We start from the raw sequence: 57,671 nt of genomic DNA, 5'->3' as shown, positions 1-57,671 counted from the left end.
AGGGCGCTCGCGCCCTGTGGCACGGGGGCGCCCGGGGTGGCGGGGGCGGCGCCGGGGGCGCGCAGTCCCGCGAGGTCCTTGGGGGTGGGGACGCCCTTCCCGCCGGCCGGGGCGGGGACGCCGGCCCCGGCGCCGTGGCCGTGGTCGTCCTCCCGGAGGTGACCGGTGCCGTGGGTGTGGCCGTTGCCGTGGTGGAGGTGACCGTTGCCCGCGTGGCCGTTGCCGTTGGCGGTGGCGACCTCGCCGGAGGCCCCGCCGGCGGCCGCCGCCTCGGCGGCCCGTTCGGCGGAGGCGGCCAGGGCCGCCTCGGGCAGCGGCGCGGAGAGGATGGCGGCGATCTCGGGGCGCGGGGCGGGCGGGGGCGAACAGATCCCCGTGAGGTCCTTGGCGCGGACGGCCCGGGTGATCCAGGTCCGGTCCAGCACACGGCGTTCGTCGGCCTCGGCGACCAGGTCCTCGGACTGGTTGTAGTCGCCGTCGGCGGCCTGGACGGCCCAGAGGTGGACGGCGACGCCGTGCTCCTTGGCCGACATCAGACCGGGCAGCAGATCGCCGTCGCCGGTGACGAGCACGATGTCGGAGCAGGCCCGGTTCCTGGCGAGCTCGGTCAGCTCGGTGTGCATGGCCGCGTCGACGCCCTTCTGCGCCCAGCGTCCGTCGCTCCTCGTCAGGGCGCCCAGCCGGACGGTGACCCGGGGCATCACCCGTAGTCTGCGGTGCTCGGGCTGGGGCACCCGGTCGGGCGCACCGTCGAACCAGTAGATCCGCAGGAGGGGCAGCGCTGTCTCGGCCTCGGCGCGCTGGCGCAGCTGCTGGATGAGCCCGGCGTGATCGACGGTGATCCTGGAGCGGGCCGGTTCCCCGGCGAGAAGACTGGCGGCGGCACCCAGCAGGTAGCCGGCGTCCACCAGGACGACGCAGCGGTCCACGTGTTCCACCCTCTTTCGGGAACCTCGGGATCGGAAGTTGCTTCGGATTTCCTTCGAGTCTGCCCGAAGGGCGGGGGCTCGACGGTCGGAACTGGATCATCGGCGTGGCGGATATCACGTTCACGAGGCCCTTACGCTCCGTAATGATCCAACATGCGGCGGTTCGTGCGGTATGTGAATCTCAAAGGGCCCTGGCCCCTAGGTCCCTTTGAGGAGGCATCCCCATGGCCAAGAACCGCAACCAGAACCGCAGTCAGAAGCAGCAGCAGTCCCCGGCCGAGCGCGGCGCCCAGCAGGCGCAGCAGTCGGCGTTGGAGTCCGAGGCGTCACAGCGTGCGTCTCAGGTCCTGCCGAGCGACGTGGCCCGCAAGGGCCGTCAGAAGCGCTTCGGCCACAACTGACGGCGTCCGCGTACGGCAAAGGGGCGCGCCCGTGACGACGGGCGCGCCCCTTGCGCGTGTTCGGGAGGTCCCTCCCGGCCGGACCGGGAGGGACGGATGATCAGCCGGCCAGGCAGGACGGGCCGAGCAGCACCTTCAGGTCGCCGAAGAGGGCCGGATCGGCCTGCACCCGGTGCCGGTCGAGCCGGAGCACGGTCGTGGTCCGGGGGCCCTGGAGCTTGATCCGTACCTCGGTGTTGCCCTTGTGGTGGCCCAGGATCTCGCCGAGCCGGGTGACCATCGGCGGGGTCACCTTGACGGTGGGGATGGTGAGGATCACCGGCGCGTTGGTCCCGGCGTTCGACACGTCGGGGACCATCAGCTCCATGGCGACGAGCCGGGGCACGTCCTCGCGCTTGTCGAGCCGTCCCTTGACGAAGACGACCGTGTCCTCGACCAGCTGGGTGGAGACCAGCTGGTAGGTGGCCGGGAAGAACATGCACTCGATGGAGCCGGCCAGGTCCTCGACGGTGGCGATCGCCCAGGCGTTGCCCTGCTTGGTCATCTTCCGCTGGAGGCCGGAGATGATGCCGCCGATGGTGACGACCGCGCCGTCGGAGTGCTCGCCGCCGGTGAGCTGGGAGATCGCCGCGTCCGTCTTGTCGGACAGGATGTGCTCGATGCCGAAGAGCGGGTGGTCGGAGACGTACAGGCCGAGCATCTCGCGCTCCTGGGCGAGCAGGTAGGACTTCTCCCACTCGACGTCGGAGAACTCGACGTCCAGACCGAAGCCCGGCTCGTCGCTGGTCTCCTCGCCCATGCCGCCGAAGAGGTCGAACTGTCCCTCGGCCTCCTTGCGCTTGACCGCGACCACGTTGTCGATCATCGGTTCGTGGTGGGCGACCATGCCCTTGCGGGTGTGGCCCATCTCGTCGAAGGCGCCGGCCTTGATCAGCGACTCGATGGTCCGCTTGTTGCAGACGACGGCCTCGACCTTGTCGAGGAAGTCGGGGAAGGTCGTGTACTTCCCCTTGGCCTTGCGCGACCGGATGATCGACTCGACGACGTTGGTGCCGACGTTCCGCACGGCGGAGAGGCCGAAGAGGATCACGTCGTCGCCCTGGGCGGCGAAGTTCGACTCGGACTCGTTCACGTTCGGCGGGAGCACCTTGATGCCCATGCGGCGGCACTCGTTGAGGTAGACGGCGGACTTGTCCTTGTCGTCCTTGACCGAGGTGAGCAGACCGGCCATGTACTCGGCGGGGTAGTTCGCCTTGAGGTAGGCGGTCCAGTAGGAGACCAGTCCGTACGCGGCGGAGTGCGCCTTGTTGAAGGCGTAGCCGGCGAAGGGGACCAGTACGTCCCAGAGCGCCTGGATCGCCTCGTCGCTGAAGTCGTTCTTGCGGGCGCCCTCTTGGAAGATCGTGAAGTTCTTCGCCAGCTCGTCGGGCTTCTTCTTGCCCATCACGCGGCGGAGGATGTCGGCCTCGCCGAGCGAGTAGCCGGCGATGATCTGGGCGGCCTTCTGCACCTGCTCCTGGTACACGATCAGGCCGTAGGTGACCGCGAGCACCTCTTCGAGCGGCTTCTCCAGCTCGGGGTGGATCGGGGTGATCTCCTGCTGCTTGTTCTTGCGCAGGGCGTAGTTCGTGTGCGAGTTCATGCCCATCGGGCCCGGCCGGTACAGGGCGGACACGGCGGAGATGTCTTCGAAGTTGTCGGGCTTCATCAGCCGCAGCAGCGAACGCATGGGTCCGCCGTCGAACTGGAAGACGCCGAGGGTGTCACCGCGCTGGAGCAGTTCGAAGGTCTTCGGGTCGTCCAGCGGCAGGGCGAGCAGGTCGAGGTCGATGCCCTTGTTGGCCTTCACCATCTTGACGGCGTCGTCCATGATCGTGAGGTTCCTGAGGCCCAGGAAGTCCATCTTGATCAGGCCGAGCGACTCGCACTGGGGGTAGTCCCACTGCGTGATGGTCACGCCGTCCGTGTGCCGCACCCAGATCGGCGCGTGGTCGACGATGGGCTCGCTGGACATGATCACGCCGGCCGCGTGCACGCCCATCTGGCGGACCAGGCCCTCGACGCCCCGGGCGGTGTCGATGACCTTCTTGACGTCCGGTTCGTTCTCGTACATCGCGCGGATCTCGCCGGCCTCGCTGTACCGCGGGTGCGAGGGGTCGGTGATGCCGTTGAGGTCGATGCCCTTGCCGAGGACGTCGGCGGGCATGGCCTTGGTGAGCCGGTCGCCCATGGCGTACGGGTAGCCGAGGACGCGCGCGGAGTCCTTGATGGCGTTCTTCGCCTTGATCTTGCCGTACGTGCCGATCATGGCGACCTTGTCGGAGCCGTACTTCTCCGTCACGTACCGGATCACCTCGACGCGCCGACGCTCGTCGAAGTCGATGTCGACATCGGGCATCGAGATGCGCTCGGGGTTGAGGAAGCGCTCGAAGATCAGTCCGTGCGGGATCGGGTCGAGGTCGGTGATGCCCATGGCGTACGCGACGATCGAACCGGCCGCGGAGCCTCGGCCGGGGCCCACCGCGATGCCCTGCTTCTTCGCCCACATGATGAAGTCGGCGACGACGAGGAAGTAGCCGGGGAAGCCCATCGAGATGATCGTGTCCATCTCGTACTCGACCTGCTTCAGGCGGTCCTCGGGGATGCCTCCGGGGAACCGGCGGTGCATGCCCCGCATGGTCTCCTCGCGGAACCAGGTGGTGTCGGTGTACCCCTCCGGGATGTCGAACTTCGGCATGAGGTTCTTCTCGACGAACATGCCGTCGGTGTTGATCTGCTCCGCGACCAGGAGGGTGTTGCGGCAGCCCTCCTGCCAGGCGTCCGACGAGTCGATGGCGTACATCTCGTCCGTGGACTTGAGGTAGTAGCCGGTGCCGTCGAAGCGGAAGCGGTCCGGATCGGAGAGGTTCTTGCCGGTCTGGATGCAGAGCAGGGCGTCGTGCGCGGTCGACTCGTGCGCGTACGTGTAGTGCGAGTCGTTGGTGACGAGCGGCGGGATGCCAAGCTTCTTGCCGATCTCCAGGAGCCCGTCGCGGACCCGGCGCTCGATCTCGATGCCGTGGTCCATGAGCTCCAGGAAGTACCGGTCCTTGCCGAAGATGTCCTGGTACTCGGAGGCGGCCTTCAGGGCCTCGTCGAACTGGCCGAGGCGGAGCCGGGTCTGCAGCTCTCCGGAGGGGCAGCCGGTGGAGGCGATGAGCCCCTCCGACCACTTGGAGATGGTCTCCTTGTCCATCCGGGGCCACTTCTGCAGCCAGCCCTCGGCGTACGCGTCGGAGGAGAGCTTGAAGAGGTTGTGGAGTCCGGTGGAGTTCGCCGCCCAGATCGTCTTGTGGGTGTAACCACCGGAACCGGAGACGTCGTCCCGCTTCTGGTGGGGCTGGCCCCACTGGATCTTCCGCTTGTTCCGCCGGGACTCGGGGGCGACGTACGCCTCGATGCCGATGATCGGCGTCACCCCGGCCTTCTTGGCCGTGTGGAAGAAGTCGTAGGCCCCGTGCAGGTTGCCGTGGTCGGACATCGCGATGTGGGTCATGCCCATCTCGTTGCACGCGTTGAACATGTCCTTGAGCCGCGCGGCACCGTCCAGCAGCGAGTACTGGGTGTGGACGTGGAGGTGCGTGAAGGGCGGCTTGGTCACGGGGGAGGCCTCCGGCGATGCTGCGAACTTCCGGGGAGCGACCCCCGGGCCCCCGCGTGTTCTGGGGGACAGCGTCGAAGTCTACGTCGCCGGACTGACAGCGGCCGGGCACTCGCGGGTACCGTCGCGCGTTGGGAGACAGGAACACCTGTCCCATTTGTCTATGCACGGCTTCGTACCAGGAGGCACCTCGATGTCGGTCCCCCAGCCCACCGCCGCGGAGCGCGGTGAGCACATTCTCGCCGTCTTCGACACCGCCTTCGGCGAGCTCCTCGCCGCCGACCCCGCGGCCTTCCGCGTCAAGTTCCGGAAGATGGCCGGCTCCGCCTTCGCCTTCTACCGGGGCACGGCCTGCCTGTTCTACGCGGACCTGGAGCAGGAGGCCCACGGTGGCCCCTACCTGGACGAGCGCACCGGCCGGGTGTGGATCCACGGCGATCTGCACGCCGAGAACTTCGGCACGTACATGGACGCCAACGGACGGCTGATCTTCAACGTCAACGACTTCGACGAGGCGTACGTCGGCCCCTTCACCTGGGACCTCAAGCGGCTCGCGGCCTCGCTCGCCCTCATCGGCTACGCGAAGGCGCTGAGCGACGAGCAGATCACCCACCTGGTCCGGATCTACGCCGCGTCCTACCGGGAGCGGATCCACGCCCTCGCGACCGGCGCGAAGAACGACGACCTGCCCCCGTTCACGCTGGACACGGCCGAGGGCGCGCTGCTCGACGCGCTGCGCGACGCCCGCTCCATGACCCGCTTCGGGCTCCTGGAGTCGATGACGGAGATCCGGGACTTCGAGCGCCGCTTCTCCGCGGGCGGCGGCGCGATCGAGCTGGACGCGGCCGCCCGGTACAAGGTCCTGGCCGCCTTCGACGGCTACCTGGAGACCCTGCCGGAGTCCAGCCTGACCCGCCCCGACTCGTACCGGGTCAAGGACGTCGTCGGGCGGCGCGGCATCGGCATCGGATCGGCCGGCCTCCCCTCGTACAACATCCTTCTGGAGGGCAACAGCGACGCCCTGGAGAACGACGTCGTGATCTACCTCAAGCAGGCGCAGACCCCGGCGGTCTCCCGCCATGTGACGGACGCGGCGGTACGGGAGTACTTCCGGCACGAGGGCCACCGCACCGTGATCTCGCAGCGGGCGCTCCAGGCGCACGCCGACCCGTGGCTGGGCTGGACGGAGCTGGACGGCGCCGGGCAGCTGGTCGCGGAGGTCTCGCCGTACGCGGTGGACCTGGACTGGTCGGACATCGACGACCCCCAGGACATCGCGGCCACCGTCGCCGACCTGGGCCGGGCGACGGCGACCATGCACGCGGCGGCGGACGAATCCAGCGGGCACTCGCTGGTGCCGTTCTCGACGGAGCGGGCCATCGACGCGGCGATCGCCGCCGACGAGGAGGGCTTCGCGGACCTCCTGGTGGACTTCGCCCACGCGTACGGGGCACGCGCGCGGGCCGACCACCAGATCTTCGTGGACCTCTTCCGCAACGGCCGGATCCCGGGCCTGTAGGGACCGCCGGGGCCGTCCACAGGCTTCCTTTAAGGACGTCTTACGGACCGGCATGGGAGACTCGCCGACGATGGACATGGCAGGGACGCAGCTGAGGGCGCTGCGGGCGGCGTTCTTCACGGCACTGGTCGTGACGCTGTCCGTGGCGTCCCACGTGCTGCTCTCCCGCGTGCCGCTGCCGCTCGGGACGGTCGCCCCCGTCGCGGTCGGCGTCTTCGCCGTGGCGTACGCCCTGGCCGGCCGCGAGCGGGGCCTCGGCCCCATCGCCGGGCTCCTCGTCCCGCTGGAGCTGGCGGCCGACACGCTCTTCACCAGCGGTCAGGTGATCTGTTACGGCGCTGCCGGCGGGCCGGTCGCCGGTTCGCTGCGCGCGGTGGGTGTGGACGTGTTCTGCGGCGGCGCCGTGGGAAGCCCGCTGCCCGGAGTGGCGGCCCCCGAGAGCGGCACCGCGGCCGCATTGCTCGACTCCCCCGACCCGGCGCTGCCCTGGCTGCTGCTCCTGGCGCACGTGGGCGTCGGGCTCTTCGCGGCGGTCTGGCTGCGCGGCGGGGAGCGGGCGCTCGCCCGGCTGCTCGGCGCGGTGTCGGCCTTCGCGTTCCGGCCGCTGCTCCTGGTGGCGGCCTTCTTCCGTACCGGTGGTCCGGCGCCGCGGCGCGCCGGGCGGCCCGCGGGACGGCCCGGGGCCTCCCGCAACCGGCTCCTCACGCACTCCGTGGGACGGCGTGGACCGCCGTGCCCGAGCTTCGCTCTCGTCTGAGCAGCGCAAGCACACAGGCACGCGGTTCCCCCTTTCCTCCTCATTCCCACGGAGATCACGATCATGAGTGCACGCAACAACCAGGCCAACAAGGCTGCCGCCCGCGAGCGTCTGCGCGTCGAGCGCGAGCAGCAGGCGAAGAAGGACCGGGCGCGCCGCCAGCTCGTCGTCGGCGTCTCGGCCGTGGCCGTCCTGGCCGCCGCCGGCGGCATCGGCTACGCCGTGGTCCAGTCGAACAAGCCCTCCCAGTGGGAGGAAGCGGCGAAGGCGACCACCGTGACCGCCCCGAAGAACACCACGGGCACGAACGGCACGACCGTCGTCGTCGGCAAGTCGTCCGCGAAGAAGACCCTGGAGCTGTACGAGGACTCGCGCTGCCCGGTCTGCGCGACCTTCGAGCAGTCCGTGGGCGCCACGGTCGAGAAGGACGTCGAGGCCGGCAAGTACAAGATCAAGTACGTCGGTGCCACCTTCATCGACGACGCCGCCACGGGCGAGGGCTCGAAGAACGCCCTCTCGGCACTCGGCGCGGCCCTGAACGTGAGCCCCGACGCCTTCCTGAAGTACAAGGGAGCGCTGTACTCGGCGGACTTCCACCCCGAGGAGAACGACGACAAGTTCGCCAAGGACTCCTACCTGCTGAAGGTGGCGGACTCGGTACCGGCCCTCAAGGGCAACGCCGAGTTCAGGAAGAACGTCGAGAACGGCACGTTCGACGCCTGGGCGATGAAGATGTCGAAGGCCTTCGACGAGAGCGGCGTGACCGGCACCCCGAGCCTGAAGATGGACGGCAAGCCGGTGACGGTTGCGGGCTCCGACAACCCGCCGATGACGCCGGCCGAGTTCACCACGGCGATCGACACGGCGCTGAAGGGCTGACGGCCGGCGCACCCGCCTTTCGCCGCCCCCTGGCCCGGCCGCCCCACGGCGGCGGGTCAGGGGCCGGAGGACAGCATCCGGGGCTGGGGCACGCGCCGGGAAGGGGCTCGTACGCGGATCCGTCGCGACCTCGGGGCAAAGGTCCGACGAACTTCGGGTAATAGGCTCCCAACCCACCATACCCGCCAGTAATCTGACTGCCCGTGACCAGTCGTTTCATATCTCCTGCCCCCAGTCGGCGCACGGTCGTCAAGGCCGCCGCCGTCACCGCCGTCGCCGCGCCCGCCCTTCTCGGCGCGGCCTCCACGGCCCACGCGGCCCCCGGGGCACCCGCGTTCCTCCACGGCGTCGCCTCCGGCGACCCGCTGCCCGACGGCGTCCTGCTCTGGACGCGCGTCACCCCCACACCCGAAGCCGTGCCCGGTTCCGGCCTCGGCCCGGACCTCCAGGTCGGCTGGGAGCTCGCCGAGGACCGCGCCTTCGCGCGGGTCGTGGCCTCCGGCACGACCACCGCGAGCGCCGGTTCCGACCACACCGTGAAGGCGGACGTCCGGGGCCTGCGCCCGGCCACCGCCTACTGGTTCCGCTTCACCGCGGGCTCCACCGTCTCCCCCACCGCACGCACCCGTACGGCTCCGGCCGCCGATGCCGCCGCGCCCGGTGTCCGCTTCGGCGTGGTCTCCTGCGCCAACTGGGAGGCCGGCCACTTCTCGGCGTACCGCCACCTCGCCTCCCGCGCCGACCTGGACGCGATCCTCCACCTCGGCGACTACGTCTACGAGTACGGCAGCGGCACCTACCCCGAGGCGAAGTACACGGTCCGGCAGCACGAGCCGCGCCACGAGATCGTCTCGCTCGCCGACTACCGCACCCGGCACGGCCACTACAAGACGGACGCCGACCTCCAGGCGCTGCACGCGGCCCACCCGGTCGTCGCCATCTGGGACGACCACGAGTTCGCCAACGACGCCTGGTCGGGCGGGGCCGAGAACCACACCCCGGGCGCCGAGGGCGACTGGGCGGCCCGGGTCGCCGCGGCCAAGCAGGCCTACTTCGAGTGGATGCCGGTCCGCACCTCCACCGAGGGCACGGTCTTCCGGCGGCTGCGCTTCGGCAAGCTGGCCGATCTGCACCTGCTCGACCTGCGCTCCTTCCGCTCCGCCCCGGCGAAGACGGGCAGCGGGTCGGTCGACGACCCGGAACGGAGCATCGCGGGCCGCGCCCAGCTCGACTGGCTCAAGTCCGGGCTCGCGGGCTCGGACGCGACCTGGCAGCTGGTCGGCACCTCGGTGATGATCTCGCCGGTCGCCTTCGGGGCCCTGCCCGCCCACCTCCTGGAGCCGCTCGCCGAGTTGATGGGCCTGCCGAAGGAGGGGCTCGCGGTCAACGTCGACCAGTGGGACGGGTACACGGACGACCGCAAGGAGCTGCTCGCGCACCTCACCTCGCGGGCGATCCGCAACACGGTCTTCCTGACCGGCGACATCCACATGGCCTGGGCCAACGACGTGCCGGTGAAGGCGGCCACGTATCCGTTCTCGGCGTCCGCCGCGACCGAGTTCGTGGTCACCTCGGTGACCTCGGACAACCTGGACGACATGCTGCACGTGGCCCCGGGGACGCTCTCGGTGGTGGCCGCCGGAGCCGTCAAGGCCGCCAACCGGCATGTGAAGTGGGTGGACATGGACCACCACGGCTACGGGGTGCTGGACGTGACCGCCGAGCGCTCGCAGATGGACTACTACACGGTCTCCGACAAGGCGGACCCGGACGCGACGACGGCCTGGGCGCGCTCCTACCGGACGCTGAGCGGAACGCAGCGTGTCGAGCGGGTGTACCAGCCGGTTCGCTGAAAGTTCCCCCGTGACACCGCGATGACGCCCTAACGGCGATTTTCAGCCATGATCCCTTCTGTTAACGGGAGATCACATCGCTACGGCGGGTGGCCGGTTTTGGAGATCGAATCCGGACACACCACCCGCCTCTGTCACCTCGCCTGTTACGTCGGCGTCTCAAACTCCGGAAACGGCACAAGAATTTCTTCCCGATGACCCGAATTGCCCCACGAATGATTGGGCTTGATCACTCCTCAACAGTGGCTGACATGGACGCGTAATCTCCCCGGCGTGGCGGAGGAAGTTCCTCCCCCCACCCCCCACGAGGAGTCACCATGCGTGCTCTTGCCCGTATATCCCCGCGTATGTCACGTCGGATGCTCGGTACGGCCGTCATGGCCGGAACCCTGGCCCTGGCCCCCCTCTCCGCCCCGGTCGCGAGCGGAACCACCACCGCCACCCTGGCCGGCGCCTCCGTCGAGGAGTGCGCGGACGACGCCGGCGCCCTCTCCGGCGCCCGCAAGGCGCGCGGCGCCGGCGGCCACGCCGCCGAGCCGAACGAGGTCACCGCCGCCAAGGCCGCGGCCATGGACGCCGACTTCAAGAAGAAGCTGTCCGCGGCCCGTTCCGAGGCCCGCCTCGGCGCCTCCGCCGGCAGAGCCGCCGCGGTGGTGAACATCCCGGTCTACTTCCACGTCATCCACTCCGGTACGACGGGCAAGCTCTCCGCGGCCGCGATCACCAGCCAGATGAACGTCCTGAACGCGGCCTACGCGGGCCAGGGCACCGGCAACGTGAACTCCAACTTCCAGTTCACGCTCGCCGCGACCGACTACACGGACAACGCGTCCTGGTACAACCTGTCCTCCGGCTCCACCGCCGAGAAGCAGATGAAGCAGACCCTCCGCAAGGGCGGCGCGGGCGCGCTGAACTTCTACACGGCCAACCTGGGCGGCGGCCTCCTCGGCTGGGCGACCTTCCCGTCCTCGTACGCCTCGAACCCGTCCATGGACGGTGTCGTCGTCCTCGACGCCTCGCTCCCGGGCGGCTCCGCGGCCAACTACAACCAGGGCGACACCGCGACCCACGAGGTCGGCCACTGGATGGGCCTCTACCACACCTTCCAGGGCGGCTGCAGCGGCAGCGGTGACGGCGTGGCCGACACCCCCGCCGAGAAGAGCCCCGCCTACGAGTGCCCGACCGGCCGTGACACCTGCACCAACAAGGCCGGTGTGGACCCGATCCACAACTTCATGGACTACACGTACGACGCCTGCATGTACCAGTTCACTTCCGGCCAGGTGACCCGGATGAACGACTACTGGACGGCGTACCGCGGCTGACGGAACGTCTCGGACACAGGTGTGGCCCCCGGGGAACTCCCCGGGGGCCACACCCCGTTCCTACAGCCCCTCGACGAAGCCCAGCGCCACCGACCAGGTCCGCTCGGCCGCCTCCTCGTCCCAGTCGGGCAGCTCCGGGTCCGTGTACACGTGCCCCGCGCCCGGGTAGCGGTAGATCTCCACGTCCGCCCCGGCCTTGCGCATCTGGAGGTACCAGGAGGACAGCCAGTCGTGCGTCTCGAACGGGTCGGGATCGGCCACGTGCAGCTGCACCGGCAGCTCGTCCACCGAGGCCGTCTCCGCGAGGTCCGAGGTGCCGTGGAAGAGCAGCAGCCCGCGCGCCTTCTCGTCCCCGAGCGCCAGCGTCTGCGCGATCGAGGCCCCGAGGGAGAGACCCATGTAGACCAGGCCGCGCTCGGAGTACGGGGCGGCGGCGAGCACCGCCCGCTTCAGCAGCTCGTCCTTGCCGATCTCGTCCCGGAGCGCCACACCCTCCTCGACCGTCCCGACCGTCCGGCCCCCGTAGAGGTCCGGGGTCCAGACCTGGTGCCCGGCGGCACGGAGCCGCTCGGCAGCGGCCTCGACGGAAGGGGTCAGCCCGTAGGCCGAGTGGAAGAGCATGATGTCCATGCGTCCCATCCTGCCACCCGGCCCACTTGACTCCGGCCCCACCGCCCGCCGGGTCGACCGCCTCCCCATCTGACGCCGCCCGCCCCTCACCGCATGCTGCGCACGTCCAGATGCCGCAGCACCCGGTCCACCACCTCCGGATCGGCGCCCGGCTCGCTGCGGGCCGAGAGCACCTCGTGCCGGGCGGCCGACATCAGCTCCCGCTGGATCCGCTGCACCGCCTTGAACCGCTTCGTCCGCTCGACGAACGCGGCCCGCCGCTCCTCGTCGACCATGTCCGGACTGATCCGCGCCCCGATGTCGTACGCCCCGCGCAGCAGCCGCTCCTGGACCTCCTCGGGCAGCTCCTCGACCTCCTCGATCTCCTTGAGCCTGCGCCTGGCGGCCTTCGCGGCGCGGATGGCGAGATCCCGTTCAAGGGCCCGCTCGGCGTCCGCGTCGGCCCGCACGCCGAGCCGCTTCACCAGCCAGGGCAGGGTGAGGCCCTGGACGACGAGAGTGGCGATGATCACGCAGAAGGCGATGAAGACGATCTCGTCGCGGCCGGGGAAGGGCGAGCCGTCGTCGGTCCGGAGCGGGATGGCGAGCGCGAGCGCCACCGAGGCCACGCCGCGCATCCCCGCCCACCACATGACGATGGTCTCCCGCCAGCTCGTCGGGATCTCCTCGTCGACGTCCCGGCGGGTGTGCAGCCGTTTCGCGAGCCAGGTGGCCGGCAGCAGCCACAGCAGCCGGACGCCGACGACCACCCCGACGACGGCGGCGCCCCAGTCGAGCATCTGCCAGCCGCGCCCCTCCGCCACCCCGAAGACATGCACGAGTTCGAGGCCGATGAGACCGAAGGCGATGCCGGTGACGAGGGTGTCGACGATCTGCCAGAAGGTCTGACCGGCGAGACGGCCCATGACGTCGTCGGCGTCGGCCGCGTGCTCGGCGAGGAAGAGGGCCGTGACCAGGACGGCGAGGACGCCCGAGCCGTGCAGCTCCTCGGCGAGGACGTAGCTCACGAAGGGCACGAGGAGGGTGAGGCCGGTCTGCAGGGTGGCGTCGCTCAGGAACCCGATGAGCTTGTTGGCGAACCAGCCGAGCGCCAGGCCGAGGACCAGGGCGACCACGGCGGAGAGGAAGAGCTGGCCGACCGCCTCGGGCCAGGAGAAGGAGCCGCTGACGGCCGCGGCGATGGCCACGTGGTAGAGCACGATCGCGGTCACGTCGTTGAAGAGTCCCTCGCCCTCCAGGATCGACACGAGCCGCCGCGGCAGCCCGAGCGAGCCGGCGACGGCGGTCGCCGCGACCGGGTCGGGCGGTGCGACGAGGGCACCGAGCGCGATCGCCGCGGCCAGCGGAAGTCCGGGCACGAGCGCGTGCGCGACCGCGCCCACGGCGGCCGTGGTGACGAACACCAGGGCGACCGCGAGCAGGAAGATCGGCCGCTTGTTGGCCGCGAACTGACGCCAGGAGGTGCGCTGCACGGACGCGTAGAGGAGCGGCGGCAGCACCAGCGGGAGGATGAGCTCCGGCGGGACCTCGACGTTCGGCACGAACGGCAGGAGGGCCAGCGCGATCCCGATGAGGGTCATCAGGACGGGCGCGGGCAGTCCGAGCCGGTCACCGAGGGGGACGGTGAGCAGGGCGCCGAGCAGCAGCAAGAACAACAGGGCCAATTGATCCACGGCCACACCCTGCCACGTATGTCCGTTTTAACAGCGACTGCCCCCTGTGTGCACCGGCGCGCGGCGGGTGCTACGGGGGGCAGGCGGGTGCTACAGGGGGTAGGGGACGCCGTCGGTGGCGCGGAGGTCCTACAGCGAGCGCCTCATCGCCCGGTGCGGCATGTCCGCGTCCGGGAACTCGGGGCCGTACGCCTCGTAGCCGAGTCGCTCGTAGAAGCCGAGCGCGTGGGTCTGCGCGTGCAGGTCGACGGCGGTCAGACCGCGCTCGCGCGCCACGTCCTCGATGCCCCGCACGAGCGCCGCGCCGACACCGAGCCCGCGCGCGGCCTCGGAGACCGCGAGCCGGCCGAGCGAGCCCACCGAGACGTCGGCGCCGGTCTTGCCGACCGCGTCCGCCCCGAAGAGAAGCCGGCCGGTGCCCAGCGGCAGCCCGTCCTCGCGCACCGCGAGCACGTGCACGGCGGTCGCGTCGTACGTGTCGTACTCCAGCTCCTGCGGAACGCCCTGCTCCACCACGAAGACCTCGCGGCGGACCGCGAAGCAGGCCTCGCGGTCCTCGGGGCCCAGCGCCTCACGGACGCTGTACGCGGCGGTCACTGGCTCTCCGCCGCGATCCGGTCCAGGGCCTTCTGGAGGTCCTCGGGGTAGGTGCTGGCGAACTCGACCCAGGAGCCGTCGCCCGGGTGCTCGAAGCCGAGGCGGACGGCGTGCAGCCACTGCCGGGTCAGGCCGAGACGCTTGGCGATCGTCGGGTCGGCGCCGTAGGTGAGGTCGCCGACGCAGGGGTGGCGGTGGGCGGACATGTGCACCCGGATCTGGTGGGTGCGGCCCGTCTCCAGCTTGATGTCGAGCAGCGAGGCCGAGCGGTACGCCTCGATGAGGTCGTAGTGCGTGACGGAGGCCTTGCCGTCGGCGGTGACCGCCCACTTGTAGTCGTGGTTCGGGTGCCGGCCGATGGGGGCGTCGATGGTGCCGCTCATCGGGTCGGGGTGGCCCTGCACCAGCGCGTGGTAGCGCTTGTCGACCACGCGCTCCTTGAACTGGCGCTTGAGCGAGGTGTACGCGTACTCCGACTTGGCGACCACCATCAGACCGGAGGTGCCGACGTCGAGGCGGTGCACGATGCCCTGACGCTCGGCGGCGCCGGAGGTGGAGATGCGGTACCCGGCGGCGGCGAGGCCGCCGATGACCGTGGTGCCGGTCCAGCCGGGGCTGGGGTGCGCGGCGACACCGATCGGCTTCATGATCACGACGATGTCGTCGTCGTCATGGATGATCTCCATGCCCTCGACGGGCTCGGCGACGATCTGCACGGGCGCGGCCGCGCCCGGCATCTCGACCTCGAGCCACGCGCCGCCGCTCACCCGCTCGGACTTGCCGACGACGGAGCCGTCGACCTGGACCTTCCCTGCGGCGGCCAGCTCGGCCGCCTTCGTACGGGAGAACCCGAACATACGGGCGATGGCGGCGTCGACGCGCTCGCCCTCCAGGCCATCGGGAACGGGCAGCGTGCGGATCTCGGGACTCGTACTCACTCGTCGAGTATGCCTTGCCCGGGAGGTACTCCGTCCGGGCAAGGCTTCCGGCGAGATCCGGCCCGCCCGGGATTCAGTCCTTGTGGACGGTGCCGTCGGGGTCCAGGCCCCGGAACGACAGGATCACGATGAGGATGCCGCCGCAGACGATCGCCGAGTCGGCCAGGTTGAAGACGGCGAAGTGCGCGGGGGCGATGAAGTCGACGACCGCGCCCTCGAAGACGCCCGGCGAGCGGAAGATCCGGTCGGTGAGGTTGCCCAGCGCACCGCCGAGCAGCAGCCCGAGCGCGATGGCCCAGGGCAGGCTGTAGAGCTTCCGCGCCAGCCGGATGATCACGACGATCACGGCGGCGGCGATGCAGGTGAAGATGATCGTGAAGGCCTCGCCCATGCCGAACGCCGCACCCGGGTTCCGGATGGCGTCGAAGCGCAGCAGATCGCCGATCACCTCGATCGGCTCGTGGCCCTCCAGCTTGGCGACCACGAGCATCTTGCTGCCCAGGTCGAGCAGGTAGGCGAGGACGGCCACGACGAACAGGGCGACGATCCTGCGCCTGCCCCGGGGCCGCTCCTCGGGAGCGGCCGTACCGTCGTCGGGCGCGGCCGACCCGTCGGCGGCCACCGTCTCGTCGGAGGCGGCCGGCTCCTCGGCCCCTGCTGAATCCGGCGTACCGATGATGCGCTCCGCCTCTGCCACGTGAGTGAATCCCTCGACCTCGATGCCTGACCGTGCCCCGAGGGTACGGCACAGGCGTACGAGACCGGCAGCCGAGATCGTCAGCCGCGCCGCTCCTGTCGCTGCTTGTCCTCGACGCAGAGCGTGGCCCGCGGGAAGGCCTGCATCCGCGCCTTGCCGATCGGCTTCCCGCACACCTCACAGAGGCCGTACGTGCCCGCGTCGAGCCGTTCCAGGGCGTGCTCGGTCTGTTCCAGCATCTCCCGGGCGTTGGCCGCGAGGGCCAGCTCGTGCTCGCGCGTGATGTTCTTGGTGCCGGTGTCGGCCTGGTCGTCCCCGGCGCCGTCGCCCGAGTCCCGCATGAGGCCGGTGAGCTCCTCCTGGGAGTGCGCCAGCTCGCTGCGGAGCCGCAGCACCTCGGACTGGAGCTCGTTACGGGCCTCGGTGACCTCGGCCGGGGTCCAGGGATCCTCGCCGGGACGCACCGCGAGCTCGCCGGTACGGGCGGGAGGCACGGCGGCCTCGTCCCCGGCGGTCGTGACGCCACCCGCGGTCTTCTTCGCTGCCACCGTCCTGGCTCCTGTCTGCTTCTTCGCGGCGGGCGCCTTCTTGGCGGCCGCCTTCTTCGCCACTGCCTTCTTGGCGGGCGTCTTCCCGGCGGCGGCCTTCGGGGCGACCGTTTCCCCCGCGTCCGGCTCCGCGGCGACCGATGTGCCGGCGACCGCCTTCTTCCCAGCGGTCTTCTTCACGGCGGCCTTCTTCGCGACGGTCTTCTCGGCGGGGGTCTTCTTCAGGGGGGTCTTCGCGACCGTGTGATGGTCGACCGGCTTCCCGGCGACCGTCGTCTTCTTCCCGGCCACGTCCTTGGCGACCTCGGCCGAACCGGTGGAACCGGCGGCCGAGGTCCTCTTCGCGGCGGTCTTCTTCGCCACCATGTCGCGGCCCCTTCACATTTTGTGATCTTGCTCGCGAATCGTGCTGGGACGATAAATCGGCCCAAGGCCCGCGGCAACGGGGCACGCCGCCGTTCCCACCCGCCCCCGCACCCCTCGGGGCAGGCCTGCCTCCGTTGTGCCCAGCTCCCCGCCGGGTAATCGCTCCCGCCCCTCCCCCACATGGCCGCACACCAAGTCCGGACCGCCCCGTATGGCCATTCGGGTCACGGGAAAACCGGTCTGCCACCCCGCCCCGGGCCCCGTACACTGGGCCTAGCGAAAGGCTTGGATGGGGACGAGTAGCGTCGTACGCAGCCATGAGCGACCCGGGGACGGTGAGAGCCCGGGGGCGAGCCCGATGTGAAGCATCACCCCGGAGCCGTCGGAAGAAAGCCGCAGGACACTGCGGCGACTAGACCCGGCGTCGCGACCCCAATGAGGGGGCTCAGGGCATGTGTGCCCGGGGCCAAGGAGGGTGGTACCGCGGGAGCAGCGCTCTCGTCCCTCCGACGGAACGACGACAGTCCGCCGGAGGAACTCGATGACACCGCCGCAGTACCGCCAGGTGCCCGCCCAGGTAGACCTGCCCGCGATGGAGCACGCCGTGCTCGATTTCTGGCACGAGAACAAGGTCTTCGCCAAGACCCTCGAACAGTCCGAGGGACGCCCCGAGTGGGTGTTCTACGAGGGCCCGCCGACCGCCAACGGCATGCCGGGCGCGCACCACATCGAGGCCCGCGTCTTCAAGGACGTCTTCCCCCGCTTCCGGACCATGCGCGGCTACCACGTGGCCCGCAAGGCCGGCTGGGACTGCCACGGCCTGCCGGTCGAGCTCGCCGTCGAGAAGGAGCTCGGCTTCTCCGGCAAGAAGGACATCGAGGAATACGGCATCGCCGCGTTCAACGACAAGTGCCGCGAGTCCGTGACCCGGCACACCGACGCGTTCGCCGACCTGACGACCCGCATGGGCTACTGGGTCGACCTGGACGACGCGTACCGGACGATGGACCCCTCGTACATCGAGTCGGTCTGGTGGTCCCTGAAGCAGATCTTCGACAAGGACCTGCTGGTCCAGGACCACCGCGTCGCCCCCTGGTGCCCCCGCTGCGGCACCGGCCTCTCCGACCACGAGCTGGCGCAGGGCTACGAGACGGTCGTCGACCCCTCGGTGTACGTCCGCTTCCCGCTGACCTCCGGCCCGCTGGCCGGCAAGGCCGCGCTCCTGGTCTGGACGACCACCCCGTGGACCCTGGTGTCCAACACGGCGGTCGCCGCCCACCCCGAGGTCACCTACGTCGTCGCCACCGACGGCGACGAGCGGGTCGTCGTCGCCCAGCCGCTGGTCGAGAAGGCGCTCGGCGAGGGCTGGGTCACCACGGGCGAGTCCTTCACGGGCGCGGAGATGGAGCGCTGGACCTACCAGCGCCCCTTCGAACTGGTGGAGTTCCCCGAGCCGGCGCACTACGTCGTCAACGCCGAGTACGTGACGACCGAGGACGGTACGGGTCTGGTCCACCAGTCCCCCGCCTTCGGTGAGGACGACCTCAAGGTCTGCAAGGCGTACGGCCTGCCGGTCGTGAACCCGGTCCGCCCCGACGGCACCTTCGAGGAGGACGTGCCGCTGGTCGGCGGCGTCTTCTTCAAGAAGGCCGACGAGGCGCTCACCGCCGACCTGGACGCCCGCGGGCTGCTCTTCCGGCACATCGCGTACGAGCACAGCTACCCGCACTGCTGGCGCTGCCACACGGCGCTGCTGTACTACGCGCAGCCGTCCTGGTACATCCGCACGACGGCGGTCAAGGACCGCATGCTGGCGGAGAACGAGCGGACGAACTGGTTCCCGGAGTCGGTCAAGCACGGCCGCTTCGGCGACTGGCTCACCAACAACGTCGACTGGGCGCTCTCCCGGAACCGCTACTGGGGCACCCCGCTGCCGATCTGGCGCTGCGAGGAGGGCCACCTGACGTGCGTGGGCTCGCGCGCCGAGCTGACCGAGCTGACGGGCACGGACCAGTCGGAGCTCGACCCGCACCGCCCGTACATCGACGCGGTGACGTTCGAGTGCACCGCCGAGGGCTGCTCCCTGGAGGCCACCCGCGTCCCGGAGGTCATCGACGCCTGGTACGACTCGGGCTCGATGCCGTTCGCGCAGTACGGCTACCCGTACGAGAACAAGGAACTCTTCGAGTCCCGCTACCCGGCGCAGTTCATCTCCGAGGCCATCGACCAGACGCGCGGCTGGTTCTACACCCTCATGGCCGTCGGCACGCTGGTCTTCGACAAGTCGTCCTACGAGAACGTGGTCTGCCTGGGCCACATCCTCGCCGAGGACGGCCGCAAGATGTCCAAGCACCTGGGGAACACCCTCCAGCCGATCCCGCTGATGGACCAGCACGGCGCCGACGCGGTCCGCTGGTTCATGGCGGCCGGCGGCTCGCCGTGGGCGGCACGCCGGGTGGGCCACGGCACGATCCAGGAGGTCGTCCGCAAGACCCTCCTGACGTACTGGAACACGGTGGCCTTCCAGGCGCTGTACGCCCGTACCTCGGGCTGGGCGCCGAGCGCGGCGGACCCGGCCCCGGCCGACCGCCCGGTCCTCGACAAGTGGCTCCTCTCCGAGCTGCACACGCTGGTGGCCGACGTCACCGAGGCGATGGAGTCGTACGACACGCAGCGGGCCGGCAAGCGGCTCTCGTCGTTCGTCGACGACCTGTCGAACTGGTACGTACGCCGCTCGCGCCGCCGCTTCTGGCAGGGCGACAAGGCGGCCCTGCGCACCCTCCACGACGTGGTCGAGACGATCACGCGCCTGATGGCCCCGCTGACCCCCTTCATCACGGAGCGGGTCTGGCAGGACCTGGTGGTCCCGGTGACGCCGGACGCCCCGGAGTCGGTCCACCTGACGACGTGGCCGGAGGCGGACACGACGGCGATCGACAAGACGCTCTCGGAGCAGATGCTGCTGGTCCGGCGCCTGGTGGAGCTGGGCCGGGCGACGCGCGCGGAGTCGGGCGTGAAGACCCGCCAGCCGCTCTCCCGGGCCCTGGTGGCGGCGACGGGCTTCGCGGCCCTCTCCCCGGAGCTCCAGGCCCAGATCACGGAGGAGCTGAACGTCTCCTCCCTGGCGTCCCTGTCGGAGGTCGGCGGCTCCCTCGTCGACACCACCGCGAAGGCCAACTTCCGCTCCCTGGGCAAGCGCTTCGGCAAGGGCGTCCAGGACGTGGCGAAGGCGGTCGCGGCGGCGGACGCGGCGGCGCTGTCCCTGGCGCTCCGGTCCGGCGAGGCGACCCTCTCGGTGAACGGCGAGGACATCACCGTCACCCCCGAGGAGGTCATCATCACGGAGACCCCCCGGGAAGGCTGGTCGGTCGCCTCGGACGCGGGCGCGACGGTCGCCCTGGACCTGGAGATCACCCCGGAGCTCCGCAAGGCGGGCCTGGCCCGTGACGCGATCCGCCTGATCCAGGAGGCCCGCAAGAACAGCGGCCTGGACGTGGCGGACCGCATCGCCCTCCGCTGGCAGGCGGACTCCCCGGAGACGGTGGAGGCCCTGACGGCCCACGCGGCCCTGATCGCGGACGAGGTCCTGGCGACGGACCACGCCCAGGGCGAGGCGGACGACACGTACGGGACCCCGTTCACGGACGAGTCCCTGAACCTGACGTTCCGCCTCCGCAAGGCCTGACCAGCAGACAAAAGGGCCCGGCACCGACACGGTGCCGGGCCCTTCGCCATCCCCCACCGCCCCCACCTCGCGCCGGGCTCACGCCAGCGCCCCGCAGGGGCGGAACCCACCCGCACCTGCCGCCACGCCCCGTCGTGGGCGACTGTCCCGCTGGGCCGGAGCCCACCCCCGCCTCTCCCGTTGTGGGCATTCGTTCCTCCCCCAGACTCCGTCCGGGGGGACCCCCAGGGGCGGAACGGGTGGGCACAACGGACGGCGCACCTTGCCGGGCCCAGGCTTCCGCGCCCGGACCCGCACCCCAGGTGCGGTGCACAAGCGGGTGCGGGCCAGGGCACAAGGGGCGGAGGCGCCGCCAGAGCGCGCCGTCCCGTGTGCCCACCCGTCCCGCCCCAGCGGGACGATTGCCCACACCGAGGTGGCGGCGGGCGCGGCCCGCGAGGGCGGGCAGGGCGTAGGAGTAATGCCCAGGCGTCGGTAGGTGGCGTTCCGGGCACGGCAAAGGGCCGGGCCCCCGGAAATCCGGGGGCCCGGCCCTTCAGCCTGCCGACGGCTACGCGCTCATCGCGCGACCTCGCGCCGTCAGTTGTCGTCCTCGTCGATCAGGAAGCCACGCATCGGCGCCGGCGCCTGCTGCATCGGCTGCGGTGCCTGCGGGCGGACCGGAGCCATCGGCTGGGTCATCGCCGGGGACATCTGCTGCTGGCCGCCGTAGGAGGGGGCGCCGCCCATGGACGGTGCACCACCCATCGCGCCGTTGCCGCCGTAGGACGGCGCACCGGCGCCGGCCGAGGCCATCGACGGGGCCGGCGGCAGCGAGGCCGTGGCCGGGGTGCGCGGCGGGGCGAGCGAGTCGTCGGCCTGGGTCTCCAGCTGACGCAGCTGCGACTCCAGGTACGACTTCAGACGCGTGCGGTACTCGCGCTCGAAGCCGCGCAGGTCCTCGACCTTGCGCTCCAGCGTGGCGCGGGCGGACTCCAGGGAGCCCATCGCGACGCGGTGCTTCTCCTGCGCGTCCCGCTCAAGAGCGTCCGCCTTGGCGCGGGCGTCCCGCTCCAGGCCCTCGGCACGCGAGCGCGCCTCGCCGACGATCTTGTTGGCCTCGGAGCGGGCCTCGGCGATCGCCTGGTCGGCGGTCTGCTGGGCCAGCGAGAGGACACGCGCGGCACTGTCGCCACCGGGACCCTGGGCAGGCTGCTGCTGCATCTGCGGCGGCATCTGCTGCTGCATCTGCTGCTGCGGGTGACCCATGGGGCCGCCCTGCATCGGGCCGCCCTGCATCGGGCCACCCTGCATCGGGCCGCCCTGCATCGGGCCGCCCTGCATCGGGCCGCCCTGCATGGGGCCGCCCTGCATCGGGCCGGCGGGCAGCTGCGGGGCACCGGACGGAAGCTGCGGCGGGCCCATCTGCGGCGGCTGCTGCTGGACCGGCGGTCCGGATATGGCGGCGGGCACGGGCGCGCCGGGACCGACGGGACGATCCTGCTGCTCCGGGGGCTTGCGCATCCCCTGCTGCTGCTGGTTCTGCGCGGCGGCACGCGTCGCGGCGGCCAGCTTGGCGCGCAGGTCCTCGTTCTCGCGGAGCAGGCGGGTCAGCTCGGCCTCGACCTCGTCGAGGAAGGCATCGACCTCGTCCTCGTCATAGCCTTCTCGGAGGCGGACGGTCGTGAACTGCTTGTTCCGCACGTCCTCGGGGGTCAGCGGCATCTCTTCTTCACCTCTACGTAGTCGTCGGCAGTCGGCAAGACCGTATCGTCCACATTCACCTCGCGAAGCTGCTCACGATGGAGATCAGGATGTAGACAATGATCATCAGAACGAAGAAGGACAGGTCGAGTGCCACGCCCCCGAGACGCAGCGGCGGGATGAGTCGCCGCAGAAGCTTGAGCGGTGGATCGGTGACAGTGTAGGTGGCCTCAAGGACGACCACCATCGCCTTACCGGGTTGCCATGAACGGGCGAACTGGAAGACGTAGTCCATGACAAGTCGGACGATCAGGAGGACGAGGAAGCACATCAGCACGATGTAGACCACCTGTAGTGCGACGCCCATCCCGCGTTTCCCTCTCCCCTGACTTACGTGCTCTCACTTGTTCCGGCCGCTTCGCGACCGGTCCGTCCGGTTCTCGTGTTCTCAGCTCTGGTTGAAGAATCCGCCCTCTGCGATCCGGGCCTTGTCCTCCGCCGTGACATCGACGTTAGCAGGCGACAACAGGAACACCTTCTGCGTCACGCGCTCAATGCTGCCATGGAGCCCGAAGACGAGTCCGGCGGCAAAGTCGACAAGTCGCTTCGCGTCCGTGTCGTCCATCTCCGTGAGATTCATGATCACCGGGGTGCCCTCACGGAAGTGTTCCCCGATGGTACGGGCTTCGTTGTAGGTCCGGGGGTGCAGCGTGGTGATGCGGTAGGGCTCCCGCTCGGACACGACCTTGGGCATGATCACCGGTGCGTTCTTCTCCATGCTCGGGCGTTCGGGTGTGATGGATGCCACGGGGGCAATTCGGGCCGGACGTCCGCTTTCGGCGAGTACCGGGACAGAATGGGGCATCGGTTCACGGGGGGCCGGAGGCTGCACCACTCGCACCGGTTCCTCACGCTCGATCTGCCGCGGAGGGGTGTGGCGCCGGTCGCGCTCGGGCTCCGGCTCCAGCTCGGGTTCGAAGTCGTCGTCGGGGTCGAAGCCCCGGCCGTCGTACCCATCGTCCTCCACGAGGCCGAGGTAGACCGCCATCTTGCGCATCGCGCCGGCCATTCTCTGAGTCCTCCGCTCTGTGGTGGATCGCCATACTGGCCAAATGTCGCAGCGTCACCAAGTGCCCGCGATCCACGGGCCATCCCGCCGTTCTGCGGAATGACCATATTTTCTGCTGTGGTCCGACTTGCTTCGCGACGTTACCCGAGCTTCGGGCGGACTCCGAGTACCGCCGTACCGACGCGTACGTGTGTCGCCCCGGCCGCGACGGCCTCCTCGAGGTCCGCACTCATCCCTGCTGACACCATGTTCGCAGCCGGACGGGTCGCGCGCAGGGCAGTCGAAAAATCCATCAACCGGTCGAAAGCCGCGCGTTGCCGTCCCGCGAACGGACCGGAGAGCGGGGCGACGGTCATGAGTCCGTCGAGCCTCAGCCCGGGGGCCGCGTCCACCGCGGCCGCCAACTCCTCGATGCCGTCCGGCGCGACGCCGCCGCGGTCGCCCCGCTCACCGGACTCGGCGTCGAGCGCGACCTGGAGGAGGCAGCCGAGCTCGCGGCCCTCCTTCTCCGCGGCCGTGGAGAGAGAGGAAACGAGCTTCAAGCGGTCGACAGACTGCACCACATCGGCATAACCCACCACAGATCTGACCTTGTTGGTCTGCAACTGACCCACGAAGTGCCAGGTCAGATCAAGGTCGGCACAGGCCGCCGCCTTGGGTGCGGCGTCCTGGTCCCGGTTCTCGGCGACGTTCCGAACACCGAGCCCGTGGAGGATTCTCACGTCGCTCGCGGGGTAGGTCTTGGTGACCACGATGAGCGTCACCTCTTCCCGCGCGCGCCCGGCCGCGGCGCAGGCGGCGTCGATGCGCGCCTCCACCCGGGCCAGATTCTCGGCGAGTTCCGACGTGCGGTCCGTCATCAGTTCTTTCCTGCCGGGGGTCCGGGGGTCGCCCCCGGGGTGGATACAGCGTCCAACCAGACATATCCCGCGAGTCGACCCGTGGTGCGATCGCGGCGGTACGAGTAGTGGTCACCGGATTCCCGGGTGCAGACCGTACTGGCCTGCCGGTCGGTGACGCCGAGCCGTTCGAGCTGGGCCAGGACTCCCGCGGTCACGTCGACGGCCGGGGTGCCCCAGCTCGTCTCGGCCCAGGCGGCGGGTTCGGTCTCCGCGACCTCGGCACGCATGGCTTCCGGAACCTCGTAGCAACGCCCGCAGACGGCGGGGCCGGTGCGGGCGACGATACGGGCGGGGTCGGCACCGAGATCGATCATGGCCGCGACGGCGGCGGGAACGACTCCGGCGACCATCCCGGGACGCCCCGCGTGGGCGGCGGCCGCGACCCCGGCGACCGGATCCGCGAGGAGGACCGGGACGCAGTCCGCGGTGAGGACCGCGAGTCCGACTCCCGGCCGGGAGGTGACGAGCGCGTCCACCGACGGAATCGCGTCGGTGGCCCACGGACCGTCGACCTCGGCGACGTCCGCGCCGTGGACCTGGTTCATCCAGACCACCCGCGCCGGGTCGAGCCCGAGGGCGCCGGCGGCGAGCGCCCGGTTGGTCAGTACGGCTCGGGGGTCGTCCCCCACCGCGCCGCCGAGGTTGAGCTCCTCGTACGGAACGGCGCTCACCCCGCCCCACCTGTCGGTGAAGGCGAAGTGCGCGCCGTTCGCGTCGAAGCGCTGTCCTATCACTTCAGGAAGTCCGGGACGTCCAGCTCTTCGGCCTGGCTGTCCGCGTACGGACGGGCCGGCGGGACCACCGGAGGCGCGGACGACAGCGGGGTCTCGTTGACCGCCGGGGCGGGCTCGACCGGAACCTGGACCGGCTCCTCGCGCGGGGCGACCGTGCCGAGGCCGCCCAGCGGGCGGGAGGTCTCGACGTGGCGGGGCGCCGGGGCCGGCTCCTCGCGCTTGGCGGAGACCGATCCGATGATGTTGTCCCGGCGGGCCGGCGGCTGGCCGCCGTCGAAGCCTGCCGCGATGACGGTGACCCGGACCTCGTCGCCGAGGGCGTCGTCGATGACGGCGCCGAAGATGATGTTGGCCTCGGGGTGGGCCGCCTCGCTCACCAGCTGCGCGGCCTCGTTGATCTCGAAGAGACCGAGGTCGCTGCCGCCGGAGATGGAGAGCAGCACGCCGCGGGCGCCGTCGATGGAGGCTTCCAGGAGCGGCGAGGAGATCGCCATCTCCGCCGCCGCCACCGCGCGGTCGTCGCCGCGGGCGGAGCCGATGCCCATCAGGGCCGAACCGGCCTCGGACATGACCGACTTGACGTCGGCGAAGTCGAGGTTGATCAGACCCGGGGTGGTGATGAGGTCGGTGATGCCCTGGACACCGCTCAGCAGCACCTGGTCGGCCGACTTGAAGGCGTCGAGCACGGAGACCTGGCGGTCCGAGATCGACAGGAGCCGGTCGTTGGGGATGACGATGAGGGTGTCGACCTCTTCGCGGAGTTCGGCGATGCCGTCCTCCGCCTGGTTGGCCCGACGGCGACCCTCGAAGGTGAACGGCCGGGTGACCACACCGATCGTCAGGGCGCCGAGCGAGCGCGCGATGTTGGCGACGACGGGTGCGCCGCCGGTGCCGGTGCCGCCGCCTTCTCCGGCGGTGACGAAGACCATGTCGGCCCCCTTGAGGACCTCCTCGATCTCCTCACGGTGGTCCTCTGCCGCCTTGCGACCGACGGCCGGGTTCGCCCCGGCCCCGAGGCCGCGGGTGAGTTCACGGCCGACGTCGAGCTTGACGTCGGCGTCGCTCATCAACAGCGCTTGCGCGTCGGTGTTGATCGCGATGAACTCGACGCCCTTGAGACCGACCTCGATCATTCGGTTGATGGCATTGACACCACCGCCGCCGACACCGATGACCTTGATGACTGCGAGGTAGTTCTGCGGTGCTGCCACGTCGAAGGCCTCTCGCCTCGAGTTACGTGTCGTCGCTGCGCGGTTGGTCGCGCCGCTCCGACGGATGCCGATTGGGACGGTCCGAAACGCCGACCCGAACCCTAACGTTGAAGTTTAGGGTTACCAGTGTCTCTGTTCGCTGGACTCTTCCGAACAGGACACTAAGTCGACAAGTGGCGCACGTTCAACGAACACGCCGAACCTCCCGTTTTTCTTTTCACCCTATGTGATCACCCGTAGCGCTGGCCAACCAGGGTGCTGGCCAGGGGTGATACCCGTCAACTCCCGGACGAGGCGGGCGCCGTGGGGGCACTTACATCGAAGTGCCCCGCTTTGGGAGTGGCCTTCAGGAGCGCGGTGAGAACCCGGGCCTTGACCGAGCCGTGTTCGCCGCTGCCCCAGAAGACGGTGCGCCCCCTCGTCAGCTCCAGAGTGACGGAGTCGTACGAGGTGACGCGCACGACACGAGTGTTCCGGGCGATTTCCGCCGGGAGTTCACCCCGGACGCGGACGGCCTCCTGGAGCAGCCGGTCCGCGTCGAAGCGACGCAGGCTCGGGGAGGAGGCACTGTCGAGGACGAGTCGGGGAACACCCAGGGGGGCGGTGTCGACGGTGGCGAACCGCAGTCCGGTCGCGTCCACTTCGATGAACTTTCCGCCCTTTTCCATCAGGAGGACGGGCTTCCGTTCCGTCACTTTCAGCCCGATTCCGTGCGGCCAGGACCGCACGACGTCCACCGACTCGATCCGCGGGAACCCCTCGCGGAGCCGCGCCTCGATGGCCTCGGTGTCGACGGTGACTAGCGGGGCACCCATGGGAACGGCGGCCACCGCCTCGACCTCGCGCGGGGTCAGGACCCCCGTACCGGAAGTCTTCACACGTTCCACACGGAACCAGGAGGAGCCGTAGAGCGCCCAGAACACACCGGCCACGAGCAGGAGAACGCCGAGGCCGATGAGGAGCACCCTGGCGCCGGGCACCCGGAACTTGCGATTCCGGGCGCCCGTGCGGGACGAACCCTCCGACGACCCCTTCGACGTGCTCGCGCCGCTCTTCTCGGCGGTCGTCGGTCCGGCTGCCACCTGGCGCCTCCTGCCCTCAGCCGCCGCGCTACGCCTGTCGGCGGGCGGCGATCGCCTCGTACACCATGCCGACGAGCAGGTCGTCGGCGTCCCGGCGGCCGAACTCGGCGGCGGCGCGGGACATCTCGTACAACCGGTGCGGATCGGCCAGTACGGGCAGGACGTTGCCCTGCACCCACTGCGGCGACAGCTCCGCGTCGTCGACGAGGAGCCCACCGCCGGCCTTGACCACCGGCTGGGCGTTGAGCCGCTGTTCGCCGTTGCCGATCGGCAGCGGGACGTACGCGGCGGGCAGCCCGACGGCGGAGAGTTCGGCGACGGTCATCGCACCCGCGCGGCAGAGCATCATGTCGGCCGCGGCGTACGCGAGATCCATCCGGTCCACGTACGGTACCGGCACGTAGGGCGGCATTCCGGGCATGTTGTCGACGCGCGGCATTTCGTTCTTCGGGCCGACCGCGTGCAGGATCTGGATGCCGGAGCGCTGGAGCACCGGGGCGATCTGCTGGACGACCTCGTTGAGCCGCCGGGCGCCCTGCGAGCCGCCGGAGACGAGGAGCGTCGGCAGGTTCGGGTCCAGCCCGAACGCGGCGCGCGCCTCGGGACGCACCCGCGCCCGGTCGAGGGTCGCGATGGTGTGCCGCAGCGGAATGCCGATGTAGCGGGCGTTGCGGAGCTTGCTGTCCGGGGTGGCGACGGCGACCCCGGCCGCGTACCGCGAACCGATCTTGTTGGCGAGGCCGGGCCGGGCGTTGGCCTCGTGGACCACGATCGGCACCCCGAGGCGCTTGGCCGCGAGATAGCCGGGCAGCGCCACATAGCCGCCGAAGCCCACCACGCAGTCCGCCTTGGTGCGCTCCAGGATCTGCTCGGCCGCCTTGATGGTGCCGCGCAGCCGCCCGGGGACGGTGATCAGCTCAGGGGTGGGCTTGCGGGGCAGCGGTACGGCGGGGATGAGGGCCAACTCGTAGCCCCGCTCGGGCACGAGCCGGGTCTCCAGACCCTTCTCCGTGCCGAGCGCCGTGATCCCCACGCTGGGGTCCTGCCTGCGCAGGGCGTCCGCGAGGGCCAGCGCGGGCTCGATGTGGCCGGCGGTCCCCCCGCCGGCGAGTACGACATGCACCGAAATTCACCGCTCTCCGGACGGGCGCTTCTTGACGCGCCGTCGCATCGACTTCCATCTCACCCCGGCCCGCTTGCCCCAGCCGGGGCGGCGCATGGCCAGGGCCGCTTTCGCGGCGGGTTCCTGTCGCGCGAAGGCGATGAGGAGCCCGACGGCGAACATGGTCGGCAGCAGGGCCGACCCACCGTAGGAGAACAACGGGAGCGGGACACCGGCGATCGGCAGCAGACCGAGCACCGCACCGATGTTGATCACGGCCTGAGCCGTGATCCAGGTGGTCACACCTCCCGCGGCGAACCTCACGAAGGGGTCCTCCGTGCCTCCGGCCACGCGGATACCCGCATAGCCTAGAGCCGCGAACAGGGCGAGTACCGACAGCGTCCCCGCCAGACCCAGTTCCTCACCGGTGACCGCGAAGATGAAGTCGGTGTGCGCCTCCGGCAGTTGGCCCCATTTCTCGACGCTCGCACCGAGTCCGGAACCGAACCATCCGCCCGACGCCAGAGCATAGATTCCGTGCGCGGCCTGCAGGCAGGGGGCTCCCTCGCCGCCGGGGTCGGTCGCGCCGATGCAGTCGAAGCGCTTCATCCGGTTGGAGCTCGTCTTGATCAGCAGGAAGCCGATCGCGCCGGCCACCGTGAGCACTCCGACGAAGAGCCGGGTGGGCGCTCCGGCGGTCCACAACAGGCCGAAGAGGATCGCCGCGAGGATGATCGAGGTGCCCATGTCGCCGCCGAGCATGATCAGTCCGAGCAGCATGAAGGCGCCCGGGACCAGGGGCACGAGCATGTGCTTCCACTGGGTCAGGAGCCGCGTGTCGTGTTTGCGGGCGAGCAGATCGGCCCCCCACAGGATCAGCGCCAGCTTGCCGAACTCGCTGGGCTGGAGCTGGAAGGGGCCGCCGAGGGAGATCCAGTTCTGGTTGCCGTTGACCGCGTGCCCTATCCCGGGGATCTGCACGAGGACCATCAGGAAGACGGCGCCGACCAGGATGGGGTAGGCGAGGGCCCGGTGGAGCTTCACCGGCATGCGTGAGGCGACCAGGAGCAGTCCGGTGCCGAGGAGCGCGGCGAAGAACTGCTTCCGGAAGAAGTAGGAGGGCACCAGGTCGTAGCGGAGTGCCGTGATCATCGAGGCGGAGTAGACCATCACGAGGCCGAGGGCGGTGATGAGCATGCCCGCGCCGATGATCACGTAATACGCCGTGAGCGGCCGGTCCCAGGCCTTCCGGGCGCGCTCGTGGAGGCGTCGTACGCCCCCGCCGCGCGGCCGTCGCGGGGTCGCGGGGGCCCGCCCTCCGCCGCGTGCGGCGGAGGGCCTGCGTGTCCCTGCGATCTTGCTCGGCATGGTCGCTGCCCCCTCCGGTCGTGCCCGGTCCTGCCGGACCCTCCCACTGGTCGGGTCAGGCGTCCCCGGTGGCGGCGAGGGCGCGGACCGCGTCCGCGAAGGCCTCGCCCCGCTTGTTGTAGTTGGTGAACATGTCCATCGAGGCGCAGGCCGGGGCGAGGAGGACCGTGTCCCCCGCTCGGGCGAGCCGGGCCGCCTCGCGGACCGCCTCGGACATCGCCCCAGTGTCGGTCCGGTCGAGGTCCACCACCGGTACCTCCGGGGCGTGTCGCGCCAGGGCTTCGCGGATCAGGGCCCGGTCGGCGCCGATCAGGACGGCCCCGCGCAAGCGCTTCGCCGACTTCTGGACGAGCTCGTCGAAGGTCGCGCCCTTGGCGAGACCACCGGCGATCCAGACGATCGGGTCGTAGGCCGCCAACGAGGCTTCCGCGGCGTGGGTGTTGGTGGCCTTGGAGTCGTCGACGTACGCGACTCCCTGGACCTCCTCGACCAGTTCGATGCGGTGCGGGTCGGGCCGGAAGGCCTTCAGCCCGTCGCGTACGGCCTTGGCGTCGACGCCGAAGGCGCGGGCCAGGGCGGCCGCGGCCAGGGCGTTGGCGATGTTGTGCGGGGCCGGCGGCTGGACGTCGGATACCTCGGCGAGTTCCTGGGCGTTCTTCTGCCGGTTCTCGACGAAGGCCCGGTCGACGAGGATGCCCTCGACGACACCCAGTTGGGAGGGGCCGGGGGTGCCGAGGGTGAAGCCGATGGCCCGGCAGCCCTCCTCGACGTCGGCCTCGCGGACGAGGTCCTCGGTGGCCTTGTCGGCGACGTTGTAGACGCAGGCGACCTGGTTGCCCTCGTAGATGCGGCCCTTGTCGGCGGCGTACGCCTCCATGGAGCCGTGCCAGTCGAGGTGGTCGGGCGCCAGGTTGAGCACGGCGCCCGAGTGGACGCGGACGGACGGCGCCCAGTGGAGCTGGTAGCTGGAGAGCTCGACGGCGAGGACGTCGTACCGCTCCTCGCCGAGGACGGCGTCGAGGAGCGAGACCCCGATGTTGCCGACGGCGGCGGTCCGCAGTCCGGCCGCCTCCAGGATCGAGGCGAGCATCCGGACGGTCGTGGTCTTGCCGTTGGTGCCGGTGACCGCGAGCCAGGGGGCCGCTCCCGGCCCCCTGAGCCGCCAGGCGAGTTCGACGTCGCCCCAGATCTCCACGCCCGCCTCCGCGGCGGCCGTGAAGAGCGGCTTGTCGGGCCGCCAGCCAGGGGTGGTGACGATCAGCTCGGTGCCGGACGGCAGAGTGGCCCCGTCGCCGAGGCGGACGGTGATGCCCTCCGCCTCCAGCTCCGCGGCCTGGGCCCGGGAGCGCTCGTCGTCGCCGTCGTTGACGACGGTCACGAGCGCGCCGAGACCGTGCAGGACACGGGCGGCCGGGATGCCGGAGACCCCGAGGCCCGCGACGGTGACCTTCTTGCCGTTCCAGTCGAGCTGTTCTGTCACTTCTCTGCTGCCCATCCCGCGTAGAAGAGGCCCAGGCCCACGATCACGCACATGCCCTGGATGATCCAGAACCGGACGACGACCAGGACTTCGGACCACCCCTTGAGTTCGAAGTGGTGCTGGAGTGGCGCCATCCGGAAGACGCGCTTGCCGGTCATCTTGAACGAGCCGACCTGGATGACCACGGACATCGTGATCAGCACGAACAGGCCGCCGAGCAGGGCCAGCAGCAGCTCCGTACGGGAGCAGATGGCGAGACCGGCGAGGGCGCCGCCGAGGGCGAGCGAGCCGGTGTCACCCATGAAGATCTTGGCGGGCGAGGTGTTCCACCACAGGAAGCCGAAGCAGGAGCCCATGAGCGCGGAGGCGACGACCGCGAGGTCGAGCGGGTCGCGCACCTCGAAGCAGGCGTTGGGGTTGGTCAGGGTCATGGCGTTCGCACAGGACTCCTGGAACTGCCAGAGCCCGATGAAGGTGTACGCGCCGAAGACCATCACCGAGGCGCCGGTGGCGAGGCCGTCCAGACCGTCCGTCAGGTTCACGCCGTTGGACATGGCGAGAATCATGAAGAGCGCCCAGACCACGAACAGCACCGGTCCGATGGCCCAGCCGAAGTCCATGATGAAGGAGAGCTTCGTGGAGGCGGGCGTGAGCCCTCGCAGGTCGGCGAACTGCAGCGACAGCACGGCGAAGGCGATGCCGACGATCAGCTGGCCGGCCATCTTCGCCTTGGCCCGCAGGCCCAGCGAACGCTGCTTGACGATCTTGATGTAGTCGTCGAGGAAGCCGACGAGGCCCATGCCGGCCATCAGGAACAGCACCAGGGCGCCCGAGTACGTCGGGTCCTCACCGGTGATGACCTTGGCCAGGGCGTACGCGATGAGCGTGGCCAGGATGAAGGAGATACCGCCCATGGTGGGCGTGCCCTTCTTCCCGGCGTGGCCGCGCGGGCCGTCGTCCCGGATGAACTGCCCGTACCCCTTGCGGGCGAGGAGCTTGATGAGCAGCGGCGTGCCGATCAGGGTCAGGAAGAGCCCGATGGCCCCCGCGAAGAGGATCTGCCTCATCGGCCGGTGACCTCACCCTCGGTGTCGAGGAGAGCCAGGGCGACCTGTTCGAGACCGACCGACCTGGATGCCTTCACAAGGACGACGTCCCCCGGGCGCAGCTCACTGCGCAACAGGTCGACAGCCGCCTGCGCGTCGGACACGTGCACCGACTCCTCACCCCACGAACCCTCGTTATATGCGCCCAGTTGCAGCCAGGACGCTTCCCTGTCCCCGACCGCGACGAGCTTGCTGACGTTGAGCCGGACGGCGAGCCGCCCGACCGCGTCGTGCTCGACGAGCGATGCGTCACCGAGCTCGGCCATCTTGCCGAGCACCGCCCACGTACGAGCCCCTCGGGCCTGTGCGGCCCTGCCCATGGCCGCGAGCGCGCGCAGGGCGGCTCGCATGGACTCGGGATTCGCGTTGTAGGCGTCGTTGACGATCGTCACGCCGTCCGGACGCTCGGTGACCTCCATGCGCCAGCGCGACAGGGTGCCGGCCTCGGAGAGCGCGGTGGCGATCTCTTCGACAGGCATGCCCAGCTCGTGCGCGACGGCGGCCGCTGCGAGCGCGTTCGACACGTGGTGCTCACCGTACAGGCGCAAGGTCACGTCACTGCACCCGGTGGGTGTGTGAAGCCTGAAAGAAGGCTGTCCGGACTCTGTGAGGCGGACGTTCTCGGCCCGTACGGCCGCTTCGTCCGCTTCGCCGAAGAAGGTCACGCGGGCCTTGGTGCGGCTCGCCATCGCCCGGACGAGCGGGTCGTCGGCGTTGAGGACCGCCACTCCACCCTCCTCGGCCGAGGGCAGCGCCTCGACGAGCTCGCCCTTCGCCTGGGCGATCTGCTCCCGGCCGCCGAACTCGCCGATGTGGGCGGTGCCCACGTTGAGGACGAGGCCGATGCGGGGCGGGGTGAGGCCGGTGAGGTAGCGGATGTGCCCGATGCCGCGGGCGCCCATCTCCAGGACCAGGTGCCGGGTCTCGTCGCTCGCGCGGAGCGCCGTGAGCGGCAGACCGATCTCGTTGTTGAGCGAGCCCGGCGTCCACACGGTGGGCGCGTGCCGGTCGAGGACCTGGGCGATCAGGTCCTTCGTGGAGGTCTTGCCGGCCGAGCCGGTGAGGGCGACGACATCGGTGCCGAGCCGTTCGACGACCGCTCGGGCGAGGGCCCCGAGCGCCGTCTGGACGTCGTCGACGACGATGGCGGGGACACCGACGGGGCGGGCGGCGAGGACGGCCGCCGCACCCGCCGCGACGGCGCGTTCCGCGTAGTCGTGGCCGTCGACGTGGTCACCGGTGAAGGCCGCGAAGAGGCTGCCGGCCCGCACCTCGCGGGAGTCGATGACGACGGGCCCGGTGATCCGGGTGGCCGGATCCGGTATGTCGTGCGCCTGCCCGCCGACGATTTCGGCGATCTCGGCGAGGGAGAGGGCGATCACTGCTTCATCCCTGACTGTTCTGGTGGCTGTCTGTTCCGCTCGGCGCGGAAGCCTGGGTGGGCGAGCGGTCGGCGATGGCCTCGCGCAGGACCTGGCGGTCATCGAAGGGGCGTACGACCCCGGCGATCTCCTGGCCCTGCTCGTGGCCCTTGCCCGCGACGAGGACGGTGTCCCCCGGCTGTGCGCGGGCCACGGCGGCCGCGACGGCCGCGGCGCGGTCGGCGAGGACGAGCACCTCGCCGCGTTCCTCCGCGGGCACCTCGGCGGCGCCCGCGAGCATGGCGGTGAGGATCTTGAGCGGGTCCTCGGAGCGGGGGTTGTCCGAGGTCAGGACGGCGGTGTCGGCGAGCCGGGCCGCGGCGGCGCCCATCGGGCCGCGCTTGGTGGTGTCCCGGTCGCCGCCGCAGCCGATGACCACGTGCAGCTTGCCCTCGGTGACCTCGCGCAGGGAGCGCAGGACCGATTCGACGGCGTCCGTCTTGTGCGCGTAGTCGACGACGGCGAGGTACGGCTGTCCGGCGTCGACCCGCTCCAGACGGCCCGGTACGCCGGGGACGGCGGCGATGCCCTCGGCGGCGCTCTTCGGGTCGATGCCCGCGGCGGCGAGGGTGGCGATCGCGGCGAGGGTGTTGGCGACGTTGAACGGTCCGGGCAGCGGGGCGGTGGCCGGAATCCGCTCACCCTCGGGACCGACGGCGGTGAACGTCGAGTCGTGGGAGCCGAGGACGAGGTCCTCGGCGCGCCAGTCGGCGTCGGCGCGGCCCTCGGCGGAGAAGGTGACGACCGGGACGGTCGCCTCCCCGACCAGCCGGCGGCCGTACGCGTCGTCGAGGTTGACCACGCCCAGGCGGCTGCGCTCGGGCGTGAAGAGCCCGGCCTTCGCCCGGAAGTAGTCGTCCATGTCGGAGTGGAACTCCATGTGCTCCGGGCTGAGGTTGTTGAAGACGGCGACGTCGAAGACGCAGCCGTCGACCCGGCCGAGCACGAGGGCGTGGCTGGACACCTCCATGGCGACGGCGTCGACGCCGCGCTCGCGCATGACGGCGAAGAGCGCCTGGAGGTCGGTGGCCTCCGGGGTGGTGCGCTCCGACTTGATGCGCTCGTCGCCGATCCGCATCTCCACGGTGCCGACGAGCCCGGTGCGGTGTCCGGCGCCGCGCAGTCCGCCCTCGACGAGGTAGGCGGTGGTGGTCTTGCCGGAGGTGCCGGTGATGCCGATCTGGAGGAGGTCGGCGCCGGGCCGTCCGTAGATCTCGGCGGCGAGTTCGCCCATCCGGCCGCGCGGGTTCTCGACGACCAGGACCGGCAGGCCGGTGGCGGCGGCGCGCTCGGCCCCCGTCGGGTCGGTGAGGATGGCGGCGGCGCCGAGTCCGGCGGCCTGGGCGACGAAGTCGGCGCCGTGGAGGCGGGCGCCGGGCAGGGCCGCGTACACGTCGCCGGGGCGCACGGCCCGGGAGTCGTGGGTGATGCCCGAGATCTCGGCGGGCTGCGGGGTGTCGGGGATGCCGACCCCCAGCTGCGCGGCCAGGTCGCCCAGGGGTGTGGGGCGGGCCTGCTCCGGCCGGGGCGGGGCGTTTCGGTACTGATCAGCGTGTGGCACGGCGGTGAGCGTACCGGGCGCACCCTCTGGGGGGCCAAAAGAGCCCGGGGCGTCGCCGGAGTTCGATTTCCGGTTCCCGGAATGGGGGGTGATCGTTGTCACTGGTGCTCCCGGAGGGTCACGGGGTGCCGTCGGCGAAGACCGGCAGTCGGGCGGGCGCGCTGCCCGTGGGGGCGACGTGGAGGGTCTTGAGGGCGAACTCCATGACCTTCTTGTAGATGGGGCCGCAGATCTGGCCGCCGAAGTAGCTGCCCTTGGTGGGGTTCTGGATGGCGCAGTAGACGGTGACCTCCGGTTCGTCGGCGGGGGCGAATCCGGCGAAGGAGGCGGTGTAGCCCTTGTAGCGGCCGAGCTCGGGGTCGACGCGGTTGGCGGTGCCGGTCTTGCCGGCGACGCGGTAGCCGGGGATGGCGGCCTTGTTGCCGGTGCCTTCCCGGTCGTCGACGACGGACTCCAGCATCTGGGCGAGGGTCTTGGCGGTCTTGTCGCTGACGACCCGGGACTCCTTGGGCGTGGGGGCCTGGGTGAAGCGCCCGTCCGGGCCCTTGGTGCCGCGGACCAGGGTCGGCTCGACGCGTACGCCTCCGTTGGCGATGGTCGAGTAGACGGAGGCGGCCTGCAGGGCGCTGACGGAGAGGCCCTGGCCGAAGGGGATCGTGTACTGCTGCGAGGTGGACCAGTCCTCCGGCTTGGCGAGGATGCCGGGGGTCTCGCCGGGGAAGTTCACGCCGGTGGGGCTGCCCATGCCGAACTTGCGCAGATAGCCGTGGAGGACCTTGTTCGCTTCGGCCTGGGTGGCACCGAGCTGGCCGGTGGCGAGGATGGTGCCGATGTTGCTGGACTTGGCGAGGACGCCGTTGAGGGTCAGGTGCCAGGTCTTGTGGTCGATGTCGTCCTGGAAGAGCCGGTCGCCGCGGTGGAGCCGGTTGGGGACGGTGACATGGGTGTCGGGGGTCGCCTTGCCCTCCTCAAGGACGGCGGCCATGGACATGACCTTGCTGGTGGAGCCGGGCTCGTAGGCGTCCTGGAGGGCCGCGTTGCCCATGGCGGCGGCGTTGGCGGCGGAGAGGTCGTTGGGGTCGAAGCCGGGGGCGTTGGCCATGGCGAGGACCTCGCCGGTCCTCGTGTTCTGCACGACGACGTAGCCCCGGTCGGCCTTGGACTTCTTCACCTGCTCGGTGATGGCCTGCTGGGCGGCCCACTGGATGTCCCGGTCGATGGTCAGCTCGACGTCGGAGCCGGGGACGGCGGGGGTGCCCTGGGAGCCCGCGGTGGGCACCTGACGGCCGCCGGACTGGGTGAAGCGGATCTTGCCGTCCTGGCCGGCGAGCGCCGGGTCGAGCATGGACTCCACGCCGCCGGCACCCTTGCCCTCGGCGTTGACGTAGCCCAGTATCCCGGCGGCGAGCTCGCCGTTCGGGTACACGCGCTTGGTGCTGGGCTCGCTGAGGATGCCGCCGAGGAGGTTGACGCCGTTGCCGCCGGCGGAGCGCTGGGCCTTCTGCCCGTAGACCCGCCGGAGGTCCTTGATCTGGTTCCAGACCTGCGGGGTCTGCTTGCGGGCGAGGAGCGTGTACCGGGACTTGGGGGTACGGAGCTTCTTCGCGAGCTCCGCGGGCTCCTTGCCGAGGAGCGGGGCGAGGAGGGCGGCGGCCTGCTCGGGCGCGTCGGGGACCTTGGCCTCCTCGGGCGTGAAGAGCTGGGGGTCGGCCGTGATGTCGTACGCGTCGACGCTGGCGGCGAGCGCGATGCCGTTGCGGTCGGTGATCTCGCCCCGCTCCGCGGAGAGCGTGTACTCCTGGAAGCGGTACTTGTCGGCCTTGGCCGCGTACGCGCTGGCGTCGACGGCCTGGACCTGGAGCAGCCGCACCACGAAGGCCACCATGACCAGGGTCAGACCGAGCGAGACCAGGCGCAGCCGGGGCCGGGGGCTGCCGAGCCGGATGGTGCGGGGCTGCCGGGCCGGCGGCCTGGGCGCGGTCCGCTTCGCGGCCGGGCGCGGGGCGGGACGGGACGTGCGGGCCCCGGCGGAGGCGGGCCGGGGGCGTGCGGGCCTGGCGGGTCCGGGGACGCGGCGGCGCGGGGGCTCCTTGGGGGGCACTTGCGGGTCACCTGCCGGAGTTCGTCGGGGTGGGTGGCGGTGCGGGTGCGTGTGCGGGCGCTGTCTGTGCGGGAGCGGTGGTGCCCGCGCCGGTGGTCGTCCCCGGCTTCGGGGTGCCGGTGGCGGCGGGCGGCGTGGGCTTCCGGCTCGGCGTCGGGGTGGGCTTCGGGGCGACCGCCTCCGAGGGCTCGCCGAGCACCTTGCCGTCCGGGCCCAGGAAGGCCGGGCTGCCGCCGGGGACCATGCCGAGCTCGCGGGCCCGCCGCTCCAGGGCGTCGGGGGCCGCGTAGTCGTCGACGTCCCGCTGGAGCGCCTGCTCCTCGTCGGTGAGCTCGGTGGTCCTGTCCTTGAGCTCGTTGAGCTGGAAGGAGCCCTGGTTGAGGGCCGAGTTCAGCAGGAGGAGGCTGATCAGACCGCCGCCGAGCAGGACGACGACCAGCAGGACGAAGGGGGTGCGGGCGGCCGAGCTGGGCCCCGACGGCATCAGCCGTCCGAGCCGCGCGGCCCGCCCTTTGAGCGGCCCCTTCGCCGTGCTCACAGGACGTCTTCCCGGATCCGCTCGGCGCCCCGGAGCCGGGCCGGGGCGGCGCGCCGGTTCTCGGCGACCTCCTCCTCGGTGGGCAGCTCGGCGCCGCGGGTGAGGAGCTTCAGGCGGGGCTGGTACTTCTCGGGGACGACCGGCAGGCCGGGCGGGGCGGTGGTGGCCGCGCCGGCCGCGAAGACCTGCTTGACGATGCGGTCCTCCAGGGACTGGTACGAGAGGACCGCGACCCGTCCGCCGACGGCGAGGGCCTTCACGGCCGCCGGGATCGCCTTCTCGACGCTGTCGAGCTCGCGGTTGACCTCGATGCGCAGGGCCTGGAAGGTGCGCTTGGCCGGGTTGCCGCCGGTCCGCTTGGCGGCCTGCGGCAGGGCGTCGCGGATGAGCTCGACGAGCCGCGCGCTGTTGCTGAAGGGCTCCTTGTCGCGCTCGCGCACGATCGCGGAGACGATCCGCTTGGCCTGCTTCTCCTCGCCGTACGCGCGGAGGATGCGGACCAGCTCACCGGGCGCGTAGGTGTTGAGGACCTCGGCCGCGCTGATGCCGGTCGTCTGGTCCATGCGCATGTCGAGCGGGGCGTCCTGCGCGTACGCGAAGCCGCGGTCGGCCTCGTCCAGCTGCATGGAGGAGACGCCCAGGTCGAAGAGGACGCCGTCGACCGTGGGGAGGCCGAGCCGGTCGAGGACCTCGGGCAGCTCGTCGTACACCGCGTGGACGAGGGTGGCGCGCTCCCCGTACGGGGCGAGCCGCTCGCCGGAGAGCCGCAGGGCCTCCTTGTCACGGTCGAGGGCGACGAGCCGCGCCTCGGGGAACCGCTTCAGGAGTGCCTCGCTGTGGCCGCCGAGGCCCAGGGTGCAGTCGACGACGACCGCGCCGGGGCGCTCCAGGGCGGGGGCCAACATGTCCAGGCACCGCTGGAGCATGACCGGGACGTGTCGGTCGTTGCTCAATGCGCCCTCTCAGATCCGGCGCGGAGGTACGGGCGAGCGGGTAAGAAGGCCGAGCCGTAGGTACCGCCGCACACACGGGGGGAGAAACCGCGGAAAGTCGCTCGTTGTCTCCGTGAACTTCGCGTCACTTTAGTCCACGGGACCCGCCGGTCAATCAACCGGCTGGCGCGTCGCACGGCGCCGGACGCCCTGCCGGACATTCCGGACGGGTCACCCGTTCGGGGCGGGGTCCCCAGGCCTGTGGGTTAGCTCACAACAAGGCTCATTGAGGTTCTTTGTCCCCTCTCACAGCAGGCCCGGAAGGCATGTGCCCGTTAACGTCGGAACCATGTCGACCTCCGCGCACCCCTCTGCCGACGTCATACGCACCGGCGGCACGGTCACCGACCGTCTCGTCGAGGCCAACGCACGTTACGCCGCCGATTTCGCCGACCCGGGAATGGACGCGCGGCCCGTGTTGCGCGTCGCCGTCGTCGCCTGCATGGACGCCCGTCTCGACCTCCACTCGGCACTCGGTCTCCAGCTCGGTGACTGCCACACCATCCGCAACGCGGGCGGCGTGGTCACCGACGACGTGATCCGGTCGCTCACCATCAGCCAGCGCGCCCTCGGCACCCGCAGCGTGATGCTGGTGCACCACACCGGCTGTGGCCTGGAATCGCTGACCGAGGACTTCCGGCACGAGCTGGAGGACGAGGTCGGCCAGCGCCCGGCGTGGGCGGTCGAGGCCTTCCGCGACGTCGACCAGGACGTACGGCAGTCGATGCAGCGGGTGCGGACCTCCCCCTTCCTGCTGCACGCCGACGACGTCCGGGGCTTCGTCTTCGACGTGACCACCGGCCTGCTGCGCGAGATCGACCCCGCTACCGACCCGGCTTAAACACCCAAAGCCCGGCATTTCCCTCGCACTTGTCAGCAGGCAAGTGACACGACCCGGCCATGCGAACAAGAATGCTCGGATGCGACACCCCCCGAAGATCCCACGGGGGCAGGTGTCCGTGTTCCGGAAGGCCGAGGAGGGCCGGGTGACGACCTATGACGATCGAGCGAGCCTCACTGATCTGACCACCACTGTGGAGAGAGTCCGCAGATCGGTGGAGAGTGTGATCGAGGGCAAGCCCGAGGTCGTACGGCTTTCGCTGACCGTGCTGCTCGCCGAGGGACATCTCCTCATCGAGGATGTCCCCGGCGTCGGCAAGACCATGCTGGCCAAGACGCTGGCCCGGTCCATCGACTGTTCGGTGCGCCGTATCCAGTTCACTCCCGACCTGCTGCCCTCGGACGTCACGGGCGTGTCGATCTTCGACCAGCAGCGCCGGGACTTCGAGTTCAAGCCGGGCGCGATCTTCGCGCAGATCGTGATCGGCGACGAGATCAACCGCGCCTCGCCGAAGACCCAGTCCGCGCTCCTGGAGTCCATGGAGGAGCGTCAGGTCACCGTCGACGGCCAGACCTACGAGCTGCCCAGCCCGTTCATGGTCGTCGCCACGCAGAACCCGGTCGAGATGGAGGGCACCTACCCGCTGCCCGAGGCCCAGCGCGACCGCTTCATGGCCCGCGTCTCCATCGGCTACCCGAGCGCCGAGGCAGAGCTCCAGATGCTCGACGTGCACGGCTCGGTCTCCCCGCTGGACGACCTCCAGCCGGTCGCCCACGCCCACGACATCATCAAGCTGATCGAGGCCGTGCGCACGGTCCACGTCGCCGACGCCGTACGCCGCTACGCGGTCGAGATCGTCTCCGCCACCCGCACCCACGCCGACCTCCGGCTCGGCGCCTCCCCGCGGGCCACGCTCCACCTGCTGCGGGCCGCCAAGGCCTCCGCCGCGCTCAGCGGCCGCGAGTACGTGCTGCCCGACGACCTCCAGGCCCTCGCCGCGCCCGTCCTCGCCCACCGGCTGCTGCCGACGGCGCAGGCCCAGCTGAACCGCCGGACCGCCGAGCAGGTCGTACAGGACATCCTGCAGCGCACCCCCGTCCCGGCCGCGGCCCCGCCCGCCGGACCGCTCTACGGCCAGCAGCCCGGCGCCCGGCGGCTGTGATGACTACCGCTGCCGTGCCGGACGGACAGCGGGGTGACGACGACGACCGGGGCGGTCTGCGGGCCGCCTTCGGCGGTCTCACCACCCGTGGCCGTTCCTTCCTCGCCGCCGGGGTGGCCGCCGCCGTCTGCGCGTACGTCCTCGGCCAGGCCGATCTGCTGCGCGTCGGACTGCTGCTCGCCACGCTGCCGGTGATCTGCGTCCTCGTGCTGCACCGCACCCGCTACCGGGTCGCGGCCTCCCGCCGGCTCTCCCCCCAGCGGGTGGAAGCGGGCGCCGAGGCCCGGGTCCAGCTGCGGATGGAGAACGTCTCCAAGCTCCCCACCGGGCTGCTGATGCTGCAGGACCACGTGCCGTACATGCTGGGGCCCCGCCCCCGCTTCGTCCTCGACCGGGTCGAGGCCGGCGGGCGGCGCGAGGTGTCCTACCGGGTCCGCTCCGACCTGCGCGGCCGCTTCCCGCTCGGCCCGCTCCAGCTGCGGCTCAACGACCCCTTCGGGATGTGCGAGCTGACCCGCTCCTTCAGCGCGTACGACACCCTCACCGTCATTCCGAGGACCGAGGCGCTGCCTCCGGTGAAGCTCTTCGGCGAGGCCTCGGGGTACGGCGACGGACAGCAGCGCTCGCTCGCCCTCGCCGGCGACGACGACATCATCCCGCGCGCCTACCGGCACGGCGACGACCTGCGCCGGGTGCACTGGCGCTCCACCGCCCGCTACGGCGAGCTGATGGTCCGCCGCGAGGAGCAGCCGCAGCGGGCCCGCTGCACCGTCCTCCTCGACACCCGCCGGATCGCCTACCAGGGCTCCGGCCCCGACTCCGCCTTCGAGTGGGCGGTCTCCGGCGCCGCCTCCGCCCTGATCCACATGCTGGAGCGCGGCTACGCGGTCCGGCTGGTCACCGACACCGGCAGCGCGGTGCCCGGCGAGGGCGCCGAGGGCTTCGTCGGCTCGGCCCAGGACTCGGCCGAGTCGGCCGGTCTGATGATGGACACCCTCGCGGTCGTCGACCACTCCGAGGGCGGCGGTCTCTCCCGTGCCTCCGACATGCTGCGCGGCGGCGACGAAGGGCTGCTCATCGCCTTCGTCGGCGACCTCGACGAGGAGCAGGCGGCCCTCACCGCCCGGATGCGGGGCCGGGCCGGCGCGGCCGTCGCCTTCGTCCTGGACTCCGGGACCTGGCTGACCGGCGGCGCGGTCGCCGGGGCAGTCGACGAACGGGTACGGCAGCTGCGCGAGGCGGGCTGGACGGCGCTGCCCGTCGCCCCCTCGGCCAAGCTCGCCGACCTGTGGCAGCAGGCGGCCGGAGTCCGCGCGGAGTCCGCCGCCGACACCTACGGAGGATGGTCATGAGCGGGCGCACACGGCTGACCCTGGCCGCCTGGGGCGCCACCCTGATGGCGTCCGGAGCACTGCTCCCCCTGGTGAAACCGGCGACCTGGATCTTCACGGCGGCCTTCGTCCTCGCCCTGGTGAGCGGGGTGGGCACGCTGGCCCGGCGGGCACCGCTGGCCCGGCCGCTGACCCTGCTCGCCCAGTTCGCCGTCGCGCTGCTCGCGCTGACCGTGATCTTCGCCCGCGAGCAGGCGATCCTCGGGTTCCTGCCGGGCCCGCAGGTCGTCACCCACGCCGTCGAACTGTTCACGGCGGGCGCCGAGGACGTCAGCCGGTACGCGATCCCCGCCCCGGACACCGAGGGCATCCGGCTCATGCTGGTCGGCGGCGTCGTCGCCATCGGCCTCATGGTGGACACCCTCGCGGTCACCTTCCGCAAGGCGGCCCCGGCCGGGCTTCCGCTGCTCGCCCTGTACTCCGTGGCGGCCGGTCTCTCCGGCGGCGGCGCCGGCTGGCTCTGGTTCCTGCTCGCGGGCACCGGCTATCTGCTGCTGATCCTCGCCGAGAGCCGCGACCGGCTCTCGGCGTGGGGCCGGGTCTTCGGCGGCACCCAGCGCTCCGGCCGGCCCGGCACCGCCCTCGCGGCGGGCGGCGGCACGACCTTCGCCCCGGCCCGCACCGGCCGCCGGATCGGCGCCGTGGCCATGGGCGTCGCCATGGTCGTACCGCTCGCACTGCCCGGCTTCTCCGGCGGTCTCTTCGGCGGCGACGGCGAGGGGACGGGCGGCACCGGCAAGGGCGGCGGCACGATCACCGCCGTGAACCCGCTGGTCTCCCTCCAGGACAATCTGCGCCAGCCGGAGGACCGGGAGGTCCTGCGCTACCGGACCAACGCCCGCGACAACTCCGACATGTACCTGCGGCTCGTCGCGCTCGACCAGTTCGACGGCACCTCGTGGAAGTCCTCGGTCCGCCCGATCGAGGCCGTCCCCAAGCAGCTGCCCTGGCCGGACGGACTCTCCCAGACCGTCCGTATCACCGAGGTGACCAGCAACTTCGTCGCCTCCGACGGCTACGAGCAGAAGTGGCTGCCGATGCCGTACCCGGCCGGCCGCGTCGACATCGACGGACGCTGGCGGTACGAGCCGACCGGCCGGATGCTCGTCGGCGACGACAAGCAGACCACCCGGGGCGCCCGCTACACGGTCTCCAGCCTGGACGTCCAGCCCACGTCCACCCAGCTGGCCGCGGCCGGGAACGCCCCGGAGAACGTACGCCGCGAGTACACCAAGGTCCCGGCCTCGCTGCCGGCCGATGTGAAGGCGACCGCGCTCGACGTCACCAAGGGCGCGCGCAACGACTACGAGCGGGCGGTCAAGCTCCAGGACTGGTTCGCCCGGGACGGCGGCTTCCGCTACGACGTCGAGGTCACGTCCGGCACCGGCGTGCAGGCGATCTCCCGCTTCCTGAAGGACAAGCAGGGCTTCTGCGTCCACTTCTCCTTCTCGATGGCGGCGATGGCCCGCTCCCTCGGCATCCCGGCCCGGGTCGCCGTGGGCTTCATGCCGGGCACGACACAGACCGACGGCTCCGTCTCGGTCGGCATCCGGGACGCGCACGCGTGGCCCGAGCTGTACTTCGAGGGTGCCGGGTGGACCCGGTTCGAGCCGACCCCCTCGCGGGGCTCCACCCCCGCGTACACCCGGGGCAACACGCCCTCGGGTACGGCCACCAACCCCGCCCAGCCCCAGCAGAGCGCCTCGGCGCAGCCCTCCGCCGCCCCGAGCGCCTCGGAGAGCTGCACCCCGCAGGAACGCCGGCTCGGCGACTGCGGCCCGGAGGAGGCGGTGGGCGGTACGACGTCCGACGGCTCCGGCGCGAACCCCCTGACGGTGGTCCTCATCGTCCTGGGCGCACTGCTCGTCCTCGCCCTCCCGTTCCTCCCGCTGCTCTGGCGGACACGGGTACGGGCGCGGCGGCTCGGCACGGCCGGGCTCCGCGGCCCGGAGGAGACGACGGCACGGACGCTCGCGGTCTGGCAGGAGATCAACGACACCGCCTGGGACTACGGGGTCGAGCCGGACGAATCGCAGACGCCGAGGAAGACGGCGGCGCGGATCGTCCGGGTCGGTGAACTGGGCGGCGAGGCGGCGGACTCGGTGCACCGGGTGGCACGGGCGGTGGAGGAGGCGCTGTACGCCCCGAACCCGCGGCCCACTGCGGGCCTGGCGGACGAGGCGGCCCGGATCCGGGCCGGTTTCCACGCCGCGGCGGACCGCCGGGCCCGGCTCCGGGCTCTCCTGGCCCCCCGCTCGGCGGCCCGGCTGCGCTGGTCGGCCGCGGCGGGCTGGTCGCGAACGACGACGAGGTGGTCGACGCGCCGTGACGCCCTTCTGTCCCGAGCGACGACCGCACTCCGCAAACCCCACCGCGAAGCAAACTGACCCGAAAGCCCCCGGCCCGGCCCGGCCCCACGCCCCATCGGGCCCGGGCCCGGGCCGGCGCCCACCCGCAGCACGTATGGGGGTGGGCTTCCGGCCCGGCGGAACCGATGCGCACAGCGGCGGGCGGGGACGACGAAGCCCCGTGCGGCTGGCGCTGGCGCGCGGGCCGCACAGGGCTCGGTCACATAGGGTCGCGGGGCCGCCGCTCAGGGGGCCGTCAGTGGCCGCCGCCCTGCTGCTCGTCGCGGCGGCGCTGCCACCGCTCTTCCATCCGGTTCATCATGGAGCGTCGCTGCCGGGTCTGACGGCCACCGGCCGTCGTCCCACTCCTGGTGGCCTGCTGCTGCTCACCCGGCTTCGGCGCCTTGCGCCATCCGGTGACCGCCAGGACCGCGCAGCCCAGCATGACGAGGAACCCCACCACGCTGATCCAGATCTGCTGTGCGACCATTCCGGCCATGAGGAGCGCGATACCCACCAGGAAGCCGGCGACTGCCTGGTAGACCCGTCGCCGGGTGTACGTACGCAGTCCGCTTCCCTCGAGCGCTGTCGCGAACTTGGGATCTTCGGCGTACAGCGCTCGCTCCATCTGCTCGAGCATTCGCTGCTCGTGCTCCGAGAGCGGCACGGAGTCCTCCTAGTCGTCGGTCGCGGGGGCGACCGGTTTGCGGCCCTTTCAGGATAGGCAGGGAATCGCCCCCGTGAAACCCGCCCACAATGCCGAATAGCCAATCCGGGCCGCCATGCGGATCGGTTGCTGAGGCGTTGATTCCCCAGGCCCTCCTCCGTCATGCCGGATGCTGTCCCCCGATCATACGGGGCGGAGGCCGATACCGGGCGGGCTGTGGCGTACTGCATGGGGTGCCGTCGCCCGCACCGCCGAACGGGTGGCCGTCCTACTCAGGCGCGCTTCTCGCCCAGGAGGTGCAGCTGGGTGGCGATGGCCTGGAAGGAGGGCAGCTCGGCGGCCGCCGCTTCCAGCTTGAGCAGCGCTTCGGCGGCACCGGGCTCGGTGTCGACGAGGACGCCGGGGACGAGGTCCGCGAAGACCCGGACGCCGTGCACGGCGCCGACCTCGAGACCGGCCGCGTCGGCCAGTTCGGTGAGCTGCTCGGTGGTGAAGCGCCGGGGTACGGGGTCGCCCGCGCCCCAGCGGCCCGCCGGGTCGGAGAGCGCGTGCCGGGCCTCGGTGAAGTGCCCGGCGAGGGCACGGGCCAGGACCGCGCCGCCGAGTCCGGCGGCGAGCAGGCTGAGGCTGCCGGCGGGCCGGAGCGCGGCGACCGCGTTCCGTACGCCCTCGGCGGGGTCGTCGACGTACTCCAGTACCCCGTGGCAGAGCACCGCGTCGTAGCCCTCTCGGCCGACGACGTCGAAGAGGCCGCTGATGTCGCCCTGGACGCCGGTGACGAGGTCGGCGGCCCCGGCCTCGGCGGCCCGGCGCTCCAGCGCGAAGAGCGCGTTGGGGCTGGGGTCGACGACGGTGACCCGGTGGCCGAGGCGGGCGACCGGCACCGCGAAGTTCCCGGAGCCGCCGCCCGTGTCGAGGACGTCGAGGCTGTCCTTCCCGGTGGCCTCGACCCGGCGGTCGAGGGCGTCCTTGAGGACGTCCCAGACGACGGCGGTACGCAGGGAGGCGCGCGACGGGCGCGACGTCGCCTCTCGACCGAAGACAGGGGAAGGGTCCGGCACGGCTGTTGACTCCTCGGTGACGGGTACGGACGTCCCCACCCTATGGCCTCGGTCCCGCCTTTCGGATCATCCGCCGGCCTCGTCCGCGCCGGGCTGGCGGGGCAGCACCGGCTGGAGGGCGAGCAGCCGCTCGACCAGGCGCAGGAAGTGCGCGGAGTCCCTGAGCAGGTCGTCGGCCTCGCGCCGGGTCGCCGCGCCGGCGATCCCGGCCTCGGCGCGGGCCCTGCGCGGGGCGCCGGAGGCGAAGAGGGCGCTCCATTCGGTCAGCTCGGGCGCCAGCTCGGCGAGGAGCTCCCAGGCGCTCCTTATCCGCTGCCTGCGGCGGGGGCCGGGCTCGGGCCTGGCCCGGGCGGCAAGCACTGCGGCGGCGGCCCGCAGGGCGGCGAGGTGGGCCGCCGCGTACCGCTCGTGGGGGCGGTCGAGCGCGGCGGCCTCGACGAGTCCGGCGCGGGCCTTGGCGAGGAGGTCGAGGGCGGCCGGCGGGGCGGCGGTGCGGCGCGGGACGGGGTGGATGTCGGACGCGGGTCCCGCCTGCACGGGGGCGGGGCGTCGGCGAGGCGCGGCTGCTGCGGAAGGGCTTGCCATGACGAGTCCTCCTGTCGTCGCGTGACGGCTTCGTGGCCGTATGTGTCCATCGTGCCCGGCCCCACTGACAATCCCGCTGACCTGGGGTTTTGCCTGAAAACCCCACTCGGGGGTAACTTTTGCACTGACCAGTCAGTTCAAAAAGGGGAATCGGGGGGTGGACCCGTGGGAGCGGAAGCCGATGAGCGGCCGCGCGGCGCCGCCGTCGTCGCGGACGGATTCGGACTGAAGGGACCGCGCGGCTGGGCTTTCCGGGCGGTCTCGTTCCGGGCCGAGCCGGGCTCGCTGGTGGCGATCGAGGGGCCCTCGGGCTCGGGCCGCACCTGCCTGCTGCTCGCGCTCACCGGCCGGATGAAGGCCAAGGAGGGCACGGCCGAGGTCGGCGGCCTGCCGCTGCCCCGGAAGATGTCGGCGGTGCGCCGGATCACCGCCCTCGGGCAGGTCCCCGGCGTCAGCGAGCTCGACCCCGCCTTCACGGTGGCCGAGCACCTGAACGAGCGGGCCCTGCTCCAGCGCCGTTTCGACGGCACCGTCCGGGCCCTGCTGCGGCGCCCGGCCGAACGCAAGGCGTCGGCCAAGGCCCGGATCGACGAGGCCCTGGCGGCCGCGGGGCTCGACCTCGCCGCCCTGCCGAAGGGCGAGCGGACCTCCGTACGGGATCTGGAGCGGCTCGAAGCGCTGCGGCTCTCGATCGCCCTGGCCCTGATCGGCCGTCCCCGGCTGCTCGCCGTGGACGACACGGACCTGAAGCTCTCGGACGCCGACCGCGCCGAGGCCTGGGCGCTGCTGCGCTCGGTGGCGGATTCCGGGACCACCGTCCTCGCGGTCTGCAGCGAGGCCCCGGAGAACGCACTGCGGATCACCACGCTCGCCGACACCACGGCCGACAAGACCGAGGCCGGAACCGAGACCGAGGCCGAGGCCGAGGCGGAGTCCCGAACCGAGGCCGGGGCCGGGGCCGAGACCGGAGCCGGAGCCGAGACCCAGTCCGGAGCCGCAGCCGCAGAAGACGCCGACGCCGACGCCGAGGACAACGACACCAAGGCCGACGGCGACGTCACCGAAGAGTCCGCCGAAGACACGACCGAGGAGGGGGCGGCCGATGCGCTCGCCGAAACTGGCCGCGCTTGAGCTGAAGCGCTTCGGCAGGGGAAAGCTGCCGCGCGCCGCGCTCGTCGCGATCCTGCTGCTGCCCCTGCTGTACGGCGCCCTGTACCTGTACTCGTTCTGGGACCCGTACAGCAGGCTCGACAAGATCCCCGTCGCCCTCGTCAACGAGGACCGGGGCGCCACCACCGACGGCAAGAAGATCAACGCCGGTGACGACATCACCAAGGGGCTCCTGGAGAGCAACACCTTCGCCTGGCACCGGGTGAGCGACGCCGAGGCGCGCAAGGGCGTCGAGGACGGCACGTACTACCTGTCCCTGACCATGCCCGGCGACTTCAGCTCGCGCATCGCCTCCAGTTCCGGCGACGCGCCCGAGACCGGCGCCCTCCGGGTGCGGACGAACGACGCCAACAACTACATCGTCGGCCAGATCTCCCGGACGGTGTTCTCCGAGGTCCGCACCGCGGCCTCCACCAAGTCCTCCCGCACCTTCCTCGACAAGATCTTCATCTCCTTCTCCGACATCCACGACGCCACCGCGAAGGCCGCCAAGGGCGCGGGCGACCTCAAGCAGGGTGTGGACAAGGCGAAGAAGGGCTCGAAGGACCTGGCGAAGGGCCTCAAGGACGCCAAGACCGGCAGTGGCGACCTGGCCGCCGGCCTGAACAAGCTCGACAAGGGCGCCAAGGACCTGGAGAGCGGCTCCCGCAAGGTCGCCGACGGCACGCAGTCCCTCGCCGACAAGGTGAACGGCAACGCAGACAAGGTCCGCCCCTATCTGGCGAACAACGGCAAGTCGATCCGCGACACCGCCCGGCTCGTCTCGGACTCCGCCACCGCGGTCCGCCACAACCTCGACGTCCTGGTGAAGCGCGCCCCGGGGATCCGTAGCGCGGCGCACGTGGCCGACGACGAGCTGGCCAAGGCCCACCAGGACGAGTGCGTGGCGAAGCCGGAGGCCGCCGCCGAGTTCCCCACCATCTGCGCCACGCTCAAGAAGGCCTCCGTCACGGCCGGGGACGTCGCCACGATCGCGGACGACGTCCACGAGCTGACCAAGGACAGCAAGGGCGACCTCAAGACCCTCGACGCGCGGCTCGTGAAGCTCACGCAGCAGGCCGACGAACTGGCCCGCCGCGCCCCCCACCTCGACGAGGACGTCGAGGACGCCATCCGGAAGATCAACGAGCTCAACGCGGGCGCGAAGAAGGTCGCTGCGGGCGCCGACAGACTGCACACCGGCATCACCGACGCCAAGGCCGGCTCCGTCAACCTCGACACCGGCGTGGGCAAGCTCAAGAAGGGCGCGGGCGACCTCGACGGCGGCCTGTTCAAGCTGGCCGACGGCTCGGGCACCCTCGCCACCGGCCTGAAGGACGGGGTCGACCGGATCCCCGACTACGACGAGCAGGACCGTGACCGGCGTACGGAGGTCATGGCCGATCCCGTGCAGCTGGCCTCCCAGTCCCTGCACAAGGCGCCGAACTACGGCACCGGTTTCGCCCCGTACTTCATCCCGCTCTCCCTGTGGGTCGGCGCGATGGTGGCGTACATGATCATCCAGCCGCTCAACCGGCGCGCCCTGGCCGCCGGCGGCTCCGCCTGGCGGATCGCGCTCGCCGGCTGGCTGCCGGTGGCGGCGATCGGCATCCTCCAGGTCGGGGCGCTCATGTCGGTCCTGCACTGGGGCCTCGGTCTCCAGATGGACCGGGCGGCCGGCACGGTCGGCTTCCTCGCCCTGGTCACCTGCTGCTTCGCCGCGATCATCCAGTGGCTCAACGCCCGCTTCGGCGCGGCCGGCCGGATCCTGGTCCTCGCGGTCCTGATGCTCCAGCTGACCTCGGCGGGCGGCACGTACCCCGTACAGACCAGTCCGGGCTTCTTCAACGCCGTCCACCCCTACCTGCCGATGAGCTACGTGGTCGAGGCGCTGCGCCGGCTGATCACGGGCGGCGGTATCGGGCCCGTCTGGCAGGCCTGCGCGGTCCTGACCGCGTTCACCCTGGGCGCCCTGGCCCTGACCGCCGTGTCCGCCCGTAAGAAGCAGGTCTGGACGCTCGACCGGCTCCACCCCGAACTGAGCCTGTGAGACGGGGTCTGTGACCCCCGCGACACCTGTGAGAATCGACCCCATGGACAGCAGCAGCACCCGACGCCAGGCCACGCGCGCGAAGCTCTACGAGGCGGCCGTCACCCTCATCGCGGAGCAGGGCTTCTCCGCGACCACGGTGGACGAGATCGCCGAGCGGGCCGGCGTGGCCAAGGGCACGGTCTACTACAACTTCAAGAGCAAGACCGAGCTCTTCGAGGAGCTGCTGCGCCATGGGGTGTCGCTGCTCACGGCCTCGCTGCGGACGGCGGCCGAGGAGACCGCCAAGCGCGGCGGGAGCCGGGTCGACGCGCTGGACGCGATGATCCGGGCGGGCCTCGTCTTCATCGACCGCTACCCGGCCTTCACCCAGCTGTACGTGGCCGAGCTGTGGCGCACCAACCGGGCGTGGAACTCGACCCTCCTGGTGGTCCGGCAGGAAGCCGTGGCCGTGGTCGAGGGGGTGCTGCGCGAGGCCGTCGCGGCCGGTGAGCTGAGCGAGGAGATCGACGTCCAGCTGACGGCGGCGGCGCTCGTCGGGATGGTGCTCGTGGCGGCGCTGGACTGGCAGGCCTTCCAGAGCGAGCGTTCGCTCGACGACGTGCACGCGGCGCTGTCCCGGCTGCTGCACGGCCGGGTGGGCGGCCGCTGACCACGCGCCCGCGTGGAGGACGCCAAGAGGACGACGAAAGGCCGGTGCGGCGAGGCTCGATCCCCCCGAGCCCCGTCGCACCGGCCTTCCGCCGCACACCCCCGTGACACCCCCGTGCCCCGTAGCGGCAGGCGCGCGGCCCCGGTTCCGCAGCCCCGTGCCGGCGGTGCCCGGAGCCGCGCCCCTTCCGTGGACTCCACTCTTCCGCTCCGGGGGTCCCGCGCCCATCCGCGCACCTACTCATCTCGACCCCTAGGTACGGGTACTCAGTCCTGGTTACGATCGCGGGCGTGTCCGTACTCCCCCTGGTGTTCACCAGCGGCTGGGCGAGCGGGATCAACGCGTACGCGGTGGTCCTGCTGTTCGGCATCTTCGGCGCGACCGGGCTCACCGACGAGGTGCCCGAGTCCTTGCAGCGCACCGATGTCCTCGTCGCCGCCGGCGTGCTCTTCCTCTGTGAGGCGGTGGCGGACAAGATCCCGTACGTCGACTCGATATGGGATTCCGTCCACACGGTGATCCGGCCGATCGCGGGGGCCGTGGTCGGAGCCCTGCTCGCCGGGCAGAACGGTTCGCTGCCGGAGCTTGCGGCGGGCGCGGTGGGCGGTTCGACGGCCCTGCTGAGTCATTTCGTCAAGGCCGGGACGAGGATGGCGGTCAACTCCTCACCGGAGCCGTTCTCCAACGTCGCGCTGAGTCTGGCGGAGGATCTCGGGGTGGCGGCGATCGTCACCTTCGCGATCTTCCATCCGCTGGCGGCGGCGAGCATCGCGGCCGTCCTGCTCGCCCTCGGCCTGGTGATACTGGTCTTCCTCGCCCAGCGGATCCGCCGCTTCCTGCGCCGCAGGTCGCAACGGCGCGAGGAGAGACAGCTCGCCGACGTGGAGGCCCGCACACGGGCCCGGCCGCCGTCCGACGACGGCTCGGAACACTTCTGAGCCCGTTCGGGACTGTCCGAGGCGCCGGATAAAGTCGCTGACATGGCACGGATTGTGGTGATCGGCGCGGGACTCGGCGCCATGGCGGCGGCGGCCCGGCTGGCCGTGGCGGGCCACCGGGTGACGGTGTACGAGCGGGGGGCGACGTACGGCGGCGCGGTCGGCCGGTTCGCGCGCGACGGGTTCGCGTTCGACACGGGCCCCGGGCTGCTGCACCTGCCCGCCGTGTACCGGGACCTGTTCGTGAAGACCGGCAAGGAGCCCCTGGAGGACTGCGTCTCGCTGACGCAGGTCGACCCGGCGAGCCGTCATGTCTTCGCCGACAACGCCCGCGTGGACCTGCCGAACGCGTCCCGGGCCGGCACGGTCGCCGCCCTGGACGCGGCGCTCGGCGCGGGTGCGGGCGAGCGCTGGGGCGACTTCCTGGTGCGGGCCCGCGAGGCCTGGGACCGCACCCGCCGCCCGCTCCTGGAGGAGCCGCAGCCGGCCGACCGTTCGCCGCTGGCCCGTGAGCCGTACCCGGCCCTGAAGGCGGGCCTGTTGCGGCGCCCGACGACGACGCTCGCGCAGATCGGGGCGCGTGAGCTGCGCGACCCCCGGCTCGCCGCCCTCCTCGACGCGTACGCGTGGACGTACGGCTTCGACCCGGCCACCGCCCCGGCCTCGGCCGCCGTCCTGCCGTACATGGAGCAGACCTTCGGCAGCTGGTACGTGGGCGGGGGCCTGCGGGCGCTCGCCGACGCGGTGTACGAGCGGTGCCGGAAGCGGCGGGTCGAGTTCGTCTTCGACGCGGCCGTCGAGGACGTCCTGGAGAAGGACGGCCGGGCGGTGGGTGTCCGGCTGGCCGGGGGCGAGACCGTCGAGGCCGACCAGGTCGTCTCGGGGGCCCCGGTGCCCGCCCTCTACCACGAGCACGTCGTCGAGTGGGGTCACGGCGACGACTGGCCGCTGTACCAGGCCGCCCGGACGAGCCGGGTGACGGTCTGTCTGGCCCTGCGCGGGCCCCGGGAGCCGGAGGCGGTCCACCGCACGGTCGTGCACGCGGACGGCGACCGGCCGACGGTGACGGTCCTGCGCCCGGACGACCCGGCGCTGCGCCCGGACGCGGACCACGAGTCGGTGACGGTCACGGCGACCGTCCACACGTCCCCGGACCGGGACGCGGCCGCGTGGGAGGCCTTCGCCGGGCGGATGGTCGAGGCGGCCGGGCGCGCGGTCCCGGGGCTCCGGGAGCGGCTGTTGTGGCAGCACGTCCGCACCCCGGAGGACGTACGGCGGGACACGGGCACCGCCGAGGTGCCGGGTCCGGCGCTCGCGGGGGCCGGCGGGCACCTGCTTCCGGCCGACAACCGGTCCCCGCTGCCGGGCCTCTGGTTCGCGGGCGGCTGGTCCCACCCGGGCGGCGGGCTCGCCCACGCGGGCATGTCGGGCGCGCTGGTGGCGGGATTCATCGTGGAGGGCGCGGACTTCCGCGGCTCCCGGTAGACGCGTGGGGCCCCGCCGAACTCGGCGGGGCCCCACGGTCATTCAGTACCGGTACTGCTGCTGGTCGTCCGGGTGCGGCTCGTAGCCGTACTGGCCCGGTCCCTGCTGCTGCGGCTGGGGCGCCTGATCGGTGTCGCGCTGCTGCGGGACCCAGACCCCGCCGGGCGGCGTGTCGTAGCTGTACGAGGGGGCGTACGGGTCGCCGTAGTAGGAGCCGTACTGCTGGCCGTCCGTACCCGGGCCGATGTACGGGTCGGAGTAGGCGGCGTACTGCTGCTGCCCGGCGGCCTGACCGTAGTCGTAGGCCGGCTGCTGCTGCTCGTACGCGGGCGCGTAGGGGTCGTACCCCGTCTGGTAACCCGTGTCATAGCCGGTGCCGGGGGTCTGGGAGGCACCCTGGCCCGTGTCCTGGCCCAGGTTGTAGACCCCGTACTGGCCGGTGTCCTCGGGCATCGGCAGGGGCTCGTAGACCGCGGTGGTCTCGGCGGCGGACGGAGCGTCGGCCCCCTCCGGCCCGTCCTGCACCGAGTACGGGGCGTCCTCGGCCTCGTACGAGAGCTCGGTGACCTCCAGCGTGGGTCCGGCCTGCACCGGAGCACCCGACCTGCGGCGCCGGCTCGCGCCCGGGCTGCCGCCGATCGCCCAGCCGGTGGAGAAGCCACGGCGGAAGGAGAGCGTCACATAGGTCTGGCCGACGGCGAAGGCGACCGCCCCGGCGATGATCACCGCCACCGAGGGCAGCAGTACGCCGAAGACCACGCCGAGGAAGCCGCAGAAGGCGAGAACCCGCCAGCGCAGTCGTGCCTTGTACTGGAGGAGCACCTCCCCCAGCAGCCACAGCGCGACCACGCCGAACGCGATGTAGAGGACCGTCCACCCCATGCCCCGCCGCCCCTCTCCACGGTCACCGCCGCGGGTCGGGGCGGGTACGACCGGTCACGACTGCTGGTGCAGTCCGAGATTCTCGTAGATCTCGAGCGTCGCGGTGGAACTGTTCAGCGTGATGAAGTGCAGTCCGGGGACACCCTCGGAGAGCAGCCGCGCGCAGAACTCCGTCGCGAACTCGATACCGATGGAGCGTACAGCGGTGGGATCGTCCTTGACGGCGAGGATGCGCTCTTTCACGTCCGCGGGGAAGTGCGCGTTGCTCAGCTGGGGCAGTCGGCCGAGGGTCTTCACGTTCACGACGGGCATGACCTCGGGGATGATCGGGGTCTCGCAGCCGGCCTTGGCCACGCTGTCCCGCAGCCGCAGATAGTTCTCCGGGTCGAAGAACATCTGGGTGATCGCGTAGTCGGCACCGGCGCGGCACTTGTCCACGAAGTGCCGGATGTCCTTGTCCCAGTCGGTGGAGCGGGGGTGCATCTCGGGGAAGGCGGCGACGCCCACGCAGAAGTCGCCCGATTCCTTGATCAGCCGGACGAGGTCGGCGGCGTACTTGACGCCCTCGGGGTGTTCGACCCACTCCCCCAGCGGGTCGCCCGCCGGGTCGCCGCGCAGCGCGAGCATGTTGCGGATGCCGGCGTCGGCGTACTGGCCGAGGATGTTGCGCAGCTCGGCGACCGAGTGGTCGACGGCCGTGAGGTGCGCGACCGGGGTGAGCGTGGTGTCGGAGGCGATCTTCTGGGTCGCCTTGACGGTGCCGCCGCGGGTGGTGCCGCCGGCGCCGTAGGTCACGGAGACGAAGCTCGGCCCGACCGCCTCGACGCGGCGCATCGCGTTCCAGAGGCCCTGCTCGCCCTTCTCGGTCCGGGGCGCGAAGAACTCGAAGGAGTACGACGTGCCGCCGGAGGCGAGGATCTCGCGGACCGTGCGGGCGCGGTCCGAACGGACGGAAGCGGTTCCAAGGGCCATACCGGCAGGTTAGACGGGGCGCGGGGAGCGGCGTAAACGGTGTCCGCTGAATGGACACCTTTTCGGACAGGCGCCCGGGTGGATCGTTGGAGGATCCGCCGGGAGGACCGCCGGACGAGCCACCGGACGCCTCAGGGCCCCGGCGGAGAGGCCGGAACCCCCGGGCGGGCACCTCGCAGGGCCCGCCGGGCGGGCCCTCAGATTCCCTGGATCCCCGCGCGCTCCCGGACCCGCTTGGCGAGGGCGGCCGTCGCGGCGGCCGGGTCGTCGGCCTCGGTGATCGCCCGGACGACGACGATCCGGCGCGCGCCCGCGTCCAGGACCTCGTCCAGATTCGTCTCGTCGATGCCGCCGATGGCGAACCACGGGCGGTCCTGGGCCAGGCCGGCCGTGTACCGCACGAGGTCGAGACCCGGCGCGTACCGTCCGGGCTTGGTGGGGGTGGGCCAGCAGGGCCCGGTGCAGAAGTAGTCCACGCCCGGTTCGACGGCGGCCGCGGCCGCCTCGGTCTCGGCGTGGCAGGAGCGGCCGATCAGTACGTCGTCGGAGCCGCCGAGGATCGCGCGGGCGGCGGGCACGGGCAGGTCGCCCTGGCCCAGGTGCAGCACGTCGGATCCGATGGCGTGGGCGACGTCGGCCCGGTCGTTCACCGCGAGGAGCTTGCCGTGCCGGCGGGCGGCCTCGGCGAAGACGGCGAGGTGCTCCAACTCCTCACCGGCCTCCATGCCCTTGTCGCGGAGCTGCACGATGTCCACGCCGGAGGAGAGCACGGCGTCGAGGAAGACGGGCAGGTCGCCCTGGCGCTTCCGGGCGTCGGTGCACAGGTAGAGCCGGGCGTCGGCGAGCCGCTCACGAGGCGTGGGCATGGGTGGGTTCCCCCCGTCGGTGTCGCCGGTGCCACGGCGGCCGGCCCGTGGGGGCCGGTCGCCGTGGCACCCGCTGGTGGTGTCTTCGGTGCGTGCGGGCGTCAGAGGGCGAGCGCCTGGGCGCGGCGCTTCACCTCCGTGCCGCGATTCTCGTTGAGCGCCTGCGCGGGCGTGCCCGGCAGGCTCTCGTCCGGAGTGAACAGCCACTCCAGCATCTCTTCGTCGGTGAAGCCGTCGTCCCGCAGCACGGTCAGGAGCCCGACGAGGCCCTTGACGATCTTGTCGCCCTGGATGAAGGCGGCGGGGATCTGCAGGGCGTTGTTCTCTCCACGGCGCACGGCGATGAGCTGACCTTCCTTGATCAGCTGCCGCACGCGCGTCACCTCGACATCGAGCATCTCCGCGATGTCGGGCACATAGAGCCAGGCGGGGACGAGCGCATCGATCTTTACGTCAATCTCGGTCACAGGACAAGCCTGCCATCCCGGACTGACAGCCGGTAGTCGGGCCCTACCGGACTGCGGCCTTCAGGGGTACGGAGGGGTCCGCCGCGCGCGTGGGGTCGAGGGCGGTGGCCGTCTCGATGAGCTTGCGGCCCTGGGCCAGATCCCGGGGACGGCCGACGGCGAGGAGGGCGACCGGCACCCCGGCGCGCAGCCACAGCACGGACCAGGCCTCCTCCGCCGGGTCGCCGCGCCAGAGCAGTTCGTCCGCGTCCGCGTGGTGACCGGCGTACTGGACGAAGCGGCCGAACTGCTCGGACCAGAAGTACGGAACGGGGTCGTACGGTCCGGAGTCCGCCCCGGTGATGGCTCCGGCGACCGTGCGGGGGCCCTGCAGCGCGTTGTCCCAGTGGTGGACGAGGAGGCGCCGCCCGTAGCGGGCGGAGGGGAAGGAGGCGCAGTCCCCGACGGCGTACACATCGGGCAGGCTGGTGCGCAGCCGCTCGTCGGCGGTGACGGCGCCGCTCGGGTCGAGGGCGATACCGGAGCCGGCGAGCCAGTCGGTGGCGGGGCGGGCGCCGATGCCGACGACGACGGCGTCGGCGGGCAGCTCGCGGCCGTCGGCGAGGACGACGCGGCCCGGTGCGCCGGGCTCGACGGTGCGGACGCGCGCGTCGGTGAGGAGTTCGGCACCGTTCTCGCCGAACCACTCGGCCATGGGGGCGGTGACCTCGGCGGGCAGGGCTCCGGCGAGGGGGCGGTCGGCGGCCTCGACGACGGTGACGGCGCAGCCGGCGGCGCGCGCGGCGGTGGCGAACTCGGCGCCGATCCAGCCGGCGCCGACGACCACGACGCTGTGGCGGCGCTCCAGGACGGGCCCGAGGCGTACGGCGTCGTCGAGGGTGCGCAGCAGATGGACTCCGGGGACGCCCTCGGTGCCGGGCAGGGTGACCGGCTGGGCGCCGGTGGCGACGACCAGGGTGTCGTATCCGACAGGCCCGGCCTCGGTGTCGATCTCGTGGTCGGCGGCGCGCAGTCCGGTGACGTCCAGGCCGAGGCGGAGCTCGACGCCGAGCTCCTCGAAGTCGACGTCGAAGGCGGAGTCCTCGGCCTTGCCGAGGAGGACGGCCTTGGAGAGCGGGGGCCGGTCGTAGGGCTGGTGGGGCTCGGCCCCGATGAGGGTCACGGGGCCGGTGAAGCCCTGTTCGCGCAGGGCGACGGCGGTCTGTACGCCCGCCATCCCGGCGCCGACGATCACGACGTGCTGCTGTGCCTGCTTCTGCTCGCTCACCCGACCACCTTACGCATCTGACGGACCGTCAGGAAGGGAGGGGTCTACGGCCCCCCGGACGCGGAAGCTAGGGTGTCGGGCGTAAAGCACTCGCGGGAGCC

General features: G+C 71.4%; 48 protein-coding genes and 1 riboswitch (2 of these 49 cut by a window edge). Of the genes, 16 read left to right on the top strand and 32 right to left on the bottom strand.

Features of this window, described 5'->3' with window-relative positions:
• A protein-coding gene (locus OG259_RS30315) for an NYN domain-containing protein (protein ID WP_328945140.1) crosses the window boundary here: on the bottom strand, positions 1-938 show its 5' portion. The gene continues 433 nt to the left of window position 1, outside the view; only the first 938 of its 1,371 coding nucleotides appear in the window; its start codon is at positions 936-938; the stop codon falls past the left edge of the window.
• Positions 939-1,153: 215 nt separating this feature from the next.
• On the opposite strand from OG259_RS30315, the gene OG259_RS30310 reads away from it, so the two are divergent.
• A complete protein-coding gene (locus OG259_RS30310) occupies positions 1,154-1,330 on the top strand; it encodes a hypothetical protein (RefSeq protein ID WP_266890820.1) in 177 nt (58 codons plus the stop codon).
• Positions 1,331-1,430: 100 nt separating this feature from the next.
• On the opposite strand, the gene dnaE is transcribed toward OG259_RS30310, so the two are convergent.
• Positions 1,431-4,970 (bottom strand): DNA polymerase III subunit alpha, encoded by a 3,540-nt coding sequence (gene dnaE, locus OG259_RS30305; RefSeq protein ID WP_328945139.1) that lies wholly within the window; start codon positions 4,968-4,970, stop codon positions 1,431-1,433.
• Positions 4,971-5,163: 193 nt separating this feature from the next.
• Between dnaE and OG259_RS30300 the strand changes: the two genes are divergently transcribed.
• The 5 genes from OG259_RS30300 (at position 5,164) to OG259_RS30280 (ending at position 11,303) form a co-directional block, all read left to right on the top strand.
• The gene (locus OG259_RS30300) at positions 5,164-6,489 is read left to right on the top strand and encodes a DUF2252 domain-containing protein (RefSeq protein WP_328945138.1); all 1,326 of its coding nucleotides are present in this window, start codon (positions 5,164-5,166) and stop codon (positions 6,487-6,489) included.
• Between the two features lie 70 nt (positions 6,490-6,559).
• Positions 6,560-7,246, top strand: coding sequence for a hypothetical protein (locus OG259_RS30295; protein ID WP_328945137.1), 687 nt, complete (start codon positions 6,560-6,562; stop codon positions 7,244-7,246).
• 63 nt (positions 7,247-7,309) lie between these two features.
• Positions 7,310-8,125, top strand: coding sequence for a thioredoxin domain-containing protein (locus tag OG259_RS30290; RefSeq protein WP_328945136.1), 816 nt, complete (start codon positions 7,310-7,312; stop codon positions 8,123-8,125).
• 203 nt (positions 8,126-8,328) lie between these two features.
• Positions 8,329-9,978 carry an alkaline phosphatase D family protein gene (locus OG259_RS30285; RefSeq protein WP_328945135.1) on the top strand — a complete coding sequence of 550 codons (1,650 nt, stop codon included), beginning with the start codon at positions 8,329-8,331 and terminating at the stop codon, positions 9,976-9,978.
• 347 nt (positions 9,979-10,325) lie between these two features.
• Positions 10,326-11,303, top strand: a complete 978-nt coding sequence (locus tag OG259_RS30280) for a zinc metalloprotease (RefSeq protein ID WP_328945134.1) — start codon at positions 10,326-10,328, stop codon at positions 11,301-11,303.
• 60 nt (positions 11,304-11,363) lie between these two features.
• Here OG259_RS30280 and OG259_RS30275 read toward each other — a convergent pair whose 3' ends face one another.
• The 6 genes from OG259_RS30275 to OG259_RS30250 form a co-directional block, all read right to left on the bottom strand.
• Positions 11,364-11,933 carry a dienelactone hydrolase family protein gene (locus tag OG259_RS30275; protein WP_266890829.1) on the bottom strand — a complete coding sequence of 190 codons (570 nt, stop codon included), beginning with the start codon at positions 11,931-11,933 and terminating at the stop codon, positions 11,364-11,366.
• 86 nt (positions 11,934-12,019) lie between these two features.
• Entirely contained in the window at positions 12,020-13,606 is a 1,587-nt protein-coding gene (locus OG259_RS30270) for a Na+/H+ antiporter (protein ID WP_328945133.1), read from the bottom strand.
• Positions 13,607-13,735: 129 nt separating this feature from the next.
• Positions 13,736-14,203: a GNAT family N-acetyltransferase gene (locus tag OG259_RS30265; protein WP_328945132.1), complete on the bottom strand. Its 468-nt coding sequence runs from the start codon at positions 14,201-14,203 to the stop codon at positions 13,736-13,738.
• Positions 14,200-15,141 (bottom strand): RluA family pseudouridine synthase, encoded by a 942-nt coding sequence (locus tag OG259_RS30260; RefSeq protein WP_266890835.1) that lies wholly within the window; start codon positions 15,139-15,141, stop codon positions 14,200-14,202. The genes OG259_RS30265 and OG259_RS30260 overlap by 4 nt, the downstream gene beginning before the upstream one ends.
• Before the next feature lie 73 nt (positions 15,142-15,214).
• Entirely contained in the window at positions 15,215-15,838 is a 624-nt protein-coding gene (lspA, locus tag OG259_RS30255) for a signal peptidase II (RefSeq protein ID WP_328945131.1), read from the bottom strand.
• Between the two features lie 80 nt (positions 15,839-15,918).
• Entirely contained in the window at positions 15,919-16,752 is an 834-nt protein-coding gene (locus OG259_RS30250) for a TraR/DksA family transcriptional regulator (protein ID WP_328945130.1), read from the bottom strand.
• Positions 16,753-17,293: 541 nt separating this feature from the next.
• Between OG259_RS30250 and ileS the strand changes: the two genes are divergently transcribed.
• A complete protein-coding gene (ileS, locus tag OG259_RS30245; protein ID WP_328945129.1) occupies positions 17,294-20,437 on the top strand; it encodes an isoleucine--tRNA ligase in 3,144 nt (1,047 codons plus the stop codon).
• Between the two features lie 579 nt (positions 20,438-21,016).
• Here ileS and OG259_RS30240 read toward each other — a convergent pair.
• From OG259_RS30240 to rsmH, 16 genes are all read right to left on the bottom strand, one after another.
• On the bottom strand, positions 21,017-22,141 hold the full coding sequence (locus OG259_RS30240) for a DivIVA domain-containing protein (RefSeq protein WP_328945128.1): 1,125 nt from the start codon (positions 22,139-22,141) through the stop codon (positions 21,017-21,019).
• A 55-nt stretch (positions 22,142-22,196) separates the two neighbouring features.
• Positions 22,197-22,487 carry a YggT family protein gene (locus OG259_RS30235; RefSeq protein WP_017238790.1) on the bottom strand — a complete coding sequence of 97 codons (291 nt, stop codon included), beginning with the start codon at positions 22,485-22,487 and terminating at the stop codon, positions 22,197-22,199.
• A gap of 81 nt (positions 22,488-22,568) precedes the next feature.
• Positions 22,569-23,189 carry a cell division protein SepF gene (locus OG259_RS30230; RefSeq protein WP_266890847.1) on the bottom strand — a complete coding sequence of 207 codons (621 nt, stop codon included), beginning with the start codon at positions 23,187-23,189 and terminating at the stop codon, positions 22,569-22,571.
• Positions 23,190-23,329: 140 nt separating this feature from the next.
• Entirely contained in the window at positions 23,330-24,049 is a 720-nt protein-coding gene (locus tag OG259_RS30225) for a YggS family pyridoxal phosphate-dependent enzyme (RefSeq protein WP_328945127.1), read from the bottom strand.
• On the bottom strand, positions 24,049-24,825 hold the full coding sequence (pgeF, locus tag OG259_RS30220) for a peptidoglycan editing factor PgeF (RefSeq protein ID WP_328945126.1): 777 nt from the start codon (positions 24,823-24,825) through the stop codon (positions 24,049-24,051). Before pgeF ends, OG259_RS30225 begins: the two co-directional genes overlap by 1 nt.
• Entirely contained in the window at positions 24,822-26,036 is a 1,215-nt protein-coding gene (gene ftsZ, locus OG259_RS30215; RefSeq protein ID WP_328945125.1) for a cell division protein FtsZ, read from the bottom strand. The genes pgeF and ftsZ overlap by 4 nt, the downstream gene beginning before the upstream one ends.
• A gap of 278 nt (positions 26,037-26,314) precedes the next feature.
• A complete protein-coding gene (locus OG259_RS30210) occupies positions 26,315-27,118 on the bottom strand; it encodes a cell division protein FtsQ/DivIB (RefSeq protein ID WP_328945124.1) in 804 nt (267 codons plus the stop codon).
• 28 nt (positions 27,119-27,146) lie between these two features.
• Positions 27,147-28,241, bottom strand: a complete 1,095-nt coding sequence (murG, locus tag OG259_RS30205) for an undecaprenyldiphospho-muramoylpentapeptide beta-N-acetylglucosaminyltransferase (RefSeq protein WP_266890857.1) — start codon at positions 28,239-28,241, stop codon at positions 27,147-27,149.
• A gap of 6 nt (positions 28,242-28,247) precedes the next feature.
• Positions 28,248-29,588, bottom strand: a complete 1,341-nt coding sequence (ftsW, locus tag OG259_RS30200; protein ID WP_328945123.1) for a putative lipid II flippase FtsW — start codon at positions 29,586-29,588, stop codon at positions 28,248-28,250.
• A gap of 55 nt (positions 29,589-29,643) precedes the next feature.
• Positions 29,644-31,083, bottom strand: coding sequence for a UDP-N-acetylmuramoyl-L-alanine--D-glutamate ligase (gene murD, locus OG259_RS30195; protein ID WP_328945122.1), 1,440 nt, complete (start codon positions 31,081-31,083; stop codon positions 29,644-29,646).
• Positions 31,065-32,135 (bottom strand): phospho-N-acetylmuramoyl-pentapeptide-transferase, encoded by a 1,071-nt coding sequence (gene mraY, locus OG259_RS30190; protein ID WP_266890863.1) that lies wholly within the window; start codon positions 32,133-32,135, stop codon positions 31,065-31,067. Before mraY ends, murD begins: the two co-directional genes overlap by 19 nt.
• Entirely contained in the window at positions 32,132-33,556 is a 1,425-nt protein-coding gene (locus tag OG259_RS30185) for a UDP-N-acetylmuramoyl-tripeptide--D-alanyl-D-alanine ligase (protein ID WP_328945121.1), read from the bottom strand. Before OG259_RS30185 ends, mraY begins: the two co-directional genes overlap by 4 nt.
• 4 nt (positions 33,557-33,560) lie before the next feature.
• Positions 33,561-35,258, bottom strand: a complete 1,698-nt coding sequence (locus OG259_RS30180; protein ID WP_443052043.1) for a UDP-N-acetylmuramoyl-L-alanyl-D-glutamate--2,6-diaminopimelate ligase — start codon at positions 35,256-35,258, stop codon at positions 33,561-33,563.
• 16 nt (positions 35,259-35,274) lie between these two features.
• Positions 35,275-37,257: a peptidoglycan D,D-transpeptidase FtsI family protein gene (locus OG259_RS30175; RefSeq protein WP_328945119.1), complete on the bottom strand. Its 1,983-nt coding sequence runs from the start codon at positions 37,255-37,257 to the stop codon at positions 35,275-35,277.
• Positions 37,258-37,264: 7 nt separating this feature from the next.
• Complete coding sequence (locus OG259_RS30170; RefSeq protein ID WP_328945118.1) at positions 37,265-37,795, bottom strand: FtsB family cell division protein; 531 nt, start codon at positions 37,793-37,795, stop codon at positions 37,265-37,267.
• Positions 37,792-38,748, bottom strand: coding sequence for a 16S rRNA (cytosine(1402)-N(4))-methyltransferase RsmH (gene rsmH / locus OG259_RS30165; protein WP_328945117.1), 957 nt, complete (start codon positions 38,746-38,748; stop codon positions 37,792-37,794). The genes OG259_RS30170 and rsmH overlap by 4 nt, the downstream gene beginning before the upstream one ends.
• Positions 38,749-39,076: 328 nt before the next feature.
• On the opposite strand from rsmH, the gene OG259_RS30160 reads away from it, so the two are divergent.
• From OG259_RS30160 to OG259_RS30145, 4 genes are all read left to right on the top strand, one after another.
• Positions 39,077-39,628, top strand: a complete 552-nt coding sequence (locus tag OG259_RS30160; protein ID WP_328945116.1) for a beta-class carbonic anhydrase — start codon at positions 39,077-39,079, stop codon at positions 39,626-39,628.
• 145 nt (positions 39,629-39,773) lie between these two features.
• The gene (locus OG259_RS30155; protein ID WP_328945115.1) at positions 39,774-40,790 is read left to right on the top strand and encodes an AAA family ATPase; all 1,017 of its coding nucleotides are present in this window, start codon (positions 39,774-39,776) and stop codon (positions 40,788-40,790) included.
• Complete coding sequence (locus tag OG259_RS30150; RefSeq protein WP_328945114.1) at positions 40,790-42,142, top strand: DUF58 domain-containing protein; 1,353 nt, start codon at positions 40,790-40,792, stop codon at positions 42,140-42,142. The genes OG259_RS30155 and OG259_RS30150 overlap by 1 nt, the downstream gene beginning before the upstream one ends.
• Entirely contained in the window at positions 42,139-44,568 is a 2,430-nt protein-coding gene (locus OG259_RS30145) for a transglutaminase TgpA family protein (protein WP_328945113.1), read from the top strand. The genes OG259_RS30150 and OG259_RS30145 overlap by 4 nt, the downstream gene beginning before the upstream one ends.
• Positions 44,569-44,785: 217 nt before the next feature.
• Here the strand turns inward: OG259_RS30145 and OG259_RS30140 are convergent, their stop codons facing one another.
• The 3 genes from OG259_RS30140 to OG259_RS30130 all read right to left on the bottom strand — a co-directional run bounded on the left by OG259_RS30140 (position 44,786) and on the right by OG259_RS30130 (position 46,842).
• A complete protein-coding gene (locus OG259_RS30140; RefSeq protein WP_266890881.1) occupies positions 44,786-45,196 on the bottom strand; it encodes a DUF3040 domain-containing protein in 411 nt (136 codons plus the stop codon).
• A gap of 272 nt (positions 45,197-45,468) precedes the next feature.
• Positions 45,469-46,257, bottom strand: a complete 789-nt coding sequence (locus OG259_RS30135; RefSeq protein WP_328945112.1) for a class I SAM-dependent methyltransferase — start codon at positions 46,255-46,257, stop codon at positions 45,469-45,471.
• A gap of 66 nt (positions 46,258-46,323) precedes the next feature.
• On the bottom strand, positions 46,324-46,842 hold the full coding sequence (locus OG259_RS30130; protein WP_328945111.1) for an SAV_6107 family HEPN domain-containing protein: 519 nt from the start codon (positions 46,840-46,842) through the stop codon (positions 46,324-46,326).
• A 165-nt stretch (positions 46,843-47,007) separates the two neighbouring features.
• On the opposite strand from OG259_RS30130, the gene OG259_RS30125 reads away from it, so the two are divergent.
• From OG259_RS30125 to OG259_RS30105, 5 genes are all read left to right on the top strand, one after another.
• Positions 47,008-47,973 carry an ATP-binding cassette domain-containing protein gene (locus OG259_RS30125; RefSeq protein WP_328945110.1) on the top strand — a complete coding sequence of 322 codons (966 nt, stop codon included), beginning with the start codon at positions 47,008-47,010 and terminating at the stop codon, positions 47,971-47,973.
• Positions 47,945-50,041 carry a YhgE/Pip domain-containing protein gene (locus OG259_RS30120; protein ID WP_328945109.1) on the top strand — a complete coding sequence of 699 codons (2,097 nt, stop codon included), beginning with the start codon at positions 47,945-47,947 and terminating at the stop codon, positions 50,039-50,041. Before OG259_RS30125 ends, OG259_RS30120 begins: the two co-directional genes overlap by 29 nt.
• 43 nt (positions 50,042-50,084) lie before the next feature.
• Complete coding sequence (locus tag OG259_RS30115; RefSeq protein ID WP_328945108.1) at positions 50,085-50,693, top strand: TetR/AcrR family transcriptional regulator; 609 nt, start codon at positions 50,085-50,087, stop codon at positions 50,691-50,693.
• 290 nt (positions 50,694-50,983) lie between these two features.
• A complete protein-coding gene (locus OG259_RS30110; RefSeq protein WP_328945107.1) occupies positions 50,984-51,631 on the top strand; it encodes a DUF4126 domain-containing protein in 648 nt (215 codons plus the stop codon).
• A 42-nt stretch (positions 51,632-51,673) separates the two neighbouring features.
• Complete coding sequence (locus tag OG259_RS30105) at positions 51,674-53,116, top strand: phytoene desaturase family protein (protein WP_328945106.1); 1,443 nt, start codon at positions 51,674-51,676, stop codon at positions 53,114-53,116.
• Between the two features lie 42 nt (positions 53,117-53,158).
• Here OG259_RS30105 and OG259_RS30100 read toward each other — a convergent pair whose 3' ends face one another.
• From OG259_RS30100 to OG259_RS30080, 5 genes are all read right to left on the bottom strand, one after another.
• Positions 53,159-53,998, bottom strand: coding sequence for a hypothetical protein (locus tag OG259_RS30100; protein ID WP_328945105.1), 840 nt, complete (start codon positions 53,996-53,998; stop codon positions 53,159-53,161).
• Positions 53,999-54,052: 54 nt separating this feature from the next.
• Positions 54,053-54,970, bottom strand: coding sequence for a methylenetetrahydrofolate reductase [NAD(P)H] (metF, locus tag OG259_RS30095; RefSeq protein ID WP_266890899.1), 918 nt, complete (start codon positions 54,968-54,970; stop codon positions 54,053-54,055).
• 197 nt (positions 54,971-55,167) lie between these two features.
• Positions 55,168-55,836, bottom strand: coding sequence for a thiamine phosphate synthase (gene thiE, locus OG259_RS30090; RefSeq protein WP_328945104.1), 669 nt, complete (start codon positions 55,834-55,836; stop codon positions 55,168-55,170).
• Positions 55,837-55,937: 101 nt separating this feature from the next.
• A complete protein-coding gene (locus OG259_RS30085) occupies positions 55,938-56,303 on the bottom strand; it encodes an Rv2175c family DNA-binding protein (protein WP_030219572.1) in 366 nt (121 codons plus the stop codon).
• Between the two features lie 43 nt (positions 56,304-56,346).
• Entirely contained in the window at positions 56,347-57,519 is a 1,173-nt protein-coding gene (locus OG259_RS30080; protein ID WP_443052148.1) for an NAD(P)/FAD-dependent oxidoreductase, read from the bottom strand.
• A 133-nt stretch (positions 57,520-57,652) separates the two neighbouring features.
• Positions 57,653-57,671, top strand: a riboswitch (TPP riboswitch); it runs 95 nt beyond the window's last position.

This window comes from Streptomyces sp. NBC_00250 (assembly GCF_036192275.1).
Classification (GTDB): Bacteria; Actinomycetota; Actinomycetes; order Streptomycetales; family Streptomycetaceae; genus Streptomyces.
Note: the sequence above shows the minus strand (reverse complement) of the source record. Positions and strands in the feature narration are given on the sequence as shown.

Bases quoted from the DNA above. Each gene is read 5' to 3' on its own strand.
- OG259_RS30310 (WP_266890820.1), top strand. From the start codon at position 1,154: ATGGCCAAGAACCGCAACCAGAACCGCAGTCAGAAGCAGCAGCAGTCC.
- OG259_RS30300 (WP_328945138.1), top strand. From the start codon at position 5,164: ATGTCGGTCCCCCAGCCCACCGCCGCGGAGCGCGGTGAGCACATTCTC.
- OG259_RS30295 (WP_328945137.1), top strand. From the start codon at position 6,560: ATGGACATGGCAGGGACGCAGCTGAGGGCGCTGCGGGCGGCGTTCTTC.
- OG259_RS30290 (WP_328945136.1), top strand. From the start codon at position 7,310: ATGAGTGCACGCAACAACCAGGCCAACAAGGCTGCCGCCCGCGAGCGT.
- OG259_RS30280 (WP_328945134.1), top strand. From the start codon at position 10,326: ATGTCACGTCGGATGCTCGGTACGGCCGTCATGGCCGGAACCCTGGCC.
- OG259_RS30275 (WP_266890829.1), bottom strand. From the start codon at position 11,933: ATGGACATCATGCTCTTCCACTCGGCCTACGGGCTGACCCCTTCCGTC.
- OG259_RS30250 (WP_328945130.1), bottom strand. From the start codon at position 16,752: ATGGTGGCGAAGAAGACCGCCGCGAAGAGGACCTCGGCCGCCGGTTCC.
- ileS (WP_328945129.1), top strand. From the start codon at position 17,294: ATGACACCGCCGCAGTACCGCCAGGTGCCCGCCCAGGTAGACCTGCCC.
- OG259_RS30240 (WP_328945128.1), bottom strand. From the start codon at position 22,141: ATGCCGCTGACCCCCGAGGACGTGCGGAACAAGCAGTTCACGACCGTC.
- OG259_RS30235 (WP_017238790.1), bottom strand. From the start codon at position 22,487: ATGGGCGTCGCACTACAGGTGGTCTACATCGTGCTGATGTGCTTCCTC.
- OG259_RS30230 (WP_266890847.1), bottom strand. From the start codon at position 23,189: ATGGCCGGCGCGATGCGCAAGATGGCGGTCTACCTCGGCCTCGTGGAG.
- OG259_RS30225 (WP_328945127.1), bottom strand. From the start codon at position 24,049: ATGACGGACCGCACGTCGGAACTCGCCGAGAATCTGGCCCGGGTGGAG.
- ftsW (WP_328945123.1), bottom strand. From the start codon at position 29,588: ATGCCGAGCAAGATCGCAGGGACACGCAGGCCCTCCGCCGCACGCGGC.
- murD (WP_328945122.1), bottom strand. From the start codon at position 31,083: ATGGGCAGCAGAGAAGTGACAGAACAGCTCGACTGGAACGGCAAGAAG.
- mraY (WP_266890863.1), bottom strand. From the start codon at position 32,135: ATGAGGCAGATCCTCTTCGCGGGGGCCATCGGGCTCTTCCTGACCCTG.
- OG259_RS30160 (WP_328945116.1), top strand. From the start codon at position 39,077: ATGTCGACCTCCGCGCACCCCTCTGCCGACGTCATACGCACCGGCGGC.
- OG259_RS30150 (WP_328945114.1), top strand. From the start codon at position 40,790: ATGACTACCGCTGCCGTGCCGGACGGACAGCGGGGTGACGACGACGAC.
- OG259_RS30145 (WP_328945113.1), top strand. From the start codon at position 42,139: ATGAGCGGGCGCACACGGCTGACCCTGGCCGCCTGGGGCGCCACCCTG.
- OG259_RS30130 (WP_328945111.1), bottom strand. From the start codon at position 46,842: ATGGCAAGCCCTTCCGCAGCAGCCGCGCCTCGCCGACGCCCCGCCCCC.
- OG259_RS30120 (WP_328945109.1), top strand. From the start codon at position 47,945: ATGCGCTCGCCGAAACTGGCCGCGCTTGAGCTGAAGCGCTTCGGCAGG.
- OG259_RS30115 (WP_328945108.1), top strand. From the start codon at position 50,085: ATGGACAGCAGCAGCACCCGACGCCAGGCCACGCGCGCGAAGCTCTAC.
- OG259_RS30105 (WP_328945106.1), top strand. From the start codon at position 51,674: ATGGCACGGATTGTGGTGATCGGCGCGGGACTCGGCGCCATGGCGGCG.
- OG259_RS30100 (WP_328945105.1), bottom strand. From the start codon at position 53,998: ATGGGGTGGACGGTCCTCTACATCGCGTTCGGCGTGGTCGCGCTGTGG.
- metF (WP_266890899.1), bottom strand. From the start codon at position 54,970: ATGGCCCTTGGAACCGCTTCCGTCCGTTCGGACCGCGCCCGCACGGTC.
- thiE (WP_328945104.1), bottom strand. From the start codon at position 55,836: ATGCCCACGCCTCGTGAGCGGCTCGCCGACGCCCGGCTCTACCTGTGC.
- OG259_RS30080 (WP_443052148.1), bottom strand. From the start codon at position 57,519: ATGGCGGGCGTACAGACCGCCGTCGCCCTGCGCGAACAGGGCTTCACC.